Origin of the sequence: Inquilinus sp. CA228, from assembly GCF_052078665.1 — a bacterium.
Taxonomy (GTDB): Bacteria; Pseudomonadota; Alphaproteobacteria; order DSM-16000; family Inquilinaceae; genus Inquilinus.
The window spans coordinates 1-54,933 of record NZ_JBQJIK010000018.1; the positions used below are offsets into that span (position 1 = coordinate 1).

The 54,933-nt window shown below is 69.5% G+C and carries 54 protein-coding genes and 1 riboswitch (1 of these 55 only partly in view); of the genes, 29 read left to right on the forward strand and 25 right to left on the reverse strand.

Annotated features, from left to right (window positions below):
• Positions 1-466 (forward strand): DUF2076 family protein (locus ACTOWL_RS10795; RefSeq protein WP_441321227.1); only part of this gene is annotated, 466 nt, incomplete at its 5' end.
• Between the two features lie 91 nt (positions 467-557).
• Here ACTOWL_RS10795 and ACTOWL_RS10800 read toward each other — a convergent pair.
• The 8 genes from ACTOWL_RS10800 to ACTOWL_RS10835 form a co-directional block, all read right to left on the reverse strand.
• On the reverse strand, positions 558-1,025 hold the full coding sequence (locus tag ACTOWL_RS10800; RefSeq protein ID WP_441321228.1) for an NUDIX domain-containing protein: 468 nt from the start codon (positions 1,023-1,025) through the stop codon (positions 558-560).
• 10 nt (positions 1,026-1,035) lie between these two features.
• The gene (locus ACTOWL_RS10805) at positions 1,036-1,479 is read right to left on the reverse strand and encodes an SRPBCC family protein (protein ID WP_441321229.1); all 444 of its coding nucleotides are present in this window, start codon (positions 1,477-1,479) and stop codon (positions 1,036-1,038) included.
• Positions 1,389-1,808 (reverse strand): ArsR/SmtB family transcription factor, encoded by a 420-nt coding sequence (locus ACTOWL_RS10810; RefSeq protein WP_441321230.1) that lies wholly within the window; start codon positions 1,806-1,808, stop codon positions 1,389-1,391. The genes ACTOWL_RS10805 and ACTOWL_RS10810 overlap by 91 nt, the downstream gene beginning before the upstream one ends.
• A 100-nt stretch (positions 1,809-1,908) precedes the next feature.
• Positions 1,909-2,658, reverse strand: coding sequence for an ABC transporter permease (locus ACTOWL_RS10815; RefSeq protein ID WP_441321231.1), 750 nt, complete (start codon positions 2,656-2,658; stop codon positions 1,909-1,911).
• Entirely contained in the window at positions 2,655-3,455 is an 801-nt protein-coding gene (locus ACTOWL_RS10820) for an ABC transporter ATP-binding protein (protein ID WP_441321232.1), read from the reverse strand. Before ACTOWL_RS10820 ends, ACTOWL_RS10815 begins: the two co-directional genes overlap by 4 nt.
• Positions 3,452-4,465, reverse strand: coding sequence for an ABC transporter substrate-binding protein (locus ACTOWL_RS10825; RefSeq protein ID WP_441321233.1), 1,014 nt, complete (start codon positions 4,463-4,465; stop codon positions 3,452-3,454). Before ACTOWL_RS10825 ends, ACTOWL_RS10820 begins: the two co-directional genes overlap by 4 nt.
• A gap of 11 nt (positions 4,466-4,476) precedes the next feature.
• Entirely contained in the window at positions 4,477-4,917 is a 441-nt protein-coding gene (locus ACTOWL_RS10830) for a VOC family protein (protein WP_441321234.1), read from the reverse strand.
• Between the two features lie 88 nt (positions 4,918-5,005).
• Complete coding sequence (locus tag ACTOWL_RS10835; RefSeq protein ID WP_441321235.1) at positions 5,006-5,869, reverse strand: helix-turn-helix domain-containing protein; 864 nt, start codon at positions 5,867-5,869, stop codon at positions 5,006-5,008.
• A gap of 203 nt (positions 5,870-6,072) precedes the next feature.
• On the opposite strand from ACTOWL_RS10835, the gene ACTOWL_RS10840 reads away from it, so the two are divergent.
• Positions 6,073-6,516, forward strand: coding sequence for a YybH family protein (locus tag ACTOWL_RS10840; protein WP_441321236.1), 444 nt, complete (start codon positions 6,073-6,075; stop codon positions 6,514-6,516).
• 33 nt (positions 6,517-6,549) lie between these two features.
• Here the strand turns inward: ACTOWL_RS10840 and ACTOWL_RS10845 are convergent, their stop codons facing one another.
• Positions 6,550-7,665: a winged helix DNA-binding domain-containing protein gene (locus ACTOWL_RS10845; protein ID WP_441321237.1), complete on the reverse strand. Its 1,116-nt coding sequence runs from the start codon at positions 7,663-7,665 to the stop codon at positions 6,550-6,552.
• 157 nt (positions 7,666-7,822) lie between these two features.
• On the opposite strand from ACTOWL_RS10845, the gene ACTOWL_RS10850 reads away from it, so the two are divergent.
• From ACTOWL_RS10850 to ACTOWL_RS10860, 3 genes are all read left to right on the forward strand, one after another.
• Entirely contained in the window at positions 7,823-8,803 is a 981-nt protein-coding gene (locus tag ACTOWL_RS10850; RefSeq protein ID WP_441321238.1) for a S1C family serine protease, read from the forward strand.
• A gap of 3 nt (positions 8,804-8,806) precedes the next feature.
• The gene (locus ACTOWL_RS10855; protein ID WP_441321239.1) at positions 8,807-9,601 is read left to right on the forward strand and encodes a helix-turn-helix domain-containing protein; all 795 of its coding nucleotides are present in this window, start codon (positions 8,807-8,809) and stop codon (positions 9,599-9,601) included.
• 73 nt (positions 9,602-9,674) lie between these two features.
• Positions 9,675-10,028, forward strand: a complete 354-nt coding sequence (locus ACTOWL_RS10860; protein ID WP_441321240.1) for a VOC family protein — start codon at positions 9,675-9,677, stop codon at positions 10,026-10,028.
• 39 nt (positions 10,029-10,067) lie between these two features.
• On the opposite strand, the gene ACTOWL_RS10865 is transcribed toward ACTOWL_RS10860, so the two are convergent.
• Both ACTOWL_RS10865 and ACTOWL_RS10870 read right to left on the reverse strand, forming a co-directional pair.
• Positions 10,068-11,033: an OmpA family protein gene (locus ACTOWL_RS10865; protein ID WP_441321241.1), complete on the reverse strand. Its 966-nt coding sequence runs from the start codon at positions 11,031-11,033 to the stop codon at positions 10,068-10,070.
• Positions 11,034-11,290: 257 nt separating this feature from the next.
• Positions 11,291-12,331, reverse strand: coding sequence for a LacI family DNA-binding transcriptional regulator (locus tag ACTOWL_RS10870; RefSeq protein WP_441321242.1), 1,041 nt, complete (start codon positions 12,329-12,331; stop codon positions 11,291-11,293).
• A 204-nt stretch (positions 12,332-12,535) separates the two neighbouring features.
• Between ACTOWL_RS10870 and ACTOWL_RS10875 the strand changes: the two genes are divergently transcribed.
• Positions 12,536-13,813, forward strand: coding sequence for an ABC transporter substrate-binding protein (locus tag ACTOWL_RS10875; RefSeq protein ID WP_441321243.1), 1,278 nt, complete (start codon positions 12,536-12,538; stop codon positions 13,811-13,813).
• Between the two features lie 9 nt (positions 13,814-13,822).
• Positions 13,823-15,493, forward strand: coding sequence for an acyltransferase (locus tag ACTOWL_RS10880; RefSeq protein WP_441321244.1), 1,671 nt, complete (start codon positions 13,823-13,825; stop codon positions 15,491-15,493).
• Positions 15,494-15,496: 3 nt separating this feature from the next.
• On the opposite strand, the gene ACTOWL_RS10885 is transcribed toward ACTOWL_RS10880, so the two are convergent.
• A complete protein-coding gene (locus ACTOWL_RS10885; RefSeq protein ID WP_441321245.1) occupies positions 15,497-16,408 on the reverse strand; it encodes a LysR substrate-binding domain-containing protein in 912 nt (303 codons plus the stop codon).
• 193 nt (positions 16,409-16,601) lie between these two features.
• Here ACTOWL_RS10885 and ACTOWL_RS10890 point away from each other — a divergent pair, with 193 nt between their 5' ends.
• A complete protein-coding gene (locus ACTOWL_RS10890; RefSeq protein ID WP_441321246.1) occupies positions 16,602-16,922 on the forward strand; it encodes a DUF1476 domain-containing protein in 321 nt (106 codons plus the stop codon).
• A 10-nt stretch (positions 16,923-16,932) separates the two neighbouring features.
• Here ACTOWL_RS10890 and ACTOWL_RS10895 read toward each other — a convergent pair whose 3' ends face one another.
• On the reverse strand, positions 16,933-17,121 hold the full coding sequence (locus ACTOWL_RS10895) for a hypothetical protein (protein WP_441321247.1): 189 nt from the start codon (positions 17,119-17,121) through the stop codon (positions 16,933-16,935).
• A gap of 100 nt (positions 17,122-17,221) precedes the next feature.
• Here ACTOWL_RS10895 and ACTOWL_RS10900 point away from each other — a divergent pair, with 100 nt between their 5' ends.
• Together ACTOWL_RS10900 and ACTOWL_RS10905 are read left to right on the forward strand one after the other, a co-directional pair.
• Positions 17,222-17,563 (forward strand): ArsR/SmtB family transcription factor, encoded by a 342-nt coding sequence (locus ACTOWL_RS10900; RefSeq protein ID WP_441321248.1) that lies wholly within the window; start codon positions 17,222-17,224, stop codon positions 17,561-17,563.
• Between the two features lie 3 nt (positions 17,564-17,566).
• Positions 17,567-18,055 (forward strand): SRPBCC family protein, encoded by a 489-nt coding sequence (locus ACTOWL_RS10905; protein ID WP_441321249.1) that lies wholly within the window; start codon positions 17,567-17,569, stop codon positions 18,053-18,055.
• A 33-nt stretch (positions 18,056-18,088) separates the two neighbouring features.
• Here the strand turns inward: ACTOWL_RS10905 and ACTOWL_RS10910 are convergent, their stop codons facing one another.
• On the reverse strand, positions 18,089-21,988 hold the full coding sequence (locus tag ACTOWL_RS10910) for a hypothetical protein (RefSeq protein ID WP_441321250.1): 3,900 nt from the start codon (positions 21,986-21,988) through the stop codon (positions 18,089-18,091).
• 261 nt (positions 21,989-22,249) lie between these two features.
• Here ACTOWL_RS10910 and ACTOWL_RS10915 point away from each other — a divergent pair, with 261 nt between their 5' ends.
• A complete protein-coding gene (locus ACTOWL_RS10915; protein ID WP_441321251.1) occupies positions 22,250-22,435 on the forward strand; it encodes a hypothetical protein in 186 nt (61 codons plus the stop codon).
• On the opposite strand, the gene ACTOWL_RS10920 is transcribed toward ACTOWL_RS10915, so the two are convergent.
• A complete protein-coding gene (locus ACTOWL_RS10920; RefSeq protein ID WP_441321252.1) occupies positions 22,398-23,015 on the reverse strand; it encodes an acetoacetate decarboxylase family protein in 618 nt (205 codons plus the stop codon). The genes ACTOWL_RS10915 and ACTOWL_RS10920 overlap by 38 nt on opposite strands.
• Positions 23,016-23,160: 145 nt before the next feature.
• A riboswitch (cobalamin riboswitch) is annotated at positions 23,161-23,353 on the forward strand.
• Positions 23,354-23,464: 111 nt separating this feature from the next.
• Here ACTOWL_RS10920 and ACTOWL_RS10925 point away from each other — a divergent pair.
• Positions 23,465-26,380: a ribonucleoside-diphosphate reductase subunit alpha gene (locus ACTOWL_RS10925; RefSeq protein ID WP_441321253.1), complete on the forward strand. Its 2,916-nt coding sequence runs from the start codon at positions 23,465-23,467 to the stop codon at positions 26,378-26,380.
• Between the two features lie 33 nt (positions 26,381-26,413).
• On the opposite strand, the gene ACTOWL_RS10930 is transcribed toward ACTOWL_RS10925, so the two are convergent.
• A complete protein-coding gene (locus tag ACTOWL_RS10930; RefSeq protein ID WP_441321254.1) occupies positions 26,414-28,024 on the reverse strand; it encodes a GMC family oxidoreductase in 1,611 nt (536 codons plus the stop codon).
• Between the two features lie 93 nt (positions 28,025-28,117).
• On the opposite strand from ACTOWL_RS10930, the gene ACTOWL_RS10935 reads away from it, so the two are divergent.
• Positions 28,118-29,017 (forward strand): LysR family transcriptional regulator, encoded by a 900-nt coding sequence (locus ACTOWL_RS10935; protein ID WP_441321255.1) that lies wholly within the window; start codon positions 28,118-28,120, stop codon positions 29,015-29,017.
• Positions 29,018-29,313: 296 nt separating this feature from the next.
• Positions 29,314-30,372 carry a fatty acid desaturase gene (locus tag ACTOWL_RS10940; protein WP_441321256.1) on the forward strand — a complete coding sequence of 353 codons (1,059 nt, stop codon included), beginning with the start codon at positions 29,314-29,316 and terminating at the stop codon, positions 30,370-30,372.
• A 35-nt stretch (positions 30,373-30,407) separates the two neighbouring features.
• Here ACTOWL_RS10940 and ACTOWL_RS10945 read toward each other — a convergent pair whose 3' ends face one another.
• Entirely contained in the window at positions 30,408-30,872 is a 465-nt protein-coding gene (locus ACTOWL_RS10945; RefSeq protein WP_441321257.1) for a hypothetical protein, read from the reverse strand.
• A gap of 120 nt (positions 30,873-30,992) precedes the next feature.
• Positions 30,993-31,439: a tetratricopeptide repeat protein gene (locus ACTOWL_RS10950; protein WP_441321258.1), complete on the reverse strand. Its 447-nt coding sequence runs from the start codon at positions 31,437-31,439 to the stop codon at positions 30,993-30,995.
• Between ACTOWL_RS10950 and ACTOWL_RS10955 the strand changes: the two genes are divergently transcribed.
• The 5 genes from ACTOWL_RS10955 to ACTOWL_RS10975 all read left to right on the forward strand — a co-directional run bounded on the left by ACTOWL_RS10955 (position 31,423) and on the right by ACTOWL_RS10975 (position 36,379).
• Complete coding sequence (locus ACTOWL_RS10955) at positions 31,423-32,103, forward strand: cold-shock protein (RefSeq protein ID WP_441321259.1); 681 nt, start codon at positions 31,423-31,425, stop codon at positions 32,101-32,103. The genes ACTOWL_RS10950 and ACTOWL_RS10955 overlap by 17 nt on opposite strands.
• Before the next feature lie 75 nt (positions 32,104-32,178).
• Positions 32,179-32,319, forward strand: coding sequence for a hypothetical protein (locus ACTOWL_RS10960; RefSeq protein ID WP_441321260.1), 141 nt, complete (start codon positions 32,179-32,181; stop codon positions 32,317-32,319).
• A gap of 82 nt (positions 32,320-32,401) precedes the next feature.
• Complete coding sequence (locus tag ACTOWL_RS10965) at positions 32,402-34,684, forward strand: glycosyltransferase family 4 protein (protein ID WP_441321261.1); 2,283 nt, start codon at positions 32,402-32,404, stop codon at positions 34,682-34,684.
• A gap of 35 nt (positions 34,685-34,719) precedes the next feature.
• Positions 34,720-36,018, forward strand: a complete 1,299-nt coding sequence (locus ACTOWL_RS10970; RefSeq protein WP_441321262.1) for a glycoside hydrolase family 130 protein — start codon at positions 34,720-34,722, stop codon at positions 36,016-36,018.
• A gap of 49 nt (positions 36,019-36,067) precedes the next feature.
• Positions 36,068-36,379: a hypothetical protein gene (locus tag ACTOWL_RS10975; protein WP_441321263.1), complete on the forward strand. Its 312-nt coding sequence runs from the start codon at positions 36,068-36,070 to the stop codon at positions 36,377-36,379.
• Positions 36,380-36,436: 57 nt separating this feature from the next.
• Here the strand turns inward: ACTOWL_RS10975 and groL are convergent, their stop codons facing one another.
• Together groL and ACTOWL_RS10985 are read right to left on the reverse strand one after the other, a co-directional pair.
• A complete protein-coding gene (gene groL, locus ACTOWL_RS10980) occupies positions 36,437-38,062 on the reverse strand; it encodes a chaperonin GroEL (protein WP_441321264.1) in 1,626 nt (541 codons plus the stop codon).
• A 39-nt stretch (positions 38,063-38,101) separates the two neighbouring features.
• Complete coding sequence (locus tag ACTOWL_RS10985; RefSeq protein WP_441321265.1) at positions 38,102-38,389, reverse strand: co-chaperone GroES; 288 nt, start codon at positions 38,387-38,389, stop codon at positions 38,102-38,104.
• 316 nt (positions 38,390-38,705) lie between these two features.
• Here ACTOWL_RS10985 and ACTOWL_RS10990 point away from each other — a divergent pair, with 316 nt between their 5' ends.
• Positions 38,706-38,942, forward strand: a complete 237-nt coding sequence (locus tag ACTOWL_RS10990; RefSeq protein WP_441321266.1) for a hypothetical protein — start codon at positions 38,706-38,708, stop codon at positions 38,940-38,942.
• A gap of 129 nt (positions 38,943-39,071) precedes the next feature.
• Here the strand turns inward: ACTOWL_RS10990 and ACTOWL_RS10995 are convergent, their stop codons facing one another.
• Positions 39,072-39,416, reverse strand: a complete 345-nt coding sequence (locus ACTOWL_RS10995) for a hypothetical protein (RefSeq protein ID WP_441321267.1) — start codon at positions 39,414-39,416, stop codon at positions 39,072-39,074.
• Positions 39,417-39,689: 273 nt separating this feature from the next.
• Between ACTOWL_RS10995 and ACTOWL_RS11000 the strand changes: the two genes are divergently transcribed.
• From ACTOWL_RS11000 to ACTOWL_RS11020, 5 genes are all read left to right on the forward strand, one after another.
• Positions 39,690-40,124: a hypothetical protein gene (locus ACTOWL_RS11000; RefSeq protein ID WP_441321268.1), complete on the forward strand. Its 435-nt coding sequence runs from the start codon at positions 39,690-39,692 to the stop codon at positions 40,122-40,124.
• A 151-nt stretch (positions 40,125-40,275) separates the two neighbouring features.
• Positions 40,276-40,968 (forward strand): response regulator, encoded by a 693-nt coding sequence (locus ACTOWL_RS11005; RefSeq protein WP_441321269.1) that lies wholly within the window; start codon positions 40,276-40,278, stop codon positions 40,966-40,968.
• The gene (locus tag ACTOWL_RS11010) at positions 40,968-42,314 is read left to right on the forward strand and encodes an ATP-binding protein (protein ID WP_441321270.1); all 1,347 of its coding nucleotides are present in this window, start codon (positions 40,968-40,970) and stop codon (positions 42,312-42,314) included. The genes ACTOWL_RS11005 and ACTOWL_RS11010 overlap by 1 nt, the downstream gene beginning before the upstream one ends.
• A gap of 184 nt (positions 42,315-42,498) precedes the next feature.
• Positions 42,499-43,257, forward strand: coding sequence for a MipA/OmpV family protein (locus ACTOWL_RS11015; RefSeq protein ID WP_441321271.1), 759 nt, complete (start codon positions 42,499-42,501; stop codon positions 43,255-43,257).
• 24 nt (positions 43,258-43,281) lie between these two features.
• On the forward strand, positions 43,282-43,440 hold the full coding sequence (locus ACTOWL_RS11020) for a hypothetical protein (RefSeq protein WP_441321272.1): 159 nt from the start codon (positions 43,282-43,284) through the stop codon (positions 43,438-43,440).
• A 54-nt stretch (positions 43,441-43,494) separates the two neighbouring features.
• Here the strand turns inward: ACTOWL_RS11020 and ACTOWL_RS11025 are convergent, their stop codons facing one another.
• Positions 43,495-46,917: a M10 family metallopeptidase C-terminal domain-containing protein gene (locus ACTOWL_RS11025; RefSeq protein WP_441321273.1), complete on the reverse strand. Its 3,423-nt coding sequence runs from the start codon at positions 46,915-46,917 to the stop codon at positions 43,495-43,497.
• A gap of 973 nt (positions 46,918-47,890) precedes the next feature.
• Here ACTOWL_RS11025 and ACTOWL_RS11030 point away from each other — a divergent pair.
• The 3 genes from ACTOWL_RS11030 to ACTOWL_RS11040 all read left to right on the forward strand — a co-directional run bounded on the left by ACTOWL_RS11030 (position 47,891) and on the right by ACTOWL_RS11040 (position 51,418).
• Positions 47,891-49,027: a ribonucleotide-diphosphate reductase subunit beta gene (locus ACTOWL_RS11030; protein WP_441321274.1), complete on the forward strand. Its 1,137-nt coding sequence runs from the start codon at positions 47,891-47,893 to the stop codon at positions 49,025-49,027.
• Between the two features lie 142 nt (positions 49,028-49,169).
• A complete protein-coding gene (locus tag ACTOWL_RS11035) occupies positions 49,170-50,117 on the forward strand; it encodes an aminoglycoside phosphotransferase family protein (protein WP_441321275.1) in 948 nt (315 codons plus the stop codon).
• 101 nt (positions 50,118-50,218) lie between these two features.
• Positions 50,219-51,418: an NAD(P)/FAD-dependent oxidoreductase gene (locus tag ACTOWL_RS11040; protein WP_441321276.1), complete on the forward strand. Its 1,200-nt coding sequence runs from the start codon at positions 50,219-50,221 to the stop codon at positions 51,416-51,418.
• Between the two features lie 3 nt (positions 51,419-51,421).
• Here the strand turns inward: ACTOWL_RS11040 and ACTOWL_RS11045 are convergent, their stop codons facing one another.
• Positions 51,422-52,384 (reverse strand): sugar-binding transcriptional regulator, encoded by a 963-nt coding sequence (locus tag ACTOWL_RS11045; RefSeq protein WP_441321277.1) that lies wholly within the window; start codon positions 52,382-52,384, stop codon positions 51,422-51,424.
• A gap of 223 nt (positions 52,385-52,607) precedes the next feature.
• Here ACTOWL_RS11045 and ACTOWL_RS11050 point away from each other — a divergent pair, with 223 nt between their 5' ends.
• On the forward strand, positions 52,608-53,807 hold the full coding sequence (locus ACTOWL_RS11050) for a L,D-transpeptidase family protein (RefSeq protein ID WP_441321278.1): 1,200 nt from the start codon (positions 52,608-52,610) through the stop codon (positions 53,805-53,807).
• A gap of 86 nt (positions 53,808-53,893) precedes the next feature.
• On the opposite strand, the gene ACTOWL_RS11055 is transcribed toward ACTOWL_RS11050, so the two are convergent.
• Both ACTOWL_RS11055 and ACTOWL_RS11060 read right to left on the reverse strand, forming a co-directional pair.
• Positions 53,894-54,700, reverse strand: coding sequence for a carbon-nitrogen hydrolase family protein (locus ACTOWL_RS11055; RefSeq protein ID WP_441321279.1), 807 nt, complete (start codon positions 54,698-54,700; stop codon positions 53,894-53,896).
• A gap of 79 nt (positions 54,701-54,779) precedes the next feature.
• A protein-coding gene (locus tag ACTOWL_RS11060; protein ID WP_441321280.1) for a glycogen/starch/alpha-glucan phosphorylase crosses the window boundary here: on the reverse strand, positions 54,780-54,933 show its 3' end. 2,459 nt of this gene lie beyond the right edge of the window; the window shows 154 of its 2,613 coding nt (coding positions 2,460-2,613); the start codon falls outside the window, past its right edge; the stop codon is at positions 54,780-54,782.

Sequence of the window (54,933 nt, forward strand, 5' to 3'; positions counted from 1 at the left end):
CTTCGGCAGCGGTGCGGCTTCGCGTCCGCAGCCGGCGCCGCAGCAGCAGGCGCCGGCCTATACCCAGGCGCCGCCGAGCTACGCCCAGGCCCAGCCCGGCCCGTGGGGCGGTGGCGGCGGGCCCCTCGCCCAGTCCTCCGGCCCGTCCTTCCTGCGCAGCGCCGCCGCCACCGCGGCCGGTGTCGCCGGAGGAGCGCTGCTGTTCCAGGGCATCGAATCCCTGTTCGGCATGGGCCATGGCGGGCTCGGCGGCTTCGGCGGTGCGACCCCCGGCCTGACCGAGACGGTGGTCAACAACTACTATGGCGACGCCGCCCCCGGCGCCGACGGCAGCGACCTGCGTGACGCCGATGCCGTGCCCGCGGACGACCAGGGTGTCCAGGATGCCGACTATCAGGACGACAGCAGCCAGGATTTCGGCGGCGATGATTTCGGCGGTGGCGGCGACGACACGGTGGGCGTCTGAGCCTCGGCGTAGGTTGGGTTCGCGAACGCGAACCCAACATCCCGACGCGGTGCTGGCGGCACCATGTTGGGTTCGCCAGGGCGAACCCAACCTACGCCGGAGCGTCCAGAATCTCCTCCAATCGATTCAGCAGGGGGCGCTGGCCCTCCAGGATCTTGTGGCGGGCGGTCGCCAGGTCGAACCATTCGGCCTGGTCGACCTCCGGGAAGGACTGGATCCGGCCGCTCCTCGGCGGCCATTCCAGCTCGAACTCGCTGCTGCGGACCCGGCTGACATCCAGGTCGCCGGCGATGGCGAAGGCCGTGACCGCCTTGCCGCCGCGCTGGCGGATCCGGCCCAGCGGCAGCAACGGCCCCTCTGGCGCCGTACCCAGCTCCTCGGCGAATTCGCGCCGGGCAGTGGACTCGAAGTCCTCGCCGGGCTCCGGCTCCCCCTTCGGGATCGACCAGGCACCCAGATCCTTGCCGCGCCAGAACGGACCGCCGGGATGCACCAGCAGGACTAGCCGCTGCCCGTCCACGCGCTTGTGCATCAGAATCCCGGCACTCTCGGCGGGCATGGGACCTCTCTCAGGCGACGGCTTCCTCGAGAAGATAGCGCTCCAGCCGGTCGAGGCAGCCGCTCCAGCCCTCATGATGGCTGTCGCGGGCCGGCTCGTCGAAGAACTGCTCATGGGTCAGGATCAGCACGGTGCCGTCGCCGTCCGGCCGGAAGGTCAGCGTCACCTGCGATTCCCGCTCCGGCATGGTCCGCCAGGCCCAGCTGAACACCAGCTTCTCCTCCGGCACGACCTCCTTGTACACGCCGCCGACATCATGGCGCTCGCCGTCCGGCGTGCGGAAGGCGACGTGGTAGCGGCCGCCGGTGCGCGGGTCGGCCTCGGCGCTGATGGTCTCGGCGCCCGCCGGCCCGAACCAGCGCATTATTTTGTCCGGCTCGATCCAGGCCCCGTAGACTTTGGCGGGAGGGGCGGCGAGGCGGCGCCGGATGCTGAGGCTGGGCTTGGCGAGCACGATTCCTCCTCGACGAAGGCGGCCAGTCGGTCGAGCTGTTCGGACCAGAAGCGCTGGTATCGGGCCAGCCAGTCCATCGCCTGCTCCATCGGTGCCGCGGACAGGCGGCAGGTCACGGTGCGCCCGGTCTTGGTCCGCGTGATCAGCCCGGCGTCGGACAGCACGTCGAGGTGCTTCATCACCGCGGGCAGCGACATGGTGAAAGGCCGGGCCAGCTCGCTGACCGACAGGTCCTGCTGTTCGCCCAGCCGGCTGATCAGCGCCCGGCGGGTCGGGTCGGCCAGGGCGGCGAAGGTGCGGTCGAGCACGGGCTCTTGATAGTTAACCATCAAGTGAACTTTGAGAGTGTCGGGTCGGGCTGTCAAGCCATATGCGCCGACATCGGCGGCCGGATCCAGATTAGTCGGACGATTGGCCGCGCAGCCGGCCTTACCGCACCCAGCGCCGGAAGCCCAGCCGCTCGACCAGCACCACCGCGCCGAAGGCGACCAACCCCATCGCCGCGGCGACGAAGACGGCGGCGAACAGGCGGTCGGCCTGGTAGTTGAAGGTCGCCTGGATGATCAGCGCGCCCAACCCGGCATTCGACCCGATCCATTCGCCGACGATGGCGCCGATGACGCTGCCGGTGGCGGCGATGCGCAGCGCCGTGAACAGCATCGGCAGCGACCGCGGCGCGCGCAGCCGCCAGAAGCTTTCCCAGCCGCTGGCCGACAGCACCCGCATCAGCTCCCGCTCGTTCGGCGTCGCCAGGGTCAGGCCGCGCACCATGGCGATCAGGGTCGGGAAGAAGCAGATCACCGCCGCGATCACGATCTTCGGCAGCAGGCCCAGCCCGAACATCAGGATGAAGATCGGCGCCAAGGCGAGCACCGGGATGGTGTTGAAGAACAGCACGATCGGGAAATAGGCGGCGCGCACCGGCCGGCTGTAGGTGAACAGGATGGCCAGCAGCACCGCGACCGTATTGCCCAGCAGGAAGCCCAGCACCGCCTCCAGCGCTGTCGGCCAGGCATTGGCCAGCAGCAGCGCCCGGTCGGTCCAAAGCTTGTCGAACACCGCGGCCGGCCCTGGCACGATGAAGGCCGGCACGCCCAGCGCCGGCACGACGAACTGCCAGACCAGCAGGATCGATAGCGCCCCCAGCGCCGGCCACAGGATGTCGGAGGGGCGGGTCATGCCGGCGATCCCACCGCCAGCAGCCGGCGCAGATGGGCGGCGACGGCGGTGATCTCGGGCGCGTCGCGGTTGCAGCGGCCCTCCGCATCCTTCAGCGGCCGCAGGTCGACGATCTCCAGCACCCGGCCGGGATGGGCCGCCAGCACCAGCACCTGCTGGCCCAGATACACCGCCTCGGCGATGCTGTGGGTGACGAAGACCACGGTGGTGCCGGTGCGCCGCCACAGCGCCAGCAGCTCGTCGTTCAGCCGGTCGCGGGTGATCTCGTCGAGCGCGCCGAACGGCTCGTCCATCAACAGGATGCGCGGCCGGGACAGCAGGGCGCGGGCGATCGCCACGCGCTGGCGCTGTCCGCCCGACAGCTGGTCCGGCATCCGCTCCGCCAGCCCGCCAAGGCCGAGCAAGGCCAGCAGGTCGTCGGTCGACAGCCCGTCGGGGCGGGCAGCCCGGCCGACCTGCAGCGGCAGCTCGATATTGGCGCGCACGCTGCGCCAGGGCAGCAGGGTCGGGTCCTGGAACACGAAGCCGATGTCGCGGCGGGCCCGGGCCGCATGCGGCGGGCCGCCCAGCACCGCGATCTCGCCGCCCAGCGGCGCCAGCAGGTCGGCCACCACCCGCAGCAGGGTCGACTTGCCGCAGCCGGACGGCCCGAGAATGGTCAGGAAGCCGCCCTGCGGCACGTCCAGGTCGACGCCGTCCAGCACCGGCACCGCCCCGGCACCACGCCCGGTGGCCGGATAGCCGATGGCGAGGCCCCGGCAGCGGATCGCGGCGCTGCTCTCCACCCGTCCGGTCACCCCAGCTTCGGCCGGTCGGCTGCGGTCATCTCCAGGATCGCGCTCGACCAGCAGTCTTCCGGCTTCGGCGTGTTGCCCTGGAACTGGCCGATCGAGTCATAGATCCGCACCTGCTCGGCGATCGCGGCCGGGTCGAACCAGCCCCAGCCCTTGGCCTTGGTGTTGGCGTCGAAGCTCAGCTTCAGCACCAACCCTATGGTCGCCTGCTCGGTCGCGCGGTCGAGCTGCGGATAGGCGTCGACGGTCAGGTCCACCGCCTCCTTCGGATGCGCATGGGTCCAGGCCCAGCCCTTGGCCACGGCGCGCAGGAACTTGGCCAGCACCTCGGCATTCTCGGCCAGCGCCGCGTCGGTGGCGAAATAGACGTTGGAGTAGGAGGGCAGGCCGGTGTCCTTCATCATCAGGTCGATCCGGTCCGGCCCGATCACCGACAGCGCCTGGGTGTTGGTGATCCAGCCGGTGACGGCGTCGACCTGGCCGGACACCAGCGGCGTCATGTCGAAGCCGATATTGGTGATGTCCATCTGCGACGGGTCGATCTTGTTCTGCGCCAGGATCGCGTCCAGCACGAAGCGTGCGGTCGGCTGGATGCCGATGCGCTTGCCGATCATGTCCTTGACCGTGCGGATCGGCGCCTTGGGCAGGGAGTAGAAGGCGAAGGGGCCGGAGCGGTAGCCGCAGGCGATGATCTTGACCGGCACGCCGGAGCCGCGGGCCAGCAGCAGCTGCGCGGAATCGGAGAACTGGCCCAGCGCCGCCTGGCCGGTGACGACCGGCGGCACGGTGGCGGAGTTCGGGCCGCCGGGCGAGAATTCGACCGCCAGCCCCTCGGCCTGGAACAGCCCCTGCTTCAGCGCCACCACGTCGCCGATCTGGCCGTTGCTGATCAGCCAGTCGTATTTGATCACCACCGTGGCGGCCTCGGCCCGGCCCTCCGGGATCTTGAGCGCGATGCCGGCGCCGAAAGCGGCGATCCCGGCCAGGACGGTGCGGCGGTCGAAGGCGGTCATGCGGTCCTCCGTCAAGCGGCTGGGCCTTCGACGTCGCCCACCGGGCCGCCGTCGAGCCAGGCATAGATCTCCCACAGATTGTCGTCCGGGTCGGTGAAATAGGCGCAGCGCGCATTCCACGCATAGTCGGCCGGCGGCCGCGTGAACGTCACGCCGAGCGTGCTGAGCTCGAGATAGACCGCGTCCACCGTCGCCGGCGAGGGCAGCTCGGCCGCGGCGCAGGCCTTGTGCACCTGCGGCGGGGCGCGGCGGCTGGAGACGCCGGTGTGCTCGGCGATATGGCCGATCTCCCACAGCGCCAGGGTCAGCCCGGCGCCCTTGAAGTCGGCGAAGCCCGGGGCGCGGCGGCGCAGCTTGAAGCCCAGCTTGTCGATGTAGAAGGCGGCCGCCCGCTCGACATCCTCGACCAGGAAGCAGACATCGGTGATCGGGTGGGTCTGGGCGAAGGGCATGGCGGTCTCCGGACGGTCTCGCCCCGATCATGGCGCTGGCCGCCGCCGCCCTTCTTTCGCAATCCTGCGCTTTCGTTGCCGGAACTTGCTATCCCTCCGCCCGGTAGCGTGCCGGGGTGGTGCCGGTGGCGCGGCGGAAGGCGGTGGAGAAATGCGCCTGGCTGGCGAAGCCGGCGCGATAGGCGATCTCGGCCAGCGCCAGGTCGGGCCGCGCCAGCAGCGCCTTGGCCCGCTCGACCCGGCGCGCCAGCACGAACTGGTGCGGCGCGCGGCCGGTCGCAGCCTTGAAGGCGCGGCTGAAATGGAACGGGCTGAGCCGGGCGATGGTGGCGAGCTCGGCCAGGCTCAGATCGCCATCCTCCAGCGCGTCCTCGACATGCTCCAGCACCCGGCGCAGCCGGTCTGGAGACAGCGCGTCGGGCCGCTCCGGCCGCAGCGCCGGGCGATGCGACAGCAGGCGCAGGGTGCAGAAAGCGAAGGACAGGCCCAGCTGCTCCGCCAGCAGCGGATCGGTCGCCTCCGGCTGCCGCGCCAGCTCGGCCAGCGCCAGGGCGACATGGATCGTCACCGGATCGGCGGCGACCAGCATCTCGCCATCCTCGAACTCGGCCGGGCCAATCTCGCGGCCGATCCGGCGATAGGCCTCGGGCGGCTGGAAGATCGAGATGTAGTCGGCGCCATCGCCGTCGACGAACAGCGGCAGCCCGGCCGGCTGCACCCCCAGCGTCCAGGGCGGCCGCGCCACCCGCCGCGTCGGCCCGTCGCCGATCCGGAAGGCATAGCGCCCATGGCCTGTGCGGTTCAGCGACAGGCGATGCAGGGCGCCGCGCGAATCCATCTGCCCGGCGTCGCTGCGGTAGCATTCGACCATGATGTCCGGCCGCGCCGCCGCCGCGTAGTCGTGCAGCGCCGGCCGGCTGATGGCGAAGACCGAAGGGTCGAGACCGTCCATCCCATGCTCTCCCTGACCTGCCTGTGCGGTCCGCGGCTCTTCCGGCCTCGGTTCCGACGCCGTTCCCGCTCCGGAACGACGCAAGCAGCATGCCAGACGGGGGCGGGCAGGGCCATCGGCTCGCCCTGATGTGCCGGGGGGAACAGGCGGGCGCCGCGGAGTGCCGTAGATGGAGGGACCGAGCCGGTTGAGCGAGGAGAACCATGGCCGTCACCGACAAGGACATCACGGATCTCGTAGCGCGGGCCGCGGAGGCCAATGCGGCGCTGATGCGCGGCGACATAGAGGGTTATCTCGCCCTGATCTCCCATGCCGACGACTTCACGCTGATGACCCCGTTCGGCGGGGCGCCGACCTGCGGCTTCGATGCGTCGAGCGACCAGCTGGCCGCGCTGGGGCGCTTCTTCCGGGCCGGCCGCACGGCGTTGGAGCTGGTGCAGGCCTATGCCTCGGGCGACCTGGTGGTGCTGGTGGTGATCGAACGGCAGACGGTCGAGGTCGGCGGCCTGCCGGACCAGGACTGGTCGCTGCGCGTCACCCTGGTGTTTCGCCGCGACGGGCCGGAATGGCGGCTGGTGCACCGCCATGCCGACCCGCTGGTCAAGGGCATCAGCCTGGAGCAGGCGGCCGCGATCGCCCGCGGCTGACCCCCTGGCGGCACCGTCGGCCGCATCCGGGTCCTATCCCGCCGCCTCGATCCGCACCTCGCGGCTCTTGGCGCCCTCGGCGACCAGCTCCAGCAGCCGCTCGCCTTCCTTGGTCACCGCCGCGGCCTCCCGCTTCGACAGCGGCTCGAAGGCCTCGATCCGCAGCACCGCGGCGTCGCGCGCCTGGGTCGCCTTCCAGCGGCCTTGGACACGGCCGTCCACCAGCAGCACCGGCGGCATGAAATTGCCGTAGACCAGCGGGCGGTACTGCTCGGCGATGACATGCTCGCGCTCGGCATGGGACAGCAGCAGGTTGTCGTATTCCGGCAGGAAGCGCGGCGGCGCCGGCACGTCCGGGCCCGGTCGCGGCGCGTCGGGCAGGTCGAACAGCTCGCGCCCGCCCTCGTCGTGCAGGGTCACCAGCTTCGGCCGCAGCGCGTCGACCACGCCCTGCAGCCGGGTCAGGCCCGACCAGGTCTGCATGTCCTGCACGCTGGCCGGGCCGAAGGCGGCCAGGTAGCGCAGCAGCATCTGCTCCGGCGCCGTGTCGGTGCCCAGCGGCTGGCGCAGCCAGGCTTCGGCCGTGGTGCACAGCGGCAGCCCGCCGATGCCCCACAGGCCGCGCGGCGGCACCTGCACCAGCGGCGCCAGGTTGCGCATGGCGTAGGACAGCGACTTGGCGTCCCGGTCCGGCCACTGCTTCTGCAGCAGCCGGCCCATCTCCTCGACCGTGCGCGGCTGGTCGACCAGCAGCCGGCGCCCGGCCGCCACCACCGCCTCCAGGTCCAGCCCGGCGAGCGTCTTGCCATAGGGCGTGCCGGTCATCAGCAGCCGTTCCTGCAGCGCCTGCAGCACCGGGCGCAGCGCCCGGCAGTCGCGGGCGGTGACGAGATGGATGGTCGACCGCATCAGGGCAATGCGCACCGCCTTGCGGTCGCGGATCAGTTCGGCCAGGTCCTCCAGCTCGAAGCGCTCCAGCCGGCTCCACAGCCCGACATAGGCGGCGGTGGGGGATTGCGACTGCATCCCGACCAGCCGCTCGATCGCCTCGGCCGCGGTCACCGGCCAGCGCTGCAGCAGCCCCTGCCGGGCCAGCAGCGCCCGGTTGCGGCTGCGCCGGTCCAGCACCGCCGCATCCCCCTTCGCCATGCATCCCCCGATCCCGCGAATTCGGCGCCAGCCTGTCCCGGATCGGCGCCAGGACACAAGCGCGGCGTCCGGCCCGATCCGTCTCGGGGCTTGCATCCGGCCCGGCAAGGCGTCGAGAATTGGGGGACTATCCCGCCCGACACCCATGGAGGCCGCGATGGCCCTCGGACCGGACGACTGGGAAGTGCCCGTCCGGGCGCAGCCCGACCCCGACGACTATGCCTTCGACCTCGACCGGGCGCTCGACGCCGTGGTCGGCCTGACCGCGCGCATCCCGCCCGACGCCTTCACCGCCGGCACGCTGGGCACAGAACGGGCCGGCAACGGTGTGGTGATCCGCGACGACGGCATCGTGCTGACCATCGGCTACCTGATCACCGAGGCCGAGGAGATCTGGCTCACCACCAATGGCGGCCGGGTGGTGCCGGGCCATGTGCTGGGCTACGACCAGTCGACCGGCTTCGGCCTGGTCCAGGCGCTGGGGCCGCTCGGCGTGCGGGCGCTCAAGCCCGGCTACGGCCGCGACGCCGAGCCCGGCACCGAGGTGGTGATCGCCGGCGCCGGCGGCCGGCGGCGGTCGCTGGCCGGGCGGATCGTCGCCCGCCAGGAGTTCGCGGGATACTGGGAATACGTGCTGGATGACGCCATCTTCACCGCGCCCGCCCATCCGCATTGGGGCGGCACTGCCGTGATCGGCCCGGCCGGCGACCTGCTCGGCATCGGCTCGCTGCAGATCCAGCACCAGGCGGAAGGCGGCCGGGTGCTGCCGCTGAACATGGTGGTGCCGATCGACCTGCTGCAGCCGATCTTCGACGACCTGGCGACGCTCGGCCGCGCCGACCAGCCGCCGCGCCCCTGGCTCGGCCTGTTCGCGACCGAGGATGAGGGCCGGGTGGTGGTGGTCGGCTTCGCCGGCAACGGGCCGGCCCGGCGGGCGGGGCTGCGCGAGGGCGACGCCGTGCTGGCGGTGGACGGCGAGGCGGTGACCGACCTGGCCGGCTTCTTCCGCGCCGTCTGGGCGCTGGGCGAGGCCGGGGTCGAGGTGCCGCTGACGCTCGACCGCGAGGGCGACGTGTTCGACGTCGGCATCCGTTCGGCCGACCGCGCCCGCGTGCTCAAATCGGCGAAGCTGCACTAGGGGATGCGGCCCGGCGACCCGGTCCTGGCCAAGCGCGCCGGCCTCTATCGCGAGGCCCGGCCGGCGCCGGCGCTGGCGCCGCATCTGCTGTGCCGCTGGGTCCATGCGATCCCGCAGGGCCCGGCGCTGCCGGTCGCGGTGGTGCCGGATGGCTGCGTCGACCTGCTGTGGGTGGGCGACCGGCTGATGGTGGCCGGGCCGGACCTGACCGCGGCGCATCCCCTGCTGCCGCCCGGCGATCCGGTGGTGGCCGTCCGCTTCCGGCCCGGCGCCGCGATGCGCTGGCTCGACCTGCCGATGTCGGAGATCACCGGCCGGCAGCTGGATCTGCAGGAGTTCGGCCGGCCCTGGGCGCGCGGCCTCAACGACCGCATCGGCGAGGCGCAGACGATGGCGGAGCGGATGGCGCGGCTCGAGGCCGGGCTGGCCGGCGCGGCGCCTGAGATCGGCCCGCCGGCGCCGGAGATGGCGCTGACCTTCCACTGGCTCGGCCGCGGCGCGGAAGAGGCCGGGCTGGCGGCGCTGCGCGACCGGCTCGGCATCAGCGAGCGCAGCCTGCGGCGGCGCTGCCACGAGGCCTTCGGCTACGGCCCCAAGTCGCTCGACCGGATCCTGCGCTTCCAGCGTTTCCTGCGGCTGGCTGCGGCGGGGGAGGAGCCGGGGCTGTCGGCCCTGGCCGCCGCCGCCGGCTATGCCGACCAGGCGCATCTGACGCGCGAGGCGCGGCGCCTGTCCGGCCTGACCCCGGCCGCCATCCTCGGCCAGCTCACCGCCGGCCAGGACCGCGCGGCCGCCTGACTGGCCGTTCCGTTCAAGACGCGGCGTCTGGGCAGTGGCAGGCTCACGGCCGAACAGTGAGAGGAGGAGGCCCATGGCCAGCCCCGGCAACGACCGCCGCATCGACTATATCGAGTTCGCCGTCGCCGACATTCCGCGGTCGCGCGACTTCTACGGCCGCGCCTTCGGCTGGAGCTTCACCGATTACGGCCCCGGCTATTGCGAGTTCGACGACGGCCGGCTGAAGGGCGGCTTCGCCCAGGGCAGTCCGGCCAAGGGCGGCGGCCCGCTGGTGATCCTCTACGCCGAGGACCTTGCCGCGACGCAGGAGCGGCTGGAGCAGTCGGGTGGCCGGGTCGTCAAGCCGATCTACAGCTTTCCCGGCGGCCGGCGCTTCCACTTCCAGGACCCTGACGGCTACGAGCTCGCCGTCTGGTCCGACCGGTAGCGCGGAAAGAGAGAAGGGGGCCGAGGCCCCCTTCCGATCTTAGTTCACGACGATCTCGACCCGCCGGTTCTGCGGCTCGCGCACGCCGTCGGCGGTCGGCACCAGCGGATCGGCCTCGCCGACGCCGCGGGTCACGATCTCGCTGTCGGCGACGCCGTCGGAGACCAGCTCGCGGCGGACCGCCTCGGCCCGGCGCACCGACAGGGCCTGGTTGTACTTGTCCGAGCCCGACCGGTCGGTGTGGCCGGTGACGTCGATCCGGGTGCTCTTGCCCTGCAGCGCGTCGCTGGCGGCCGAGCCGACGATCTGCCTGGCCTCCGGCGTCAGCTTCGAGCTGTCGAAGTCGAAGAACACCAGGTAGCTGCGGGCCTGGGTAACCTCCTGGACCTGCTCCGGCGGCGGCGCCTCTTCCGGGGCGCCGAAGGTGTAGCGCAGACCGACCAGGACGGTGTGGTTGTTGTTGTCGTCCGACTTGATCCGGACGCCGTTGTCCTTGAAGGTCGGCCCCTGGGTGCCGAGGTAGCGGTATTCGACGGTCGCGGCCATGTTCGGCGCGAAGTTGTAGGCCACGCCGGCGATGCCCTGATAGGCGAGGGCGGCCTCGGTCGAGCTGAAGTAGTTGCCCGGGCCGCTCGGGTTGAAGTCGGCATTGACCAGCGCCAGGCCGATGCCGGCGCCGATATAGGGCACGAAGGGCGACCCGAAGTCGAAGTCGTAGTAGCCGTTCGCCATCAGGCCATAGGTGGTCTGGTGGTTGTTGCCGTCATGGCTGTTCTCCCGGATGCTCGCCTCGAAGTCGGTGCGGAATCCGTTGCCGAAGCCATAGCCGACATAGAGGTTGCCGGCCGGCCCGACATCGTAGTCGTCCTTGTTCAGGCCGTTGCCCTGGAGGAAGTTGGCGCCCGCTCCGGCACCGACATAAAGGCCGCTCACCTGCTGTGCCATGGCCGGCGTCGCGGCGAGCACGGCGGCTGCCCCCGCGGCGAAGACGATGCGTCTGGTCATTCCTGACTCCACGAATTTCTCGGTAGGATTTCGGTCTTGATTCTCGTCCCGAGCCTGACGATACAGATGCATACGTTCTTGAATGTATGCCAAAATGGCGCGCAGCGGCATTGTCGCACCTTGAACTGTCATCGGTCCGTCACACGAGGCGGACAGGACGGAGGGTGAAAGCCAGGCGGAAGGCCGCGATCGCGAGAGCGTTGCAGTGCAGCAACACCGTTTTTGGATCGCTCGCTGGGGCGCCTCGAGGCGTGGCTTCAGCGCCGCGGCGGGGCGGTGCTGGCGCGGACGATCAGGCGGTAGGGCACCTCGACGCCGCGCTTCGGCCCGGCGACTCCGGCCAGCCGGTCGGCCAGCAGGCGCATCGCCTCGAAGCCCAGCCGCCGGGCCGGCTGGTCGATGGTGGTCAGCGGCGGGTCGGTGACGGCGGCGAAATAGATGTTGTCGAAGCCGACGATCGAGATGTCCTCCGGCACCCGCAGCCGCGCCTGCTTGATGGTGCGGATCGCGCCCATGGCGATCTCGTCGCTGCCGCAGAACACGGCGGTCAGCGGCTCGGGCAGCGCCAGCAGCTCCGCCATCTCCTCGGCCCCGGTGGCGATCGAGAAGGGGCCGTAGCGCACCAGTTCGGGCCGCAGCTCGAGGCCGGCCTCGGCCAGCGCCTCGGCATAGCCGGCGAAGCGCTTCGGCGTCGCCGTGGTCGCGGGACTGCCGCCGATATGGCCGATCCGGCGATGGCCCAGCCCGATCAGGTGCCGCGTCGCCTCCCGCCCGCCGGCCCGGTTGTCGATCTCGACCACCGGCACACCGGGCGCGGCGATCGGCTCGATCACCGCCACCAGGCGCTGCTGCAGCGCCGGGGCCTTCAGCGGCTCCGGCATCCGGCCGCCCAGCAGCAGCATGCCGTCGACCGCGCCGGTCAGCAGCTGGCGGGCATGCTCCTCCGCCCGCGCCGGGTCGCCGGCGGTGTTGCCGATCAGCACGTGGAAGCCGGCCGCCACCGCCGCCTCCTCGGCGCCCAGCAGCACCGAGGCGTGGAACGGGTTGGCGATGTTCGGCACCATCACGAACACCTGCCGCGCCTGCTGCAGGCGCAGGCTGCGGGCCATGCGGTTGACGACATAGCCGGTGTCGCGCACCGCCGCCTCGATCCGCTCCCGCGTCTCGCCGGTCACCCGCGGCGATCCCGCCAGGGCCCGGCTGACCGTCGCCACCGACACGCCGGCGATGCGGGCGATGTCGGCCATGCGCGGCCGCCCGTCCTCGGGCGCCGGCGGCAGGCTGCGGCTGCGGCTCACGGCCGGATCTCGGAATCCTGGATCATGTCCCGACGATGCCCCGGAACGGCGGTACGGGCCAAGGGGTGCGATCGGCCGCTCCGACCAAGGGTGGATTGCGAATTGACAGCGGGCGCATTCCCCGGTTCACTTGTAACCAACTGGTTACTTCGCTGGGCGGAAGCAACCGCCCGGATCATCGGCAAGCGAGCAGGGGAGGGTGCGATGTCGGCTGCGATCGGGCGCAGATCCGTCTTGGCCGGGGCAATGGGGCTGGCGGGCGCGGCGGCGCTGCCGGCCGCCCTGCGGGCCGACTCGGCCCGGCTGCGCGTCGTCTGGTGGGGCAGCGACGACCGCACCCGCCGCACGCTCGAGGTGCTGAAGCTGTACCAGGCCAAGGCGCAGGGCGCCGAGCTGGTGGGCGAGGTCAGCAACGCCGAATACTTCCCGAAGCTGGCCACCCAACTGGTCGGGCGCAGCGCCCCGGACGTCTTCCAGCTCGAGCCCAACAGCTTCGCCGATTTCGTCCAGCGCGGCGCCACGCTGCCGCTCGACGGGCTGATGCCGCAGCCGATCGACACCGCCGGAATCGGCCGCGATTTGCTGGATCTCTGCGCCCTCGACGGCAAGGTCTGGGGCATCCCGCACGGCCTGAACTCCTTCGCCCTGATGTACGACACCGCCGTGTTCAAGGCGGCCGGCATCGCCCCGCCGGACGACAAGACGAGCTGGGACGACTATGCCGACCGCATGGCCGAGCTGACCAAGGCGGCCGGCCGCGACCAGTATTGGGGCTCCTGCGACGCCAGCGGCTACAGCTTCGCCTTCCAGGTCTGGCTGCGGCAGCGCGACGCCGACCTGTTCACCACCGACCGGGCGCTCGGCTTCACCCAGGACCATGCCGCGGCGTGGTTCAGCTACTGGGACAAGATGCGCCGGAGCGGCGGCTGCGTGCCGGCCGACATCGCCGCGCTCAGCCCGGATTCGACCATCACCCAGATGCCGCTGATCCAGGGCAAGGCGGCGACCAGCCTGGCCTTCTCGAACCAGATCGTCGGCATGCAGGCCGCCACCCAGGTGCCGCTGGCCCTGACCATGTATCCGAACGGCGGGCCCGGGGCGAAGCCGGGGCAATTCTACCGGCCGGCCTCGTGCTGGTCGATCTACGCCCGGTCGAAGGCGCCGGAGGCGGCGGCCGGCTTCATCGCCTTCTTCCTCAGCGACCCCGAGGCCGCCAAGGTGCTGGGGGTGGAGCGCGGCGTGCCGATGGCCCCGGCGATGCGTGAGCTGATCCTGCCGACGCTCAAGCCGGTGGAGCGCGCCACGGTCGACTACGTCAACGTCATCGCCGACAAGCTCGGCCCCTATCCGCCGCCGCCGCCCAAGGGGTCGCAGCAATTCGGCCGGGTGCTGAAGCGGGTGGCGGACACGGTCGCCTTCGGCAACGCCTCGGTCACCGACGGCGCCGCCCAGCTGATCGCCGACGCCGGCGCCATTCTCTGAGGAGATCCGATGTCGGTCCCAGACGTCCGCCCGGTCGACGAGTTCGACTCCCATCCCTGGCGCTTCGAGAGCCAGGCCACGGAGGCGCAGCGCCGCGCCCAGGCGGCCTTCGTCGCCGAGCTGGCGCGGCGCCTGCGGCTGCAGCTCGGCGAGGCCTGTTACCTGTCGCCCCAGGCCTATATCTTCCCCGACAGCTTGACGCTGGGCGACGGCTGCGTCGTCGCCGCCGGCGTGCGCCTGCACGGCACCCTGACCGCCGGCGACCACTGCTCCGTCAACCTTCACGCCTCGGTGATCGGCCAGGTCCGCATGGGCTCCTGGGTCCGCATCGCCGCCGGCGCCATGATCGCCGGCTTCGACCATGTCTCGGACGATCCGGAAACGCCGATCGCGCAGCAGGGGGTGTCGACCAAGGGCATCGAGATCGGCGACGACGTCTGGATCGGCGCCAATGCCGTGGTCACCGACGGGGTGCGGATCGGCAGCCATTGCATCGTCGCCGCCGGCGCGGTGGTCACCCGCGACGTGCCGGACTACGCGCTGGTCGGCGGCAACCCCGCCCGGGTGATCCGCGACCGGCGCCTCCCGCGAGGGGCGCCCCCGGCCGATGCGCTGCTGGCGGAGGTGAAGGCGTTCGACGCCCGGATCGGGGAGGAGTGGCCGGCGATCCTGGCCGCCCAGGCGGCGCCGCCCGGCCAGCCCTCCTGGTACCAGGATCCGCGCAACGCCGGGAACGCACCGTTCCGCGCCGATTGCGACGCGATCCAGATCGCGGCGATGTTCGGCGCCGTGCCGCCGCCCTTCGGCCGCGAGGACTGGATCGCCCGCCTGCAGGCGCTGCAAGATCCGGCAACCGGCCTGTGCTTCAACCCGGACACGCCGGATGCGGTGCGACGCGACCCGCCGGCCGATCCCGGCGGCGACAACCTCTACAACATCCTCTGCGTCGGCTACGCGCTGGAGTGCCTGGGTGCCGCCTTCCGCCATCCCGTCGCCTGGGCCTCGCGGCTCGACCCCGCGGCGCTGCAGCGGGCGCTCGACGGCCTGCCCTGGGCCGAGCGCGGCTGGTCGTCCGGCGCCTGGGTCGACGCGCTGGGCACGGCGTACTATCTCAACGCCCGCGATTTCGGCGATCCGGGCGGGCTCACGACGCTGATCGGCTGGCTAACCACCCGAGCCAGCGCTGCCACCGGCCTGTGGAGCGGCCCGGTCGGCGACGACTGGCTGCAGCCGGTGAACGGCTTCTACCGGCTGACGCGCGGCACCTATGCCCAGTTCGGCCTGCCGCTGCCCTGGCCGGAGCGGACGATCGATTCCGTCCTGGCCCATCTCTGCCGCAACGGCGGGTTCGAGCATACCGGCTTCAACGCCTGCAACGTGCTCGACGTGGTGCACCCTCTGATGCTCTGCGCCCGCCAGACCAACCATCGAGCGGCGGAGATCACGGAACCCCTGCGCCTGCTCCTCGCCGCCGCGCTCCGGCATTACCAGCCCGGCCGCGGCTTCGCCTTCAGCCGCGGCGAGGCGCCGGGGCTGCAGGGGACGGAGATGTGGCTGTCGATCGTCGCCCTGATCCTGACCCATCTCGGCCTGGCCGATGCCGCGCGCTTCCGGCTGGTCGGCGTGCATCGCTGGGGCCCGGCCCTGCCGGTCGATCGAATCCGCTGGCCGGGGCGCTGAGGCTCAGCTCCACACGCCAGACACCGGGCGCGCCCGCTTGGAGGTCAGCTCCGCGTCCAGCCAGGCGCGGAACAGCTGCACCTTGCGCTGCCGCGACCGGGATTCGGTGGTGACGAACCAATAGGCGATCTCGGTCGGCGCGGCGATCGGGAAGGGGCGGACCAGCCGCCCGTCGGCCAGCGCGTCGGCGGCGATCAGCTGCCAGGCCATGAACACGCCCTGGCCGGCCACCGCCGCCTCGATCGCCGGGATCGGGTCGGTGTAGGACGGGCCGGACAGGCGCGGCGGCGACGCCACCCCGGCGGCGGCGAACCATTCGGCCCAGGAGATCAGCGAGCCCTCGTCGCGGATCACCGGCACCGTCGCCAGGTCGGCCGGTCGCTTCAGCCGCGAGGCCAGCGCCGGGGCGCAGACCGGGAACACGGTCTGCGGGATCAGCTTCTCGGCCAGCGCCCCGGTCCAGCCGCCGCGGCCCATGCGGATGGCGCAGTCGATGTCGCCGAGCGCGAGGTCCAGCACGTCGGCGGTGGCGACGAAGCGCAGCTCGATCTCCGGATGGGCGCCGGTGAAGCGCGACAGCCGCGGCACCAGCCAGCGCGCAGCGAAGGCGCTGCCGGTGGTGACGGTCAGGATGCCGGCGCGCTCGACCGCCAGCGCCGCCATCGCGTCGGCCAGCATGCGGAAGCCGGCGTCCAGCATCGGCCGGATCCGCCACAGCTCCGCGGTCGGCACCAGCCCGGTCGGGGTGCGCTCGAACAGCATCACGCCCAGCCGCGCCTCGGCCCGGCGGATGTGCTGGCTGACCGCGCCCGGCGTCACCCCCAGCTCCTTCGCCGCGGTCGACAGCGAGCCGCCGCGCGCCACCACCGCGATGGCGCGCAGCGCATTCAGCGGAATCGGGAAGGGCGAGGCCATGACTCAGGCTCAAGGCTCACAAGCAACTGCCGATCCTGCGCGCCGCACTGCGAGCCCATCAGACGTGCACCGCCACAAAACCCGTTGCCAAGGTACATCAAGGACTGCCTAACATGAAATCGAGCAACGCCGATCAACCGAAGTTCAACAAACTTCGGGACATCACCACAACCACTCCAGAGAGGGAACGCACATGAGCAGCGGGAAGGACCGCGACGAAGGCTTTGAACGCAAATTCGCTTTCGACGAGGAGGCGAAGTTCAAGGCCAACGCCCGGCGCAACAAGGCGCTCGGATACTGGGCGGCCGAAAAACTGGGCAAATCGGGCGCTGACGCCGACGCCTACGCCAAGGAGGTTGTCGCGTCGGATTTCGCCGAAGCCGGCGATGATGACGTGCTGCGCAAGGTAAAGGCGGATTTCGAAGCGGCCGGCATCGATCAATCTGAGCATCAGATTCGCCGCACTATGGACGAGTTGTTGGCGAAGGAAATTGAGAACATCCGCAATAACTGAGCTCACATTTTCAGGCATCAACCAATGGACCGCCCGACTGTCCGGGCGGTTTTTCTTTGATTTTTATGGAATTACAAACCAAGAATTGGAAATACGGCCCGAGGAAGTGATCGATATTTTTTATCGCCCGCCTTGCCGTCAATGAAACGCTGCTCACCTGCTGGTCGGGCGTTCCGGACGCGCTGACGGTCGAGATCATGGCGCGTTCTTTGAGCGGCCGGGACCGGGCTGTCCAGTACCGCCGCATCCGGCCGTCGGAGAGGGTTGACTCGTCAATATCCAATTGGTTATATAACCAAATGGTTTTGGAAGACTCGCTCACCCTCAAATTCGCCGCGCTGGCCGATCCCACAAGGCGCGCCATCCTGCTGCGGCTCGCCCGCGGCGAGGCCACGGTGTCGCAGTTGCAGGCCCCGTTCCGGATCAGCCAGCCCGCCATCTCCAAGCATCTGAAGGTGCTGGAGGGCGCCGGGCTGATCGAGCGCGGCCAGGCCGCCCAGTCGCGGCCGCGGCGCCTCAACCTCGCGGCGCTGAAGGAGACGGTCGACTGGTTCGATCAGGTCCGCAGCCTGTGGAACGACAGCTTCGACCGCCTCGAGGAGATCCTCGAAGCCACCTCTGAACCAAGCAAGGATGCGTAGGCCATGGCCGCCACCGAATTCGTCATCACCCGCCTGTTCAAGGCGCCGCTCAGCCGGGTCTGGCAGCACTGGACGACCGCCGAGCGGATGTCGCAATGGTTCGGCCCGAAGGGCGTCACCACCACCGTGAAGTCCCTCGATCTGCGGCCGGGCGGGATCATGCACGCCCGCATGGACCAGCCCGGCGGCGGCCGGATGTGGGTGAAGTTCGCCTATCGCGAGGTGGTCGAGCCGTCGCGCCTGGTCTGGGAGCACTCCTTCGCGGACGAGCACGCCAACATCGTCCAATCGCCCTTCGGCGGGCCCTGGCCGCTCAGGATTCTGTCGACCGCGACTTTCACGGAGGAGGGGGCGGGCACCCGGCTCCGGCTGGTGTGGACGCCGCTCGATGCCGGCGACGAGGAGCGGCAGGCCTTTGCCGAGATGCTCGAATCGATGACCGAGGGCTGGGGCGGCACCTTCGACAAGCTGGACGAGGCGCTGGCGGCTTAGTCGCCGGAAGGCAGGGGCCGGCGCCGCCGGCCCCTATTTCGGATGCATCGGCACGCCGCTGTTCTCCTCCAGGGCGAGGAGCTGCTGCTTCGGGATGTCCTGCTCCGGCGCGTTGATCGAGGTCTGGTCGAGCAGGGTGGCGACCCGGTTCGCCTGGGCCGGGGTCCAGCCGTTCATCACCGCGATCGCGTGCTCCCGGCTGTTGCCGAGCGATTGCAGCGCCTTGAGGATCGCCGGCTCCGACCCCGCCGGCTGCTTCGGCGTGTTGGCCGGGTCCCTGGCCACCAGCAGCGCCACCTCCCGCTTCACCCCGGCGCCGGTGAGATAGTTCACATTGGCCTCGTCATAGGGCCGCAGGGTGACGCTGCGCGACTGCAGCCACTGCACCAGCTCGCCCGGGATGTCTTTCGGCGTCTGGCCGGCTTTGGCCTCGGCGGCGATCTCCAGCAGGCCGTCGGCGGCCGCCCCGGCGTCCTCATGCGACCAGGAGTTGATCACCGAGACCATGTCCTGCTGCGAATAGCCCAGCTTGGCGAAGGTCGCGGTCAGCGCCGTCACCGGGTTGGCGTCGCCGTCCGCCATCGGGTTGGTGACGCTGGTGGCGATCAGCCCGGCGAGGTCCGGGCGCACTCCCAGATCGGCCAGGCGCTTGGCGTCCGGGCTGCTGTATTGCGGCAGCGCCAGCCCGTGGCTCTTGGCGAAGTCGAGGAACAGCGCGTCGGGCTTGGTCGCGGCATCGGTGCGGTACGACTTGGCCAGGTCGGCGACCTGCCGCGCCTCCTCCCCCGACCAGGAGTTCATCACCTGCACCCGCTGCTCCTGGGTGTAGCCGAGATAGGTGAAGGCCTGGTCCAGCATCTGCCCGGCGGTGATGCGCTTCGGGTCGGGCGTCGCCCAGGTGGTGGCGCCGAGTTGGTTCGCCACCTCCTCCTTGACCCCCAGGCTGCTCAGCCGGCCGACATCCTCGGTGCGGTAGCGCGGCAGCGGGATGCCGTTCTTCGGCGCCCAGTCCAGCACCGCCTGGGTCACGCTCTCGGCCGGGTGGCGGTCATAGTACTTGATGTAGGTGGCGACCTCGTCCGCCTGCTCCGGCGTCCAGGAGTTCATCACCTCGACCATGTCCTTGGATGTGTAGCCGAGGTTCCAGAAGGCGGCCATCAGGGTCGGCCCGGCGCTGCCCTGGTCCGAGCTCTGGGCCATGGTGTGCAGGCCCAGCTTGTCGGCGACCGGGCCGTTGACGCCCATCGCCTTCAGGAAGTCCGCATCGGCGCCGTCGAACTCGTGCGCCTTGTCGGCCATGCTGGCGAAGTAGTTTATGCCGGAGGCGATCACCATCAGCGCCGCGCCGACTCCGGTCCAGAAGGCGACGCCGCGGCTGGCCAGGTAGCCCAGCAGCCCGCCGGACCCGCCGCCGGCCGCGGCCGCCGTGGCGGTCTCGGCGCCGATGATCTGGAAGCCCGGCGCCGACAGGAAGGCGAGGTCGCCGGCGACGCTGAAGGCGTAGCCGACGCTGTGCACCCAGCCGGTGTTCGGCTTGCCCATGTAGCCGAACACGTTGACCGTGTCGGCGAACACGTAATAGGCGTCGCCGAGATCGCGCAACACGGCGCCGGCGATGCCCTTCAATATGGTCTTGGCGGTGGCGCCGGCGGCCATATTGTCGATCCGCCCGACCGCGTTGTTGTACGCCTTGTTGAACGGCGTGTTCGGCCGGCCGCTGGTCGGGTCGGTGCCGAAGATCTTCTCCCGCATGCCCGGCGATATCGTCGCATTGGCCGCCGCCGACATCGCCATGGCGCCATGCACCGGGACGTAGACGGCGTCGACCAGCTTGTCGACGACGGCGGTGCTGCCGAGGGCGCCGGACAGGCATTCCGCCGCGTTCCGGGCGAACAGGTACGAGCTGAGGCCGGCGGAGGTCCGGCCGATCGCGTTCGAGGCCTTGAGCAGGCGCTGACCCGACGGCGACAGCTGGTCGGCCTGGCCGCCGATCAGCTTCTTGTAGTCGTCCGGGCTCATCGACCGCTTGACCTGCTCCTGCAGGCCGAAGGTCAGCAGCAGCCGGTTCGAGCGCTCGAACCAGGTGGCGTTGGTGTGCTTGGGCTCGCGCGGCGCCGCGGCCAGCAGCGTCTCGGCGTCGGTCGGCGGCAGCATCGGCCCGGGCACGGTGTAGTTCTTGACTTGGCCGCTCTCGTAGCCGTCGATGCCCTTCAGCTCGCGGCCATACAGCCCGAGCGCCCTGGTGATGCTGTCCGAACGCTCGTTCAGCCAATTGGTGCGCTGCCCGTCCTGCTCCAGCGTCTCCGCCAGGTCCGGGTTGTCCTGCAGCAGCTTCTGGATCGTCGCCGCCTGCTCCTCGGGCGACAGGGTGGTGCCCCAGGTCTGCAGCGGCACACCGATGGACTCGCCGTCCTTCAGCGTCTTGTCCTGATGCGCCCTGACCGTGCCCTGGAAGTTCTCCAGCCCCTTGGTCGCGGCCCACAGCAGGGCGTCGCGCATCGGCCCCGGGTCGGTGTCGTCAAACTTCGGCTCCTTCTGCTGGCCGGCCAGTTCGTCCAGCCGCACGGTCATCGCCAGGGTCAGGGTGACATTGCCCTCCGCCCCGGCATCGGCCAGCACCTCCGGCAGGTTCATCATGTGCAGCGGGCTGAGATGCTCGGCCGCGAGGTCGCCGCGCATGGTCTCGACCATGTAGTCGCCCAGGGCGTCGACCGCCTGCTTGCCCTGGCCGGGCGTGTCGCCGTCGGCATAGACGGCGTTCTGGCTGGCCTGGGCCAGGTCGGTCACCACCTTCTTCGCGTCCTGGAGGTCCGACCCGACATCCCACCGGGCGACCTGGTCGACGCAGCCGCGCAGGATGGCGGCGACCCGCGGGTCGTTCATCACCTGACCGCCGAGGATCGGCATGGTCCGGGTCGGGTCGGTCAGCTCGGCGATCTTCGCCGCCGCGGCCTTGGCCCCCTCCTGGCCGCCCTTGCCCCAGGCCGCCTCGATCTCGCGGATCGGCCGGTCGAGGAACACCTCCTTGTGGGCCTCGCTGAAGCCGCGCTGCACCGCGGCCAGATACTGCGCGGTGTCGCCGCCGCCATAGGTCTTGTAGACGCCGGCGAGATGGGTCATCGACGCGACCAGCGCCTGCGGCGTCGGGTTGTCCTTGCCGGTGGCGTCGGCCTGGGCGATCAGCCGCTGCTTCACCAGGGCGGTGACCTCGTCGTATTTGCCGTCGGCGCCCAGCTGCTGCACCGCGGCGGCGCCCTCGGCGGTGCGGTCGTCGACGGTCCACTCATTCTGCTTCTGCGTCTTGGCGGCCTGGATCGCCTCCCGGAACACCGGGTCGTCGGGCGCCCGGATCGCGATCGGCTGCACCAGCGCGTCGAAATCCGGCGCGCTCTGCTCGGTCGCGGCGTAGTCGATCTCCTGGCCGATCACCGCCGCCAGGTCGTCCTTGGCCTGCTGCCGCTCATAGGGCGACAGCTTGGCGTCCGACGCCTTGGCCAGCAGTTGCCGCTGCTGGCTCAGATAATCGAGCCGGGTCTCGTCGAGCACGGTGACGATGTCGTCCGCCTGCAGCTTGCGGTCGGCGTCGGGCGCCGCGGCCGGGCGGTTGCCGAAGGGCAGGGGGTCGAGCTTCGGCGTCGCCGGCAGCTGGGCGTGCAGCGCGTCGTTGTCGCAGGGCGGGAGGCCGGCCTTCTGGATGTAGATCCGGAACGGCCAGCCCTGCTCGACCGGGAACTCGGCGACGCCGAGCGGCTTGGCGCCGGGCTGGAACGGGGCGGGCAGCGCGCCGGCGGCCGGATCGGCCTGCGTCGGCGCCTCGACCGGCAGCACCGGCGGCTGCTGCCGGGCGCGGTCGACGGCGAGGCCGAAATTGAGGCCGTTCGGGTTGTTCGTCCGCCACTGCGTGGACGGCGTGCGCGTCACCGGACCGAGCATCGCATTCCCCCTCTGCAAAATGCGGCCTGGATATGACTGTTCTTCTTGCGCGCCCGGATCTCGCCTCCGGGATGACGGTGATGTGACAACCCCTGTCACGCCGGAAGGTTTCCAGTCCTTTCCAATTCCGTTCGGGCGAAGCCCGGCGGCTGGAGAATGCGACCGCCGGCCTATGGAGATTTTCTCCATCTCCGAGGAGACACTGTCCATCCCACCGGCCGTTCGGCGGACCTATCTCTTGGAGAAGATCTGGAGGCTGCGATGATGCTCTTCTTCCGGCGCCGAGACCGCCGGCGCCAGACCGACGGCGCCGAGGCGCTGCTGCGCATGACCCCGCGCGAGTTGGCCGACCTGCCCTTCTGGGTCGAGCCGCCGCAGCCGGACTGCGCCGATCCGGCGGGCCGGTCGGTCACAGCCCGAACCGCGCCTCGGCGTCTGCCAGCGTGAGGGCGAGGAACGGCCGCCGTCCGGCCAGCAGCGCCAGCGGCCCGTCCGGCGGAAACTCCCAGTCGAGGCCGCCGAGGCGCGGCCGGCCGCGGCCGGTGGCGGCGGCCCGCGTGATCCGGACACCGGCCCCGTCCGGCTGCAGCACCCGCAGCGGGATCGGCAGGCGCAGCGGCAGGGCGCGTCCCGGCCGGTCGGTGAAGGTTGCCACCAGCCCCTGCGCGTCGGTCAGCTCGGTCCGCCCCACTGCGGCCTCGAACCGGCCCAGCCGTTTCGGGATCGCCCACAGCGCCCGGCCGCCGGCCAGCGCGGCGGGGCTGTCGACCCAGGCGGCGGTGATGGTGACGCCGATCCGGCGCCCCAGCCGCACCGGCACGGCGACCACCAGCTCGGCATAAGCCAGGTCGCCGCCCGGCTGCCACTCCGCCCGCACGGTCGCCAGCAGCGCGCTCCGGCCCCAGCCCAGCGGCCCGGCGCCGGCCGGCAGCGGCCCCGGCAGCGCCGCCCGCGGTACCCGCCACAGCGCCGCCTGCACCGTGCCGCGCAGCCGCCAGGGCGGGGGAGGGTAGAGGGCGTCGGTCATGACCTTTGCAGCATAACCCGGCGCGTGGTGCGCAGGGTGGGAAGCGGCGATTCCGGGATTGCATCCGGGGAGCCGAAAACGAACTTGGATTGCGAAGTTTGCGACGGCACCAACTAGGTATTGACGTCGACCGTCACAAAGACGTCAATATCTAGACATCACGGGCGCTACAGGGAATCCGGTGCGCCGCTTGACGGCAAAGCCGGGGCTGCCCCCGCAACTGTAAGCGGAAGGACCTTCCGTCGTCTTGAGTCACTGGCGGAGAGACCCGCCGGGAAGGCGAGACGGAGGGGCCGCCGACCGCGAGCCAGGAGACCGGTCCGTGATTGCGTAGTGCGTCCTCGGGCGGGGTGTCCCGGCGGTGCGATGAGCGAGACGCGCCGGCTTGCCGGTGCGTTGCCGACTCCGCATCTTCGGCCCAAGCCCCAATACGATCATGGGGTTTGCCGATGTCAGCCATCCAGGAATCCGACCGCGCGCTCGCCGGCGCACCCGCCATCCCGGCGGCGCCCCGCGCGTCTGCCGAGCCGGCCTACCAGGTGATCCGCCGCAACGGCGCCGTCACCGCCTTCGACGAATCCAAGATCTCGGTGGCGCTGACCAAGGCCTTCCTGGCGGTCGAGGGCGCCGGGGCCGCCGCCTCGCGCCGGGTGCACGACATCGTCGAGGGGCTGACCGGCCAGATCGTCGGCGCCCTGGCCCGCCGCGCCGACCACGGCCGCACCTTCCACATCGAGGAGGTCCAGGACCAGGTCGAGCTGGCCCTGATGCGCGGCGAGCACCACAAGGTCGCCCGCGCCTATGTGCTGTATCGCGACGAGCGGTCGCGCGAGCGCGCCGCCGCCGCGGCCAAGACCGAATCCTCGCCGGTGGCGCCGGCGCTCCATGTCACCGCGGCCGACGGCAGCCGCGCGCCGCTCGACCAGGCGCGGCTGGTCCGGCTGGTCGAGGAGGCCTGCGCCGGCCTGGACGATGTCGCCGCCGGGCCAGTCCTGGCCGAGACCCGGCGCAACCTCTATGACGGCATCAGCGAGGCCGAGCTGGCGCTGGCACCGATCATGGCGGCCCGCACCCTGATCGAGACCGAGCCGAACTACAGCCAGGTCAGCGCCCGGCTGCTGCTGGACCTGCTGCGGCATGAGGCGCTGAGCTTCGTCCATGGCCGGCCGACCCGCGCCACCCATGCCGAGATGGTGCAGGGCTACGCCGAGTACTTCCCGGCCTATGTGAAGAAGGGCATCGCGGTCGACCTGCTGGATCCGGAGCTGGCGCGCTACGACCTGGCGAGGCTGTCCGCCGCGCTGAAGCCGGAGCGCGACCTGCAGTTCCAATTCCTCGGGCTGCAGACGCTGTATGACCGCTACTTCCTGCAGACCGGGGGCATCCGCTTCGAGCTGCCGCAGGCCTTCTTCATGCGCGTCGCCATGGGGCTGGCCGCGCGCGAGATCGACCGCGAGGCGCGGGCGATCGAGTTCTACGACCTGATCTCCTCCTTCGACTTCATGTGCTCGACGCCGACGCTGTTCAACGCCGGCACGCCGCGGCCGCAGCTGTCCTCCTGCTTCCTGACCTCGGTGGCGGACGACCTGGACGGCATCTTCAAGGCGGTCAAGGACAACGCGCTGCTGTCGAAATACGCCGGCGGCCTCGGCAATTCCTGGACCCGCGTGCGTGGCCTGGGCGCCCATATCCGCGGCACCAACGGCCAGTCGCAGGGCGTCGTGCCGTTCCTGAAGGTCGCCAACGACACCGCCATCGCGGTGAACCAGGGCGGCAAGCGCAAGGGCGCGGTCTGCGCCTATCTCGAGACCTGGCACGTCGACATCGAGGAATTCCTCGACCTGCGCAAGAACACCGGCGACGACCGCCGCCGCACCCATGACATGAACACCGCCAACTGGGTGCCGGACCTGTTCCTGCAGCGGGTCGAGGCCGACGGTCCCTGGACCCTGTTCTCGCCGGACGAGGTGCCCGACCTGCACGATTTGTACGGCCCGGCGTTCAAGACCGCCTACGAGGCCTATGAGGCGAAGGCCGTGTGCGGCGAGATCCGCGTGCACAGGCAGGTCCGCGCCCTCGACCTGTGGCGGCGCATGCTGACCATGCTGTTCGAGACCGGCCACCCCTGGGTGACCTTCAAGGACCCCTGCAACATCCGCTCGCCGCAGGGCCATGTCGGCGTCGTGCACTCCTCGAACCTGTGCACCGAGATCACGCTGAACACCTCGGATGACGAGGTCGCGGTCTGCAACCTCGGCTCGATCAACCTCGCCAACCACATCGGCGCCAATTCTAACGGAAGCCCTGGCCTCGACCGGGCGCGGCTGGAGCGGACCATCCGCACCGCGATGCGGATGCTCGACAACGTCATCGACATCAACTTCTACACCATCCCCGAGGCGCGCCGGTCCAACCTGCGGCACCGTCCGGTCGGGCTCGGCATTATGGGCTTCCAGGACGCGCTGCAGGCGCTGCGCCTGCCGGTCGCATCCGACGCCGCGGTGCGCTTCGCCGATGAGAGCATGGAGGTGATCAGCTTCCACGCCATCTCCGCCTCGGTCGACCTGGCGGCGGAGCGCGGGCGCTACCCGTCCTTCGACGGCTCGCTGTGGAGCCGGGGCATCCTGCCGATCGACTCTATCGAGCTGCTGGCCGAGGCGCGCGACGGCGTGCTCGACCTCGACCGCTCCGCGGCTCTCGACTGGAGCGAGCTGCGCGAGCAGGTGCGCACCATCGGCATGCGCAACTCCAACACCATGGCGATCGCGCCGACGGCGACCATCTCCAACATCTGCGGCGTCGCCCAGTCGATCGAGCCGGCGTTCCGCAACCTCTACGTCAAGGCCAACATGTCGGGCGACTTCACGGTGGTGAATCCCGGCCTGGTCCGCGACCTCAAGGCGCTCGGCCTGTGGGACGAGGTGATGATCTCGGACCTGAAGTATTTCGACGGCAGCCTCGGCGCCATCGACCGGGTGCCGGACGACCTGAAGGCGCTCTACGCCACCGCCTTCGAGATCGACGCCTCCTGGCTGGTCGAGGCGGCGGCGCGGCGCCAGAAATGGATCGACCAGGCCCAGTCGCTGAACCTCTACATCGCCAACCCGAACGGCCGGAAGCTGGACACGCTGTACCGCCTGGCCTGGAAGCGCGGGCTGAAGACCACCTACTATCTGCGGGCGATGAGCGCGACCCATGTCGAGAAGTCGACGCTGAAGGGCACCGACGGCAAGCTCACCGCCGTCTCCGCCCCGGCGCCGGTTGCGGCCCCTGCGCCGGCCCCAGCCGCGGAGGAACTGACGCTGACCGACGGGGCGCCGATGGTCTGCCCGATCGACGACCCGACCTGCGAGGCCTGCCAGTAGCGGTTCCGGCAGATCCTCGGCCGGGCCGGCGTCTCAGCGCGCCGCGTCGAGGATCATCGCCGCGCCCTTGTCCGCGATCATGATGGTGGGGGAGTTGGTGTTGCCCGAGGTGATCGTCGGCATGACCGACGCATCGACCACCCGCAGACCGGCGACGCCCCGGACCCGCAGGCAGCCGTCGACGACGGCCATCGGATCGCCGTCGACGCCCATCCTGGTGGTCCCGACCGGGTGGAAGATGGTGGTGCCGACATCCCCCGCCGCCGCGGTCAGCTGCGCGTCCGACGTCAGTTCCGGGCCGGGCCGCAGCTCCTCCGGCGAATACCGGGCCATGGCCGGCTGCTGCATGATGCGCCGGACGATTCGGATCGAATCGGCCGCGACCTGGCGGTCCTCCGCCGTTGCCAGATAATTGGGTGCGATGACGGGCGGGGCCGCGGGGTCGCTCGACCGCGCATGGATCGAGCCGCGGCTGCCGGGGCGGAGATTGCACACGCTGGTGGTGATCGCCGGGAACGGATGCATGCTGTCGCCGAACTTGTCGAGCGACAGCGGCTGGATGTGCATCTGCAGATTGGGTGTCTCGTACTGCGCCGCCGAGCGGGTGAAGGCGCCGAGCTGCGACGGCGCCATGGTCATCGCCCCGCGCCGCAGCAGGGCGTATTCGGCCCCCATCAGGCCGCGGCGCAGCAGCGACCGGTATTGCATGTTCAGCGTCGGGACATTGGCGACCTTGAAGATCGGCCGAAGCTGCAGGTGGTCCTGCAGGTTCTCGCCGATTCCGGGCAGGTGGCGCACGACCTCGATCCCGAGCTGCCGCAGCCGCTCCCCGTCGCCGATGCCCGATCGCTCCAGCAGGGCGGGCGTCGCCACCGCGCCGGTCGAGACGATGACCTCCGCCCGCGCCCGCAGCCGACGCTCCTGTCCGTCCTGGCGCAGAACGACGCCGGTCGCCCGCCCGTCCTCGATGATGATCCGCTCGGCGAGCGCCCGGGTGAAGACCGAGAGATTCTGCCGTTTCAGCGCCGGCTGCAGGAATCCCCGCGCGGCACTCCAGCGCCGGCCCCGCTTCTGGTTGACGTCGAAATAGCCGCAGCCCTCGTTGCTGCCGGTGTTGAAATCGGCCGACCGCGGGATCCCGGCCTGCTCCGCCGCGCCGATGAACGAATCCAGGACCTGCCAGCGCAGCCGCGGCCGGTCCACCCGCCACTCCCCGCCGGCGCCGTGCAGCGCGTCGGCGCCGCGCCAATGGTCCTCGTGCTTGCGGAAGACGGGCAGCACGTCGTCCCAGCCCCAGCCGACCAGGCCCCGCTGGCGCCAGCCGTCGTAATCCGCGGCCTGGCCGCGCATGTAGATCATGGCGTTGATCGCGGAGCAGCCGCCGAGCACCTTGCCGCGGGGATAGGCGAGATCGCGGCCGTTGAGGCCGGGGACGGGCTCGGTCCGGAACAGCCAGTCCGACCGCGGATTGCCGATGGCGAAGAGATAGCCGACGGGGATGTGGAACCAGATCCAGTCGTCGCGTCCGCCGCCCTCGACCAGCGCCACCCGATACCGCCCGCTCGCGGACAGGCGGTTGGCCAGCACGCAGCCGGCCGAACCGCCGCCCACGACGATGAAATCGAACTCCTGATCGCCGGCCATCGCCATCCTCCCGTTGCTGACCGTTGCATTACTGGGAGAATCTGATCAGCAATACGGGAATGTTCCCCAAGGGCCTGTGCGATTATGAACAGCATGCGTCGCTACGATTGGAATGACCTCAGCTTCTTCGTCGAGGTGGCGCGGCATGGCACGCTGAGCGGCGCGGCCCGCGCCATCGGCAGCGACCATGCCACGGTCAGCCGGCGCGTCGCCGCGCTGGAGCATGCCCTGGGATCGGCGCTGTTCCACCGCAGCCCGGTCGGCTACATGCTGACCCCGGCCGGCGCCGAGCTGCTGCCGCATGCCGAACGGGTCGAGGCGGCGGCCCGGGAGGCGACGGAGGCCCTGGGGCGGCCGCAGGCGGGGCTGGTCGGCAAGATCCGCCTGGCCACGCCCGACGGCTTCGGCAACCACTTCCTCGCCAGGCATCTGGGCGAATTCACCTCAGCCTATCCGCAGTTGACGATCGAGCTGGTCACCGTCTCGCAGATCCTGTCGCTGTCGCAGCGCGAGGGCGACCTTTCGGTGACGCTGGCGCCGCCGGCCCGGGGCCGCTTCCAGACCGAGCGGCTGACCGAGTACGACCTCGGGATCTATGGCGAGGCCGGCTATCTCGCCAAGGCCCCGCCGGTCCGGGCCCGGCAGGATCTGCGCGGGCACCGCTTCATCGGCTATGTCGACGACCTGATCTTCACGCGCGAGCTGGACTATCTCGGCGAGGTCCTGCCGGGCCTGACCGTGCCGCTGCAGGCGACGAGCCTGCTGGGGCAGCTGAACGCCGTCCTGCGGGGCGACGGGCTGTGCGTCCTGCCGCGGTTCATCGCGCAGCAGCACGCCGCCCTGGCCGCGGTCCTGCCCGGCGATGTCAGGCTGCGCCGGAGCTACTGGATCAGCGCGCATGAGGAGCACATGGACCTGCCGCGAATCCGCATCCTGCGGGACTTCATCCGCCGATGCGTCGAGCGGCACGGCGACTTCCTGACGGATCGATAAGGCCGCACCAGCCTGCCTCCCTCTTGCCCGGCGAATGCCGGGCGCCTGCCGCCTGCCGCGTCCCGATTGCGCATCCGGCGGCTTACAATTACCGGTCGCCGATCCCATATTCTTTCGGTCGACCGAGATTTGTCCGGCCAGCGCTCAATGCTCGTGATCGGGCGCCGAGCCCAGCTTTCCGCACCTTTCGACGTTGCACTGCTTGCTGTTGTGGAGCGCTGTTGTCGTCTGCTTTGCCCTCGAGAATTCTCCAAGAATAGTACCGCCCGGCTCCGCCGGACAGTTCAGGGACAAACATGCAAAGCACTCCCGATCCGAACCCAGACACGGCACAGCCGCGCGCGCCGGTCGACGCCGATGCGGCGCTGCGGGCCGAGGTGGCCCGCTTCCGGACGCCGAGCCTGCCGAGGGCGGTCTGGCAGCTGGCCTCGACCCTGGCCGGCTTTGTCGCGGTCTGCGCGACGATGTATGCCAGCCTGGGGGTGTCGTACTGGCTGACGCTCGGGCTGGCCGTGATCGCGGCCGGCCTGACCGTGCGCCTCTTCATCATCCAGCATGATTGCGGCCACGCGTCGTTCTTCGAGTCCCGCCGCGCCAACATCGCGCTCGGCCGCCTGTGCGGCCTGATCACCTTCACGCCCTTTGCGAGTTGGCGCCGCCAGCATGCCGGGCACCACGCCGTCTGGAACAATCTCGACCGGCGCGACAGCGGGGCCGACATCTATTCGACCTGCCTGACCGTGTCGGAATACCAGGCCCTCGCTCCGCGCCGCCGCTTCCTGTATCGGCTGAGCCGCCATCCGGTGATCACCGGACTGCTGCTGCCGCCGCTGGTCTTCCTGCTGCTGTACCGGATTCCCTTCGACACGCCGAAGGACTGGCGTCGGGAACGGCTGTCGGTCCATGCCACCAACCTCGGCATCGTCGGCCTGTTCGGCGGCCTCGGGCTGATCCTGGGGTTCGAGCGCGTGCTGCTGGTGCAGCTGCCGATCATGGTGATCGCCTCGATCATCGGCGTCTGGCTGTTCGCGGTTCAGCATCGCTTCGAAGAGACGCTGTGGCAGCGGGACGCGGAATGGCGGTTCGGCACGGCCTCGCTGCAGGGCTCATCCTATCTCAGGCTGCCGCGGATCCTGCAGTGGTTCACCGGCAACATCGGGTTCCACCACATCCACCACCTCAATCCGCGCATCCCCAATTACCGCCTGCCGGCCTGCCACGCCGCGATTCAGCAGCTGCATGCCGTGCCGAGCCTGAGCCTGTGGGATGCCCTGCGCGCGCCGTTCTTCGCGCTGTGGGACGAGCAGCGGCAGCAGATGGTCGGTTTCCCGGCCGCGGCCATCGCCCGAAGCTGACACGTCTGACGGCGGCGCTTCCCGCGTCAGCCCGATCACCAGGCGACGATGAGAGTGGCGAACAGGACGCCGGCGGCGATCGCGACGATCCAGGCCGGAGCCCGGGGATTGGTCGCCGCCCAGTATCGCCAGCCGTCCAGCAGCCGATCGAGCGGGCGCGGCGCGGGCTGCCCCGGCGGTTCTCCCGGCCGGGCCTCGGCGCGTGTGCCCTCTGCAGGGCCGGCTTTCGCGGGTGAGTCCGTCGGTGCGCCATCCTGCAGCAGAGCCGCGGCAAGCTCGTCCGGATCCACGGTGACGACCTGGACCAGCTCGCCGCTGCCGGGGCGGCCCGGCAGGCGGATCATCGTCGCGACCCGCCGGTAGACCGGAGGCGACGAACCGTCGAGCTGCTCCTCGTCCGTCTCCACCGCGTAGGTTCCGGGCGGCTGCGGCCCGTCGATGCCGCTCAGGGTGAACGGCCGGGCGAAGGTCACGGTCCTGCTGCTGGTCCGCATGATCATTCGCGGCTCCTTCATCCGCAGCCCGAGCCTGCGGCTAGGCGAAGGCCCGGGCTGCGGCGTAGATGACGATCAGCACCACGAGGCTGATCGGAATCACGACGGGCGGGACAAGCCAGGCCTTCATTGCGGCGCCGTCGCGAGGTCCGGCGCCCCCGCCTCGGTCTTCTCCGCCTCGATCTTCGGGCGCCAGCGCGATGCCCGGCGATGCGCCTGCGCGATCTGGGTGGCGGTCAGCTGCGCGGATGCGCGCTCGTAGCGCGATCGGGCATCCTGGCCCCGCGCGCCGGGCTGCCCTGCCGCCGCCAGGAGAAACCAGGCGCACGCCTTGACCGCGTCCTTCGACGCGTCCGGGCCGTCGACATAGATTTCGGCCAGCCGGCTCTGCGCCCGCGGCAGGCCCTGGTTCGCCGAGCGCTCCAGCCATCGGATGGCGTCGATCCGCCTGTCCTCGACGGTATAGCCGGGTTCACCGCTGCGATTGCCGTAGACGATGCCGAGATTGAACTGCGCCACGGCGTCGCCGAGCTCGGCGTCCCGCTGCAGCCGCCTCATGCTGTCGATCTTCACTGGTGGTCTCCTTGTTCCGGCGCCCCGGCGACCGGAACGCCGGAAGGGCTCAGCGGAGCAAACGACCGATATCCCGGTCGCGCCGCATTCCGGACGCGATTCCGTGCCTTATGCCACTGATATGGTGTCGGCCGATCGCTATTGCGACCGAAAACATCGCTGCCCAGGCGGCTGCTATATTTCTGAATCTCACCCATATCCGTATGTGGTTGAAACACATCGCGTATTCAGAAGTAATTTCGGCAGCTTATTTTTTGTCAATTGGGCATCGTATTTTCTAGGGATCTCGACGGGTATAGTCCATGATTATCGGATCAATTCCGGATATAGAGCTTCGGCTTTGCGCCCATTGGGCGCAGCGGAGATCCGGATTCTCTCATCTGGCTGCGAATTCGGTCGCCCCGCGAATGTCGAGGGCCGGCCGGGCCAACGCTTGCGAAAAGAGGAATTCATGGCAACGGGAACCGTCAAATGGTTCGACGCCCAGCGGGGCTTCGGCTTCATCACGCAGGATGACGGGGGCAAGGACGCCTTCGTCCACATCACCGCTGTCGAGCGCTCCGGCCTCGGCCAGTTGAGCCAGGGCCAGCGGCTGGGCTTCGATCTCGTCGCCGATCAGAGGAGCGGGAAGCCGTCCGCGGACAATCTCAAGGCCGTGGACTGATCGCGCCGGCGCGGCTGCCGCTGCATTCCGTTACCACAGACCGCACGCCGCCACACCGGGTGCAGAGGAGATTTCATGGCCAAGGGGCAGAAACGCAGCAATCGGGAAATCCGCAAACCCAAGCAGGCGACGAAGCCGGTGGTTCACGGTGCGGCCGTGAGCCTGCTGAGCCGGGTGGCGGCCCCGGGCGCCGGCAACGGCAAGAAGAAGAGTTGAGCCCAGGCGCATCGACCGTCCTGTTCCGGACCGCCTTGCCGCCGCGGCAACAGGCAGGCGGTCTTCCGATGGAGGCGCTGCCATGACCCAGCCGATCCGTGTGGCCTTCATCGGCAATTCGCTCCCGCGCCGCTGCGGGATCGCGACCTTCACGACCGATCTGCAGCAGGCGGTCGCGGCGTCGGACGCGGTGGCCGACACCTGCATCGCGGCGATGACCGACCAAGGCCACGCCTATGACTACCCGGCTGCCGTCCGCATCGAGATCACCGACGACCGGATCGAAGACTACGTCCGGGCGGCCGATGCCCTCAATGCCGGCCAGTTCGACATCGTCTCGCTCCAGCATGAGTTCGGCATCTTCGGCGGCGAGGCCGGCGGCCATGTCATGGCGCTGCTGTCGCGCCTGACCATGCCGGTCGTCACCACGCTCCATACGGTCCTGGCCGAGCCGACGGCGGCGCAGCGGGACGTGCTGAGCCGGATCATCGGCGCATCGGCGCGGGTCGCCGTCATGGCCAGGAAGGGCCGCGACCTGCTGCGGACGGTCTATGGCGTCCCGGCGGACAAGATCGATGTCATCCTGCACGGCATTCCCGACGCCGCCTTCACCGAGCCCACCGCGGCGAAGGCCAAGCTGGGCTTCGCCGGACGGCCGGTCATCCTGACCTTCGGCCTCTTGTCCCCCAACAAGGGCATCGAGGTCATGATCGATGCCATGCCGGACATCCTGCGGAGCCGGCCCGACACGATGTATGTCGTGCTCGGCGCGACACACCCCAACCTGGTCCGCGACCAGGGTGAGGTCTACCGCGAAAGCCTGGTGGCCCGGGCGCGGGATCGCGGGGTCGAAGGGCATGTCGTGCTGCTCGACCAGTTCGTCGATCTGGCCACGCTGCTCGAGTTCATCTCCATGTGCGACGTCTATGTCACGCCCTATCTCGACGAGGCGCAGATGACGTCGGGGACCCTGGCCTACAGCTTCGGCCTCGGCAAGGCGGTGGTCTCGACGCCCTATTGGCACGCCCGGGAGCTGCTGGCCGGCGGGCGCGGCATCCTGGTTCCATTCGGCAACGCCGCGGCCACTGGGGCAGCGGTCGCGGGGCTGTTGACCGACGACATCCGGCGCGAGGCGATGCGCCGGCGCGCCTATGCGAGCAGCCGGTCGATGACTTGGGCGCGCACGGCGGAGCAATACCGGGACGTCTTCGAGCGTGCGCGGCGCGGGCATCGGTTCCGGGTGGTCGAGCGGCCCGACCCGCGCGAGCCGATGAGCCCCGGCTTCGCGCCGCCGGCAACGCAGCTCGGCCATTTCCTGTCGATGTGCGACGACACCGGGCTGTTCCAGCATGCGGTGCATTCGGTGCCCGATCGATCCCACGGCTACTGCGTCGACGACAACGCCCGCGCGCTGCTGGTGGCCTGTGCCCTCAACCACCCCCGCGAGGCGCGGCTGCCCGAGGTCCTGACGGCCCGGCTTGCGGCCTTCGTCCAGCATGCCTGGAATCCCGGCACGCGGCGGTTCCGCAACTTCATGGGCTTCGACCGGCGCTGGCTCGAGGAGAGCGGTTCGGAGGACAGCCACGGCCGGACGCTCTGGGCCCTGGGCGAATGCGCCCGCAGCGACGCCAGCGTGTCGCGGCGGCGCTGGGCCGCCGCGCTGTTCGCCGAAGCGCTGCCGGCGGCTGAGGCCTTCGGCTCGCCCCGCGCCTGGGCCTTCACCCTGCTCGGGCTCGACGCCTATTGCGACGTCGTCGCCGAGGATACTCTCGCCGAACGCGTCCGGCACCACCTGGCCGCAAGGCTGATGGCGATCCTCGCCGCCGTCGAGACCGGGGGCTGGACCTGGTTCGAGGACGGCTTGGCCTACGACAATGCGCGGCTGCCGCAGGCCCTGATCGTCACCGGGACGGCCGTCCGGTCGGCGGAGTTCGTCGATGCGGGCCTGCGGACCCTGCACTGGCTGATGGCGCTGCAGACGACGCCGGCGGGCGTGTTCCGGCCGGTCGGGTCGAGCAGCTTCGGCGACAAGCGGATGGCGCCGCAGCCCTTCGATCAGCAGCCCCTGGAGGTCACGGCGACGGTCTCCGCCTGCCTGGCGGCGTGGCGCGTGGAGGGTGACCCGGAATGGCGGGCCGATGCGACGCGCGCCTTCGCCTGGTTCTTCGGCGACAACGACCTGTCGCTGCCCCTGGTCGACCCGGAGACCGGCGGCTGCCGCGACGGCCTGCATCCCGACCGGGTGAACGAGAACCAGGGCGGTGAATCGGTCGTCTCCTATCTTCTCAGCCAACTGGAGATGCGCCAGATCGCGCATGTCGTGGACGGCCGAGCGAAATTCGTGCCGCGCCTGGCTGAGACGTGAGCGCGTGACCTTCCCTTGACCTGCCCGAGGACGCCTTGTCGCAAATCACCTTCCTGAACCGGCAGGCGCTCCACCTGCGCCCGGATCCCGCCCGGGTGGTGGTGCGCCCGTTCAAGCCGGCGACCGAGCCGCGGACCCTCAACCCCGCCGACAGGTCACGCGCAAGCCACATCGTCGACCGGGTGCTGGCGCTGGAGCCCGAGGCCGCCGCCGGCCAGCTGGCCGAAGTGCTCACGAATTTCGAGGGCCGCCACCGCCGCCTGCTGAAGAGGTTTGAGGCCCGGGCGGACGACATGGAGGACGCCTTCGCGACCCATGCCCTGTTCACCGAGACGCAGCGCCGGCTGGTTGGTGCCTACTTCCTGCTCGAATATGCCTTCGAGGCGGCGGCGCTGTTCAATCCCAGCATCGTGCCCCATCCCGACCAGTCCGGCGCGCCGGAGGGCGGGCGCCGTTTCATCCTCAGCCTTCGCGCCGTCGGTGAAGGGCATATCTCGTCGCTGACGTTCCGGTCGGGCTCGATCACGGCCGACGGCAGCCTGACCATCGACCCATCGGCCCGGCTCGCCTCCGTTCCCAGGGAGGAGCGGCGGACGCCCGACCCGCACGGCGACGAGGTCGAGCTGGTCTTCGCGCCGGACGAGGACATCAGCGAGCGGGTGATCTTTCCCGTCACCGACTCCCAGGCGCACGGCATCGAGGATGCCCGTTTCGTCGAATTCGACGAGGGCGACCGGAAGATCTTCCGCGCCACCTACACCGCCTATAGCGGCCAGGGGATCCGGTCGGAGATGCTCGAGACCTCCGACTTCGTCTCCTTCCGGATGTTCCCGCTGCATGGGGACGCCGCCGGCAACAAGGGCATGGCCCTGTTTCCCCGTCGGCTCGACGGCCGCTACGCCATGATCGGCAGGCAGGACAACGAGAACCTCTATCTGATCCGTTCGGACGATTTGCGCGTCTGGGACGGTGGCCAGCCCATCCTGAGGCCCCGGTTCCCATGGGAGTTCGTGCAGATCGGCAATTGCGGATCGCCGATCGAGCTCGACGAAGGCTGGCTGCTGCTGACCCATGGCGTGGGCCCGGTCCGGAGGTATTCGATCGGGGCGGTTCTCCTCGACAAGGACGACCCCTCCAAGATCCTCGCCCGGTCGCGCGAGCCGCTGGTCCGGCCCGAGCCGTCGGAACGCGAAGGCTATGTGCCCAACGTCGTCTACACCTGCGGGGCGATGCGGCACGGTGACCAGATCATCCTGCCTTATGCGGTCTCCGACACCTTCTCCACCCTCGCGACGATCGAGATCGCAGCGCTGCTGCGGGCGATGGAGAGCTGACGGCCTCCAGCCGCCACCGGCCGCGCAGGACAGACTATGGAGGCGCATGATGCAGATGGAGATCAGGCCGACGATATCGGTGTGGGACGAGGATCGATGGCTCCGCATCGACACCGGCGCCAAGCTGCTCGACCTGCTGCGGGTCCTGGCCGGCGAGCTGCCGGAGCCCGGTTTCGTCATGCCGCATGACGGCGCCGGAATCGACCCGGCGACGATCGCGCATCGCCGATTTCAGGAGTTGGTGCGGCTGGTCGAGCGGGAGGGCGAAGCCGGGGCGGAACAGCTCAGCCGGGCCGCGGCGACCTCCGCCGGGGATCTGATCGGCGCCTACCGCCGGGTGTTCATCGGCGTCCTGCCCTGACGCCGCTGCGATGCCGTCGCCCGTGACCGGCGCTGCCGCCGGTCACGGGCCGGCGGATCAGTAGCCCATACCGCCGGCATCCGGCGCCGCCGGGCTGGCCGTCTCCGGCAGCGCGGCCACCATCGCTTCGGTCGTGATCAGGAGGCCGGCGATTGAGGCGGCATTCTGCAGCGCCACCCGCACCACCTTGGCCGGGTCGAGGATGCCGGCCTTGATCATGGCGGTGTATTCGCCCTTCTGGGCGTCGTAGCCCCAATTGTGGTCCTTGCTGTCGAGCAGCTTGCCGACCACCACCGACCCGTCACTGCCGGAGTTCTCGACGATCTGCCGCACCGGCGCCTGCAGGGCCCGGCGGACGATGTCGACGCCGACCTTCTGGTCGGTGTTCTCGGGCTTCAGCGTGTCGATGACGCGGCTGGCATAGAGCAGGGTGACGCCGCCGCCGGCGACGATGCCCTCCTCGACCGCGGCGCGGGTGGCGTGCATCGCGTCGTCGACGCGGTCCTTGCGCTCCTTGACCTCGATCTCGCTGGCGCCGCCGACGCGGATGATGGCGACACCGCCGGCCAGCTTGGCCAGGCGCTCCTGCAGCTTCTCGCGGTCATAGTCCGAGGTGGTCTCCTCGATCTGCGCCCGGATCTGGTTGGTGCGGCCCTCGATGTCTTTCTTGGCGCCAGCGCCGTCGACCACCGTCGTCTCCTCTTTGGAGATGACGACCTTCTTGGCCCGGCCGAGCATGTCGAGGGTGACGTTTTCGAGCTTGATGCCGAGATCCTCGGAGATGACCTGGCCGCCGGTCAGGATGGCGAGATCCTCGAGCATCGCCTTGCGGCGGTCGCCGAAGCCCGGCGCCTTGACCGCCGCGACCTTCAGGCCGCCGCGCAGCTTGTTGACCACCAGTGTGGCCAGCGCCTCGCCGTCGACATCCTCGGCGACGATCAGCAGCGGCTGGCCGGCCTGGACCACGGCCTCGAGCAGCGGCAGGAAGGACTGCAGATTCGGCAGCTTCTTCTCGTGCAGCAGGATGTAGGGGTTCTCCAGCTCGGCGATCATCTTCTCGGCGTTGGTGACGAAATAGGGCGAGATGTAACCGCGGTCGAACTGCATGCCCTCGACGATGTCGAGCTCGGTCTCGAAGCTCTTGGCCTCTTCCACCGTGATCACGCCCTCGTTGCCGACCTTCTTCATCGCCTTGGCGATCATGGCGCCGATCTCGCGCTCGCCATTGGCCGAGATGGTGCCGACCTGGGCGATCTCGTCATTGGTCGAGATGCTCTGGGCCCGCTTGCCGATCTCCGCGACCACGGCGGCGACCGCCAGGTCGATGCCGCGCTTGACGTCCATCGGGTTCAGTCCGGCGCCGATTGCCTTGGCGCCCTCCTTGACGATGGCGTGGGCCAGGACGATGGCGGTGGTGGTGCCGTCGCCGGCCAGGTCGGCGGTCTTGGTCGCGACCTCGCGCACCATCTGGGCGCCCATGTTCTCGAACTTGTCGGACAGCTCGATCTCCTTGGCCACCGTCACCCCGTCCTTGGTGATGCGCGGCGAGCCCCAGGATTTGTCGAGCACGACGTTACGCCCCTTCGGGCCGAGCGTGACTTTGACCGCACGGGCCAGGATGTCGATGCCGCGCAGCATTCGGTCGCGCGCATCGGTGCTGAATTTGACGTCTTTGGCTGGCATGGTGTTGGTCCTTGAAAGGGGAGGGGGATGCGGGAGGGATCAGGCGACGACGCCGATCACGTCGCTCTCCTTCATCACGAGGTAGTCGACTCCCTCGAGCCGGATCTCGGAGCCGGACCATTTGCCGAACAGGATGCGGTCGCCGACGCTGACGTCGAGCGCCTGGATCGCGCCCTGCGCGTCCCGCGCGCCCAGGCCGACGGCCACCACCTCGCCCTGCTGCGGCTTCTCCTGGGCGGTGTCGGGGATGATGATTCCGCCCGCGGTCTTGGCTTCGGCATCGATGCGGCGGACCACGACCCGGTCGTGCAGCGGGCGGAATTTCATCGGCTGAGTCCTTCGGAAAATCAATTTTTGGGAGATAGGCTTGATTCACTATCTCCCTTACAAATGCGCATGACTATCCCAACATACAAGGCGGATCCCCTGTTGTATGGAAATAAAAGATAGCGCTGTTTTCTGCGAACGACGATTCAGATCTTGTCCCGATTTTCAATGATTATTGGTTGAACGACCCGATTCAGCGGGCTTGTTCCTGGGTTCCGGTGTACTCTATCGGAAATTTGGTGCGCCGGTCGCGCCGCAGCATCCGCCGCATCCGATCCCACAGCCGGCGCTCCCCCGGGAGGCCAGAAATGTCGTGATGAAGGACTACAAATTCCCGGTGGGCACCACCGTGCATGTCTCGCGCCGGTCGCTGTCCGGGCAATCCGGCGACGGGACGTTCAAGGTGCTCGCCCGCTATCCCAGCGACACGTCCGGCCCGCTCTACCGGATTCGCAGCGTGTTCGGGAGCGAGGAACGGATGGTGCCGGAGCATGAGCTGTCACGGCCGGCGGAGCGGGATCCCCGAGATTTCCGCCGCTCCGATGGCCACTGATCCGGCCTGAGGTTGTTGCCGCCTCGGTTCGCGATCGAGGTCGGGCGCGCCGCCCCGCTGCCCGCCGTCGCCGCCTGGCAGGCGACGGGCGAGCTTCGGGCTTTCCTCTCGAGCCGATCCGCCTCCGGCCTAGCTGGCGAGCTGGGTGGCGCAGGCCTTGGCGACCTGGGCATCGGCGACCGTCCCGCCTGGCATCGTCGCCCAGCCGGCTTTGACCACGAGGTCGCCGCGGCTGTAGGTCGATGCCGCCTTGAGCTCCGCCAGCCTCTCGATCAGCTGCGGGTCGCGTTTCGACTGGTCGACGCAGATCAGCGATAGTACGGCCACCACATCGGTTTTGGACCGATCCAGCGACATGCGCTGGGCCGACGAACCGGTCACCCAGCCACCCCAGCTGAAGCCGATCACGGCAAGCGCAACGGCACCGCCCGCGGCGCCATACAGCGCCGGCTTAAGCCATTCAGGGGTTTTCATGGATTGTGCTTTCATTGGGAGAGAGACAAATCTCTCTCGCCCGCTAAACTACCACGTTCGAGGTTCTGGCCGGGATTTATTTTGCCCGTGTCGACCGGGCGCCAAATTTCGATCTCTCAATTTGACCATCTGAACACCTTGTCAGGTCGCCTGCGGCATTAATTCTTACCGTTGATAAAAAATGGAGAATCCCGATATTCCGGCATTGGCGACGTATTTTAAACTTGATTTTTGGTGGGCGGCTATCACGTGATGCGTCTTAAGAGGTGCGACTTGGAAATGCCCGATACCGACGTCTTTCGCTTGCGAAAGTCGAATCTGAACACGTTTCTGTTCGCCGATGTCGGGGCGGAATCCAACGGCATGCCGTTGAGCGTGGTCTCGATGCTCGGCCGTCTGGGCGGCGATCCTTGGGCAACGGCGAGCCGGCTGGCCGGGCAGCCGCGGGACGCTGCCGTGCTCGAGCTGGCGGAGATCATCACCGGCACGGCATGCGCCGAACGGTCGAACGCCGAGATCATGGCCATCGCGACGCGCCTGGCCTCGCTCCTGCCCGGCACGGGGTCGACCTCATCCCGCGCTGCCCGTGCCGCATCGCCCGGACCGCCATCGTCCGCCCCCGGCCGGTGGAGCGGGGGCGCCCTGGCCATGCTGCTGCTCGCCTTGGCTGCTGCCGTCCTGCTTCTGAGGATGGCCGGCCTGTTGTGACACCGGGCTGCTGCAGGCAGCGGGCGGGTTTACAAAAAATAACAATTGGACGGATGATCGCCCGCCGGCCCGCTGCGAGAATGCCGCCATGGTGGGATCCAGGAAACCCGTATCCTTCGCCGCGGCCGCGCGGCCGGAAGGACAGCCGCACGTGCTGCTCGTCGAGGATGATCTCGAGATCTCCCGGATGCTGCAGGGCGTGCTGTCCGAAAGCGGCTTCGCCGTCTCGGCCGCGACCGGCGCGGCCGCGATGGATTCGGTGCTGGGCCTGGCCCAGATCGACCTCGTCGTGCTCGATCTCATGCTGCCGGGGGAGGACGGGCTCAGCATCTGCCGCCGGCTGCGGGCCGCGTCGGCGATCCCGATCATCATGGTGACGGCCCGCGGCGACGCGGTCGACCGGATCATCGGGCTGGAGATCGGGGCCGACGACTACCTGCCCAAGCCGTTCGATTCCCGCGAGCTGGTGGCGCGCATCCGGGCGCTGCTGCGGCGCGCCCAGGGCGGGAACGGCGGCGGCCGCCTGCGCCCGCTGCGCTTCGCCGGCTGGCGGATCGATCCGGCGTCACGGCAGTTGCACGACCCAGACGGGGTCCAGGTCGCCATGACCAGCGTCGAATTCGACCTGCTGGCGGCGCTGTGCCGGCACCCCGGCCAGGTGCTGTCGCGCGACCAGCTGATCGAGCTGACCCACAGCGGCCTGGCCAGCCCGGTCCAGCGCAGCATCGACGTGCATGTCAGCCGGATCCGGCAGAAGATCGAGCCCGACCCCGACAACCCGCGCTACATCAAGACGGTGCGCCTCGGCGGCTACATGTTCACCGAGCGGGTCGAGCAGGCCTGATGCGCATCCTGGGCCGCCTGATACCGCGCAGCATCGCCACCCAGATCACCGGGATCGTCGCCGCCTCGGTGCTGCTCGGCATCGGGCTGACCGCCGCCCTCTCCTTCCTGTTCTTCGACGGACCCGGCATGAAGGACGGGACCTATCTCTCGGCGGCGGGGATCGCCAAGATCACCCAGGTGGTCCGGGACGCCGAAACCACCGAAGACATCGACGCGGTTCTCGCCGTCATCCGGCGGGCTGATTTCGATGTCGCCCGGGTCCCGCTGGCCGAACTCGCGGCCTTGCCCGACAACCCGCCCATGCCGATCCTGCCCAGCCTGGTCGCCCATCAGCTCAAAGCCAACTGGGGCATCCAGGTGCTTGCCGGAGGCCGGTTCCCGCCGGACACGGCCTACCGTCTCGCTGTGCAGATCGACGATCGGTCCGCGCTGCTGTTCGAGGCGCCGACCCTGGCCGGCCAGTGGCGGATCATCCTGGGTCCCACGGTCCTGATCATCATCATCATGATCGTGTTCGTCCCGTTCCTGTCGATCTACGCGGTGCGCTGGATCATCGCGCCGCTGTCGGCGCTGGGGGCGGCGGCCGAATCCTTCGGGCGCTCGCCCGACGACGACCGGCTGGTCAGCCGCGGGGGGCCGCGCGAGATCGGCCAGGTCGCCGGTGCCCTGAACACGATGCGCACGCGCATCCGGGCCCTGATCGACGACCGCACCCGCATGCTGGCCGCGATCAGCCACGACCTGCGGACGCCGCTGACCCGCCTGCGGCTGCGCGCCGAGCGGATCGAGGATCCGGAACTGCGGGACGGCATCCTGTACGAGGTCGTCCGGATCAGCGGCATGCTCGACGAGACGCTGGAGTATCTGCAGCCCGGCATCCGCGAAGAGCGGATGTCGCCGGTCGACCTGTCGAGCCTGCTGCAGACCGTCTGCACCGAATTCGGCGATGTCGGGCACAGCGTCGCCTATGCCGGGCCGCCGCGCCTGGCCTGGGTCTGCCGGCCCAATGCGCTGACCCGTGCGGTCAGCAACGTCGTCGACAACGGCGTCCAGCACGGCTCGGCGGTGCGGGTCGGCCTGCAGTTCGGCGAGGGCGGCGTGGCGGAGATCGAGGTGGCGGATGACGGTCCGGGCATTCCCGCACCGCTGCGCGAGAAGGTCTTCGATCCGTTCTTCAAGGGCGACGACAGCCGGCCCGCGACCGCGGGCCGGGGCTTCGGGCTAGGCCTTTCGATCGCACGCGACGTCATCCGCGGCCATGGCGGCCGGATCGAACTGCTCGACCGCGTGCCGCACGGCCTGATCGTCCGGATGTCGCTGCCTGCCTCCGGAAACATCTCTTAACATAACTTAAAACCAGCCTGTTCCGCCGGCTTCTATTCTCGCGGCTCAATCGAGTCACGGGATGAACCGAATGCCAGCATCACTGTCGACCGCCGTCTCTTCTTCTTGGCGAAATATCCGTCGGACCAGGATTTGGCCGCCGTTCGCCTTGGCCGGCGCCTGTGTGGTCCTGGTAGCGACCAGCATGCGCGCGGAGGCCCAGGACGCGATCATCGTGCCGCTGGAAGACGCTCCGGCCCCGGAGGCCGCCAGTCCCAGCGGCGACTGGACCTTCATACTCGGCGGCGGCGCCTGGATCGCGCCGAGCTACGAGGGCTCCGACAAGTTCTCGGTGTCACCGCTGCCCTTCGTCTCGATCAACTGGCGGGACCGGGTCTTCCTCGACATGGAGCGCGGGCTCGGCGTCAATGTCGTGCGCACCGACGCGCTGCGGCTGGGTGTGTCGATCGGCCTCGCGCCGGGGCGGGACGAGGATGACGAGGATCACCTGAAGGGTCTCGGCGACATCGACACGGCCGCGCGCGGCCATGTCTTCGGCTCCTACTCCTTCGGCATGTGGCAGATCGGCCTCGACGTGGCCAAGGATTTCGGCGGCAGCGAAGGCCTGCAGGTCCGGCCCGACATATCGGTGAAGGTGCCGCTGTCCGAGAGCTGGACCCTGTCGTCCGGCATCTCCGCCACCTGGGCCGACGACGACTACATGCAGACCTTCTTCGGCGTCTCGTCGTCGCAGTCCAGCAAGTCAGGGCTGGATCGCTTCGACGCCGGGGCCGGGTTCAAGAGCGTCGATTTCAGCGTCGGGCTCCGCTGGACGTTCTCCGAGAGCTGGTTCGCCATGGCGAATGTCGGCGTCGGCGTCCTGCTCGGCGACGCGGCGGACAGCCCGATCACCGAGAGCCAGGTGCAGCCCTCGGTCGGGCTGGCGGTCGGCTACCGGTTCTGAGGCCGCCCGGGCCGGATCGTGTTCGTGCTCGAAGCCCTGGAGGACCACATCATGACCCTCGCCATGCTCTGGCTCGGCGGCATCGTGCTCTGTGCCGCGCCCTATCTCTGGGCCCTGTGCCGCGCCGCCCGGGAGTCGGCGCGGCCGCTGCCGCCGCGCGACCCGCCTCGGCGCACCAAATAAGCGAGGCGGCGGGAGAACCCGCCGCCTCAGTCGTTCTCGTCCTTGAACAGGTGGTCAGAGCACGAAGTCGCTCACCGCCATGATGCCGTTCAGCCCCTGCAGCACGATGTGGAAGTCCGACGCGCCGTCGCCGTTGATGTCGCCGGCCACGGTGATGACGCCCGAGTTGGTGTTGAGGGCGCGCAGCTCGCCGGCATGGTTCGAAAAGACCGCCGAGCCGATGAAGGTGAAGGCCTGGTTGCCCGCCAGGCTGGTGTTGGCGTCGATGGCGGAGAGATCGATGCGGTCGCTCTGCGCACGGATGAAGTCGATGACCACGTCGGCATTGGCGCCGACGGTGCTGTCGCCGACCGCGGAGAAGGCGAAGCGGTCGGCCCCGGTGCCGCCGGACAGCGTGTCCCGTCCCGCGCCGCCATTGATCACGTCGTTGCCCTCATAGCCCCTGAGGACGTTGTCGGCGACATTACCCGTCAGCGTATCGCCGCCCTTGCCGGCATTGACGACCTCGATGCCGATCAGGATGTCGCCCTGCGCCTCGCCGCCGCTGCCGATGCCGGTCGCGAGATTGACCGTGATCGCGTCGGTGCTGCCGTAGTAGCTGACGGTGTCGGCGCCGGCTCCGCCATCGAGGATGTCCGCCCCCGCGCCGCCGCGGAGGAAGTCGACGCCGGCGCGGCCGTAGAGGGTGTCGTCGCCGTCGCCGCCATCGAGATTGTCGTGCCCGGCCGCGCCGATCTGCGGCGAGGTCGGCGGCGGCGGCGTCACCGAGACGTTCAGCTCATAGGTGGCGCCGGTGGGGACGGTCTGCTCGGGCAATCCCGTGTCGTTGTTGTATTGCCCGACCAGGAGGTAGTAGTCCCCGGTCTCCGCCACCTTGAAGCTGAACATCGAGTCCGTCCGGCGGGTGGAGCCGGGGTCGTTGCCGCCGTCGTCGTTGAAGGCGACCACGGTGCCGTCGGCCCGCACCAGCCACAGGAAGCTGTCGCTCAGCCCGGCCGAGGTGTGGTCGATGTCGGCGGTGATGAGCGTCCCCGCAGTCACCGTCAGCTTGTAGTAGCCGCCCTGGCCGTTGCCGGTGGCGTTGACCGTCGAATGCGCCAGGGTGGTCGCGTTGCCGATGTCGGCATCGGCGGCCAGCGAGAAGTTGTTGGTCAGGGTATAAGCGGCGGCGACCGAGTTGTTGGTCGCGCTCGGTGCCAGCGTGGCGTAGCCGTTGCCCATGCCGACGCCGGTGACCGGGAAGGGAACGAAATCGCCGTCGAGCGTGTCGTTCCCGGCGCCTCCCTTCAGGACGTCGTCGCCGCCCTGTCCGGCCAGCTTGTTGGCGAGGGCATCGCCGGTTAGCTGATCGTTGTGGGCGGAGCCGGCCAGGCCCTCGATCGAGATGTAGGTCTCCGGATGCGAGCCCGGCACGAGGAGCGAGACATTGACCCCCGTGGCGCTGCCGTAATAGGCGGCCATGTCCAGGCCGGCGCCGCCGTTCAGCGTGTCCAGCCCGCCGCCGCCGGCGAGGACGTCGTCGCCCGCGGCCCCCGACAGGACGTTGGCGCCGGTGTTGCCGATCAGCGTGTCGCCGAACTTCGAGCCGATCACGTTCTCGATGTTCGCCAGCGTGTCGAACTGGTGCGTCGTCGTGGTGTCGCCTTCGCCGTCGCCGCCAAAGGCGGTGCCGGTCTGGAGGTTGACGGTCACGCCCTCGGTCGCGGGAGTCCGCGGCGGGCCGAACATCGGCTGGCGCTCGTCCAGCGTGTAGTCGGCCGTGTCGATGCCGGCGCCGCCGTCCAGGAAGTCCGCCCCGGCGCCGCCGATGAGGAGGTCGTTGCCGGCCTCGCCGTTCAGCACGTCGCCGTCGCGGGCGCCCTCGAGCTTGTCGTCGCCGTTGCCGCCGCTGAGGACGTCGCCGCCGCCCAGGCCGAGGAAGTAGTTGTTCGAATCGTTGCCGACGAAGCGGTCGATGCGGTCGTCCGACCCGATCAGGTTCTCGACGCTGAAGAAGGTGTCGCCGGACGCCGTACCGCCGGCGGCGACGTTGGTCACCAGGTTGACCAGCAGCTGGAACGGGCTCTCCAGGCTGAAATCGACCGTGTCGTTGCCGTCGCCGCCGCGGAAGATGTCGACGCCGGCCATGCCGCGCATGATGTCGTCGCCGGCGCCGCCTTCGAGGATGTCGTTGCCCTTGCCGGCATTGATCGTGTCGTTGCCGTCCTCGCCATACAGCCGGTCGTCGCCGTCGTTGCTGTCGGGGCCGGTGATGATCGGCAGGGTGTTGTTGCGGTCGCGGCTGTCATTGGTGTCGGCGCCGCCGACGATGATGTCGTCGCCGGAGCCGCCATGGATCTCGTCGGCGCCGTTGCCGCCGTCGATCCGGTCGTCGCCGCCGCCGCCCAGCAGCTCGTTGTCGCCGTCATTGCCGATGATGATGTCGAGGAAGGCGCTGCCGACGCCCTTCTCGATATAGTAATCGGTCGCGTCGGCATTGTGGCCGTCGAAGATGGCGACGTTGTTGGCGTGGCCGTTGACGCTGGAGAAACGGCCCTCGCGCAGGTCCAGGATGGTGCTGCTGGTCGAGCCGGAGAAGTCGACCGTGTCATGGCCGCCGGTGTCGTGGATCACGAAGCCGATGTCCTGGGTCGGCCCGCTCGCCGTCAGCGTGTAGCCCAGCCGCGTGCTGCCGAAGCCGTAGACGTCGTCGCCGGTGTTGAGCTGGATGTCCTGATAGCTCCGGATGTTGTTCGTCACCGTGGAGAAATAGTGCCGGATGACGGCCTCGATATCGGCGATGCCCGGCGTGGTGTTGGTCCAGGCCGTGGTGCCGCCGATGTCGATATTGTCGAAATATGACATCACCGAATATTGCTGGTTGTCGTAGACCCACCTGGCGTCGTTGTAATAGGTGATCTGCGGGCCGCCGGGGCCGCCGTAATTGTAGAAGCCCGGATGGTTCAGGCCGAATTCATGGCCGAACTCATGGATGAAGGTGTTGAAGATATAGCCGCCCGGAGAGGTCGCGTCCGGCTCGGTGTCGTGGAAGCGCTGCCCGACGCTGACATAGCGGCCGGCGGAATAGGCGCTGCCGTCGTCCTGCTCGCCCACCTCCGGGCTGACCACTTCGAGATAGTCGGTGGCCGCGTTGAAGGGCCGGTCGGTGACGATCTGGAACTCCAGCGGCGTCACCGCAGACCACATCTGCAGCGCCCCGATCGCGGCCTCCAGATAGGCCGGATGGTCGCTGAGCTCGGACAGGTTCACCACGATCGCCGATTGCGCCATCGCCGGCGTCAGCGGGCGGTTCAGCGCCCCCAGGTAAGTGAGATAGGTCTCGTAATTGGTGTCCTTGTTATACGGATTGTCCGGAGTCTGGTCGATATTCTGCCAGTTCTGAAGATCCTCCGGGCTGACCGTGAATGAGCCGGCGCTCGTCTGTCCGGTCGGGGTGGAATGTTCCTGCTTGTAGCCCATCTGGCATAGGACGCACATGTGTTCCCCCTTGATGTTGGCCCTGGCATGGGTCCGTGTCGGGTCGGCGCAAGAGGCGGCGAATCAGATCCCGTTCACGGAGGCCGTGACAGCTTCGGCCGTGGTGTCAGCTGCTCGCGATGAAGGTTTCATCAGCCGTCGGCGCCGGACGCTGTCCGCCGCTCGCACTCAGCGCGTCCGCGCCGCGCCCTGGGCATCACGGCGCTGACATCGGCCCGAAAGCGGCGTCTGTGCCGGCACGGACGATGCAGGACCAGCCGGGATCGATATGGGCGCCAAACAGCGACGCCGCGGCAGTCCCGACGTGAATCCGATGCTCATGGTTGTCGATGTCCCCCTGTTTGCGGTTCGCAGTCTGTCGACACACCGGGCCGAGAAACGTCACCCGTCACTCGTCCAACCGCTGCGGCCATTTCTTGACGGACGCCGATCAACAACGGCGCCACACCATGGCTCTTCCACCTCTCAAACGAGAGGTGAAGCGCGATTCAGCATCTCGACTGTCTGCGCACCTCTGGCCGTCATCCTTCGGCAATGTAGCGGCCGCCGCAATCAAAAAATCTCTCATATCCGGTTACATCTGGGGGTTTTGTTGGTGTGCATACAGCTGTTCTCGCCGAAGGAAGACAGATATTTCCAGAAAGCCTATCCTTTTATGCAATAGATTATCCGAAATTATCGTCAAAACCGTTCAATCGACTGAGCGGTCGATTGCTGCGAATTGTGCGCGGCGCAGTATGACCGACTTTTCTTTTGCAACCGACAGGACCGCGGCGAAGCGGCGTCCGCGGCAGGCCGCATGCGATGGCGTCGCGATCCGGAGGCGCCGGCCGCTACAAGACCTAGCGTAATCCTTGCCGTCAGTGGCCACATCTTGTAGGGTTCTCGACCCCGCATCGCTGCCCGGACCTCGCGGTCCACGGCGCCGGGGCCGAGGACGCCGATCAACCCCGCCGTGAGCCGAGAAACGCCCATGACCATGCTCGACTGGTCCGACACCCCCGCCGCGCCGATCCGGGTGAAGCGGGCCGATGCGCCCATGGCCGACCTCGTGGGCGACGCCACCGGCCTCGGGGCCATCGACCGGTCCGGCGGCCGGGTCAGCATCGACGACAAGGCGATGATCAACTGCCGCGCCGACGTCAACCAGCTGCTGCCGATGAAGTACCGCTGGGCGTGGGAGAAGTACCTGGCCGGCTGCAACAACCACTGGATGCCGACCGAGGTCTCGATGCAGGCCGACATTGCGCTGTGGAAATCGCGCGACGGGCTGACCGAGGACGAGCGCCGGTCGGTGAAGCGCAATCTCGGCTTCTTCGCCGCCTCGGAATCGCTGGTCGCCAACAACATCGTGCTGGCGATCTACCGCCACCTGACCAACCCGGAATGCCGGCAGTACCTGCTGCGCCAGGCCTTCGAGGAGGCGGTGCACACCCACACCTTCCAATATGTGGTCGACAGCCTGGGCCTGGACGAGGGCGAGCTGTTCAACATGTATCGCGAGGTGCCGTCGATCACCGACAAGGCGGCCTGGGCGCTGCGCTATACCCAGAACCTGTCCGACCCGTCCTTCCAGACCGGCACGCCGGCCTCGGACCAGGCCTTCCTGCGCGACCTGGTGGCCTTCTACGTCATCTTCGAGGGCATGTGGTTCTACACCGGCTTCGCCCAGATCCTGTCGCTCGGCCGGCGCAACAAGATGGTCGGCATCGCCGAGCAGTACCAGTACATCCTGCGCGACGAGTCGATCCATCTGAACTTCGGCATCGACGTCATCAACCAGATCAAGATCGAGAACCCGCATCTCTGGACCGCCGCGTTCCAGGAGGAACTGCGGCGGATGCTGGCCGAGGCGGCGGAGCTCGAGGCCGCCTATGGCAGGGACACCATGCCGCGCGGCTTCCTCGGCCTGAATGCGGCGCTGTGCGAGCAGTACATGCACGTCATCGCCAACCGCCGCTGCGCCCAGCTCGGCCTGGCCCCGGTCTTCGCCGAGACCGAGAACCCGTTCCCCTGGATGTCCGAGGCGATGGATTTGAAGAAGGAGAAGAACTTCTTCGAGACCCGGGTGATCGAATACCAGAATGGCGGCGCGTTGAGCTGGGATTGAGGAAGGGGGCAGCCCGCTACCCTTCACTGTCATTGCCGGGCTTGACCCGGCAATCCAGAAAATGTCGACAGTCTCTGGATGCCCGGGTCAAGCCCGGGCATGACAGAAAGTGGCAACGATGGTGCTCAAGGCGGGCAGGGCTATGACGGTCCTCGGCCTGAGCGCGGAGGCCCGCCGCCGGGCGCTCTCGGCCGGCCCCTCCGGCGCGGCCTGGCTCGCCGGGCTCGACGATCTCGTCCGTGGCCTCGCGGCGGACTGGGGACTGTCGGCGCTCCGGCCGCTGCCGGGCGGCACCGCCGCGTTTGTGGCGGAGGCGCGGATGGCGGACGGCCGGCCTGCAGTGCTGAAGCTCGCGGTGCCTGGGCTGGACCCGGCGGCCGGCGGGCTGCGCACGCTGCTGCTGGCCGAGGGACGGGGCTATGCCCTGGTCTACCGCCACGACCGGGCGCGGGACGCGATGCTGCTGGAGCGGCTGGGCGGCCGGCTCGCCGATCTCGGCCTGCCGGTGGAGGCGCAGATCGACGCTATCTGCACCGCGCTGCTGCAGGCCTGGCGGCCGCTGCCGGCAGGGGAGGGCGGGTTCATGAGCGGCGCCGAAAAGGCCGACAGCCTCGCCGCCTTCATCCGCGCCACCTGGCAGGATCTCGGCCAACCCTGCACGGCCCAAGCCGTCGACACCGCCTGCCGCTTCGCCGAGCTGCGCCGCCGCGCCTATGACCCGGCCGCCGCGATCCTGGCCCATGGCGACGCCCACGCCTGGAACACGCTCGCCGTCCCCGACGAGCCCGGGCGGTTCAAATTCGTCGATCCCGAAGGCCTGGTCATCGAGCGCGCCTACGACCTGGGCATCTCGCTGCGCGAATGGGGCGCCGAGCTCTTGGCCGGCGACGCGGTGGCGCTCGGCCGCGCCCGCTGCCTCGGCCTGGCCCGCCGCACCGGGGTCGCGCCCGGGCCGATCTGGCACTGGGGCTTCATCGAGCGGGTGTCGACCGGCCTGGTCCAGCTGCTGCTCGGCCTCGAGGCCGGGGGGCGGGAGTTCCTGCAGGTCGCCGACCTCTGGGCCGCGGCCGATCCGCCGGGCTGGGCCTGAGCCGCAGGCGATCTCCTGCGTTCAAGCCGAAGGACGGCGTTGCCTCCGGCCCGGGTCGAGCCTAGCGTTCAGGCCGGACCGGCGGGCGAGGGGGCGGGGGGATGCAGCGCATCTTGATCCTGGGCGCGGGGTTCGCCGGGCTGTGGGCCGCGGTCGGCGCGGCGCGGGCGCTCGACGTATTCGGCATCGGGCCCGACCGGGTCGAGGTGACGCTGGTCAACCGCGACGCCTGGCACGGCATCCGCGTGCGCAACTACGAGGCCGACCTCGACGCGATCCGGGTGCCCCTGGCCTCGGTGCTCGACCCGATCGGCGTGCGCCTGGTCGAGGGCGAGGTCGCGGATATCGATCTCGCCCAGCGCAGCGTCCGATGCGCGGTCTTGGGGGCGGAGACGGCGCTGCCCTATGACCGGCTGGTCTTCGCGCTCGGCAGCGGCCTCGCCCGGCCGGCGATCCCGGGGCTCGCCGAGCGCGGCTTCGACATCGACCCCTTCGCCGGCGCCCGCCGCCTCGCCGACCACCTGGCCGGGCTGGGCGGGCGGCCGGCCTCGCCGGGGCGCGACACCGTCCTGGTCGTCGGCGCCGGGCTGACCGGGATCGAGGCCGCGACCGAGATGGCGGACCGGATCGGGCAGGCGGGCCGGGTGATCCTGGCCGACCATGCGCCGCAGGTCGGCTCCGACATGGGCGTCAGCGCCCGGCCGGTGATCGAGACGGCCCTGGCCGCGCTCGGCGTCGAGACCCGGATGGGCGTGTCGGTCGCGGCGGTGGATGCCGGCGGGGCGACGCTGTCGACCGGCGAGGCGATCCCGGCCGCGACCGTGATCTGGTGCGCCGGCATGCGGGCCAGCCCGCTGACCGCCCGGTTCCCGGTGGAGCGTGACCGGCTGGGCCGGCTGCCGGTCGACCCGACCCTGAAGATCACCGGCCGCGAGGCCGAGTTCGCGGTCGGTGATTCGGCGCGGGCGATGGTCGACGACAGCCACGCCTCGGTGATGTCCTGCCAGCACAGCCGGCCGATGGGCCGCTTCGGCGGCCACAACGCGGTCGCCGACCTGCTCGGCCGGCCGCTGCTGCCGCTGCGGATCGAGTGGTACACCACCATCCTCGACCTCGGCTCCTGGGGCGCCGTCTACACCGAGGGCTGGGACCGGCAGGTGGCGGCGCAGGGGGCTGCGGCGAAGCAGACCAAGCAGATCATCAACCGCCAGCGCATCTACCCGCCGCTGACCGGCGACCGCCGCGCCATCCTCGACGCGGCCGCCCCGGTGATCCAGGCGCCGCCGCAGCGCTTCCGCTGAGGCTCAGCCCAGGCTGACCAGCGCCGAAGCCGCGGTCTCGTCGGTGATCAGCCCCTGCAGCAGGCCGCGGCTCAGCACGGCGTGGATCGCCGGCACCTTGACCGCGCCGCCGGCGATGGCGATGGCCGGGCGCCGGGCGACGGCGTCGAGCGGCAGCCCGATCACCCGGTCGCGCAGCGGCGAGGGCAGGATCTGCCCCTCGGCATCGAGGAAGTTGCCCAGCACCTCGCCGATCGCCCCGGCCTGCCGCAGCGCCTCGTATTCGGCGCGGGTGACCACCTTGTCGTGCAGCACCGGCGCGCTGTCGTCGAGCTGGCCGATGCCGATCAGGATCGCGTCGGCCCGCGCCGCCAGTGCCATGATCTCGCGGAACGGCTTCTGCTCCTCCAGCACCCGCCGGTCCTCGGCGCTCTCGGCGATCAAGGGCGCCGGCATCAGGAAGCGCTGGGCCCCCAGCCGATCGCCGAGGCGCATCACCACGTCGAACGGGTTGTAGGAGGAATCGCGGGCGATGTTGCCGGTGACCGAGACCACCTGGTGCTGCGGCCGCGGCGACGACGCCATCTCCTCCACCGCCGCGCGCACGCTGCGGCCGTTGCCGACGCCGATCACCAGCGGCGCGTCGGTGTCGACCAGCCGCTCGATCCAGGTGGCCCCGGCGATCGCCAGCGCCGGCAGGTTGGGCTGGGCCGGCGCCACCGGGTCGGCCGGCACCACCTCGCAGAAGCGCAGGCCATGGCGGCGGGCGATGCGCTCGCCCAGCTCCATGCAGGCCGCGATCGGGTGGTCGATGCGGACCTTGACCATGCCCTCCTGCGCGGCGAAGGCCAGCAGGCGCTGCGCCGCCATGCGCGAGACGTTGAGCCGCCGGGCGATCTCGTCCTGGGTCAGGCCCGAGACATAGGACAGCCATGCCGCCCGCGCCGCCTGGTCTCGCTTCCTCTCCGCCTGGTCGATCCCCGGCATCCGCCACGCTCCGCGCCGTTCCTTCCACACCATCTCCGCCGATCGGGGCGTCCGGCGCAACGGTGGCGTGCAGTGATTGCGGTTCGCCGGCACCGCCACTGCGGCGATGATGCCTGCTCCGGCCCGTGTCGAAAGGCTTGACCGCAACGCTGCGGAACGGTTCCTTCCGGCCGGAAGGAAGCACGAATCCCGCCTGGCGAACAGGCGGGCGAGGAAGGGGCAGATGATGATTCGGTGGGCTCTGGTGCTGGCGGTGGCGCTGGCGCCGCATGTCGCGGCGGCCGCGGCCAAGCCGACGCCGGTGGCGGCGGAGGACAAGGTCCACGCCCAGCTGCGCCTGGCTCTGGAGCGGGCGGAGGCCGAGCTGGCCGCGGCACCCTCGGCAATTCCCGTCGGCACGCTCAAGCCCAGCGCCGTCGACCCGCGCGTGCCGCTGCTGCGCCAGCGGCTCGACGCCATGGGCATCGCGCTGCCCGAATCCATGCCCGCGGTGGCCGAGGCCGCCATTGCCCAGCCAGAGGCGGTTTCGGCGACGGCCGTGGCGGCGACTGGGCCGGAGCTGGTCGGCCCGGTGGCGCCGGCCACCCTGGTCTATGACGAGGCGCTGACCCAGCGGGTGAAGCTGCTGCAGTCGCGCTGGGGCCTGCGCGACGACGGCGTGGTCGGCCGCCGCACGCTGCGGGCGCTGAACTTCACCCCGGCGGACGAGGCGGCGTCGCTGCGCCAGACCCTGGCCCGCTGGCAGCCGCCGCCGGCGCGCGGCAAGTCGATCACGGTCAATGTCCCCACCGCCGAGATCATCGCCTTCGAGAACGGGGTCGAGGTGCTGCGCACCCGCGCCGTGGTCGGGTCGCCGCTGACCCAGACGCCGCTGATCCAGTCCAACATGATCGCGGTCAAGTACAACCCGGACTGGACCGTGCCGCCCGGCCTGACCAAGAAGTACAAGGCCCAGATGGCGGCCGGCCAGTATGACGACATGCGCAAGCACGGTGTCGTGGTGAAGACGCCGGAGGGCCAGACCTTCGACCCGGCCCAGGTGCCGCCGGACATGGTCGGCACCATGGGCTGGAAGTTCTGGCAGCCGCCGGGCGACGACAACGCCCTCGGCCTGCTCAAGTTCGAGCTCGACAACGACCAGGCGATCTACCTGCACGACACCAACAACCGCCGGCTGTTCGCCACCGACAACCGGGCGGTGTCGAACGGTTGCATCCGGGTCGAGAACTATCTCGGCCTGGCCGCCTGGGTGCTGGGCACCGACATCCCGGCGGTGGAGGCCGGGATCGCCACCGCCAAGACCCATTTCGCCCGGGTGCCCAGCCGGATCCCGGTGCGCATGACCTACTACCTGGCCTATCCCGACGTGGCGGGCGGCATCCGCTACGGCGAGGACGTCTACAGCATGGCCGAGGGCAGCTAGTGGATCACATCTGACACTTGAATCCGGCAAGGGATTCCCATGGGATTGGGGCGTGCGAGTCTGGCGTACGCGCCCCGGGATATCGATCACGCAGTCCCGCTCAGCGGCATGTCGAATACCAGCAATCCGGGAGCATCCAGCGGCAACTGCGCCGCGACCTCACCGGCGGGATTCAAGACCGCAGTCGGCCCCCACGCGACCCAGCCATCACGCTCGCCGGTCACATCGGCCGACATCAGCCAGAGGCCGGTCTCGCGACATCGTTCGCCGCGCACTGTGTTGTGCTTGGCCTTCCATTCAGCGGCGGCCTGTCGCGGAAGCATGTTGTTGGCTGGACAGATGAGCAGCGACGCTCCCTGTTGCGCGACGCTCATCGCGGCGCTGGCGAAGTTGGTGTCGAAGCAGATGTTGATCCCGAAACGCAGACCGCCGATGTCGAAGATCTGGACGTCGTCCCCGGGGTGAAAGCATTGTTCCCGCCCCAGCAGGTGTCTCTTGCGGTAGCGCCCCACCAGGGTTCGTTGATGGATGACAGCGGCAGTGTTGTAGAGCCTTTCGCCCTCCGCCTCGATCAGGCCAACAACGATCATCGGCGCGTTCTCGGGGAGTTGCCGCATGAGTGTCGAAAAGTGCGGCGAGGTGAGGTCGAACGCATTGCGGCGCGCGGCCTCTCCTTCAGTCAGATAGCCCTGCAGGAAGCCCTCGGGCCAACACACCAGTCGAGCGCCAGCCTCCATGGCCGCCTCGGTGACGTCTGCCAGATAGGCGAGCGCACCCGGCATGTCCTCCCGGAATTCCGGTGTCTGAGCGGCTGCGATCCGGACGGTTTTGATCGCGTCTGTCATGGCGTGACGATAGCCCAGTACGGGCAGCTTTCCACCCGACTCCGTCATTCGGAAGGTCCGCTCGTCAGCCGGGAACGAAGCGTCAGATTCTCACCACTAGGGCAGGGGGGCTCGCCGCTGGCCTTCTTTAGTCCGGAATCGGCACCGGCTCTATGTGCCAGATGTCACGGCAGTATTCGCGGATCGAGCGATCGGAGGAAAACCAGCCCATCCGGGCCACGTTCAGGATCGACGAGCGCGTCCAGCGCTCGGGGTCGCTCCACGCGCGGCCGACCTCCTCC

Excerpts from the sequence above, each read along its gene's own strand:
- ACTOWL_RS10800 (WP_441321228.1), bottom strand. The coding sequence starts at position 1,025 with ATGCCCGCCGAGAGTGCCGGGATTCTGATGCACAAGCGCGTGGACGGG.
- ACTOWL_RS10810 (WP_441321230.1), bottom strand. The coding sequence starts at position 1,808 with ATGGTTAACTATCAAGAGCCCGTGCTCGACCGCACCTTCGCCGCCCTG.
- ACTOWL_RS10815 (WP_441321231.1), bottom strand. The coding sequence starts at position 2,658 with ATGACCCGCCCCTCCGACATCCTGTGGCCGGCGCTGGGGGCGCTATCG.
- ACTOWL_RS10825 (WP_441321233.1), bottom strand. The coding sequence starts at position 4,465 with ATGACCGCCTTCGACCGCCGCACCGTCCTGGCCGGGATCGCCGCTTTC.
- ACTOWL_RS10830 (WP_441321234.1), bottom strand. The coding sequence starts at position 4,917 with ATGCCCTTCGCCCAGACCCACCCGATCACCGATGTCTGCTTCCTGGTC.
- ACTOWL_RS10835 (WP_441321235.1), bottom strand. The coding sequence starts at position 5,869 with ATGGACGGTCTCGACCCTTCGGTCTTCGCCATCAGCCGGCCGGCGCTG.
- ACTOWL_RS10840 (WP_441321236.1), top strand. The coding sequence starts at position 6,073 with ATGGCCGTCACCGACAAGGACATCACGGATCTCGTAGCGCGGGCCGCG.
- ACTOWL_RS10845 (WP_441321237.1), bottom strand. The coding sequence starts at position 7,665 with ATGGCGAAGGGGGATGCGGCGGTGCTGGACCGGCGCAGCCGCAACCGG.
- ACTOWL_RS10850 (WP_441321238.1), top strand. The coding sequence starts at position 7,823 with ATGGCCCTCGGACCGGACGACTGGGAAGTGCCCGTCCGGGCGCAGCCC.
- ACTOWL_RS10855 (WP_441321239.1), top strand. The coding sequence starts at position 8,807 with ATGCGGCCCGGCGACCCGGTCCTGGCCAAGCGCGCCGGCCTCTATCGC.
- ACTOWL_RS10860 (WP_441321240.1), top strand. The coding sequence starts at position 9,675 with ATGGCCAGCCCCGGCAACGACCGCCGCATCGACTATATCGAGTTCGCC.
- ACTOWL_RS10865 (WP_441321241.1), bottom strand. The coding sequence starts at position 11,033 with ATGACCAGACGCATCGTCTTCGCCGCGGGGGCAGCCGCCGTGCTCGCC.
- ACTOWL_RS10875 (WP_441321243.1), top strand. The coding sequence starts at position 12,536 with ATGTCGGCTGCGATCGGGCGCAGATCCGTCTTGGCCGGGGCAATGGGG.
- ACTOWL_RS10880 (WP_441321244.1), top strand. The coding sequence starts at position 13,823 with ATGTCGGTCCCAGACGTCCGCCCGGTCGACGAGTTCGACTCCCATCCC.
- ACTOWL_RS10885 (WP_441321245.1), bottom strand. The coding sequence starts at position 16,408 with ATGGCCTCGCCCTTCCCGATTCCGCTGAATGCGCTGCGCGCCATCGCG.
- ACTOWL_RS10890 (WP_441321246.1), top strand. The coding sequence starts at position 16,602 with ATGAGCAGCGGGAAGGACCGCGACGAAGGCTTTGAACGCAAATTCGCT.
- ACTOWL_RS10895 (WP_441321247.1), bottom strand. The coding sequence starts at position 17,121 with ATGATCTCGACCGTCAGCGCGTCCGGAACGCCCGACCAGCAGGTGAGC.
- ACTOWL_RS10900 (WP_441321248.1), top strand. The coding sequence starts at position 17,222 with ATGGTTTTGGAAGACTCGCTCACCCTCAAATTCGCCGCGCTGGCCGAT.
- ACTOWL_RS10905 (WP_441321249.1), top strand. The coding sequence starts at position 17,567 with ATGGCCGCCACCGAATTCGTCATCACCCGCCTGTTCAAGGCGCCGCTC.
- ACTOWL_RS10910 (WP_441321250.1), bottom strand. The coding sequence starts at position 21,988 with ATGCTCGGTCCGGTGACGCGCACGCCGTCCACGCAGTGGCGGACGAAC.
- ACTOWL_RS10915 (WP_441321251.1), top strand. The coding sequence starts at position 22,250 with ATGATGCTCTTCTTCCGGCGCCGAGACCGCCGGCGCCAGACCGACGGC.
- ACTOWL_RS10920 (WP_441321252.1), bottom strand. The coding sequence starts at position 23,015 with ATGACCGACGCCCTCTACCCTCCCCCGCCCTGGCGGCTGCGCGGCACG.
- ACTOWL_RS10925 (WP_441321253.1), top strand. The coding sequence starts at position 23,465 with ATGTCAGCCATCCAGGAATCCGACCGCGCGCTCGCCGGCGCACCCGCC.
- ACTOWL_RS10930 (WP_441321254.1), bottom strand. The coding sequence starts at position 28,024 with ATGGCCGGCGATCAGGAGTTCGATTTCATCGTCGTGGGCGGCGGTTCG.
- ACTOWL_RS10935 (WP_441321255.1), top strand. The coding sequence starts at position 28,118 with ATGCGTCGCTACGATTGGAATGACCTCAGCTTCTTCGTCGAGGTGGCG.
- ACTOWL_RS10940 (WP_441321256.1), top strand. The coding sequence starts at position 29,314 with ATGCAAAGCACTCCCGATCCGAACCCAGACACGGCACAGCCGCGCGCG.
- ACTOWL_RS10945 (WP_441321257.1), bottom strand. The coding sequence starts at position 30,872 with ATGATCATGCGGACCAGCAGCAGGACCGTGACCTTCGCCCGGCCGTTC.
- ACTOWL_RS10955 (WP_441321259.1), top strand. The coding sequence starts at position 31,423 with ATGCTGTCGATCTTCACTGGTGGTCTCCTTGTTCCGGCGCCCCGGCGA.
- ACTOWL_RS10960 (WP_441321260.1), top strand. The coding sequence starts at position 32,179 with ATGGCCAAGGGGCAGAAACGCAGCAATCGGGAAATCCGCAAACCCAAG.
- ACTOWL_RS10965 (WP_441321261.1), top strand. The coding sequence starts at position 32,402 with ATGACCCAGCCGATCCGTGTGGCCTTCATCGGCAATTCGCTCCCGCGC.
- ACTOWL_RS10975 (WP_441321263.1), top strand. The coding sequence starts at position 36,068 with ATGCAGATGGAGATCAGGCCGACGATATCGGTGTGGGACGAGGATCGA.
- groL (WP_441321264.1), bottom strand. The coding sequence starts at position 38,062 with ATGCCAGCCAAAGACGTCAAATTCAGCACCGATGCGCGCGACCGAATG.
- ACTOWL_RS10985 (WP_441321265.1), bottom strand. The coding sequence starts at position 38,389 with ATGAAATTCCGCCCGCTGCACGACCGGGTCGTGGTCCGCCGCATCGAT.
- ACTOWL_RS10990 (WP_441321266.1), top strand. The coding sequence starts at position 38,706 with ATGAAGGACTACAAATTCCCGGTGGGCACCACCGTGCATGTCTCGCGC.
- ACTOWL_RS10995 (WP_441321267.1), bottom strand. The coding sequence starts at position 39,416 with ATGAAAACCCCTGAATGGCTTAAGCCGGCGCTGTATGGCGCCGCGGGC.
- ACTOWL_RS11010 (WP_441321270.1), top strand. The coding sequence starts at position 40,968 with ATGCGCATCCTGGGCCGCCTGATACCGCGCAGCATCGCCACCCAGATC.
- ACTOWL_RS11015 (WP_441321271.1), top strand. The coding sequence starts at position 42,499 with ATGCGCGCGGAGGCCCAGGACGCGATCATCGTGCCGCTGGAAGACGCT.
- ACTOWL_RS11025 (WP_441321273.1), bottom strand. The coding sequence starts at position 46,917 with ATGTGCGTCCTATGCCAGATGGGCTACAAGCAGGAACATTCCACCCCG.
- ACTOWL_RS11030 (WP_441321274.1), top strand. The coding sequence starts at position 47,891 with ATGACCATGCTCGACTGGTCCGACACCCCCGCCGCGCCGATCCGGGTG.
- ACTOWL_RS11035 (WP_441321275.1), top strand. The coding sequence starts at position 49,170 with ATGACGGTCCTCGGCCTGAGCGCGGAGGCCCGCCGCCGGGCGCTCTCG.
- ACTOWL_RS11040 (WP_441321276.1), top strand. The coding sequence starts at position 50,219 with ATGCAGCGCATCTTGATCCTGGGCGCGGGGTTCGCCGGGCTGTGGGCC.
- ACTOWL_RS11045 (WP_441321277.1), bottom strand. The coding sequence starts at position 52,384 with ATGCCGGGGATCGACCAGGCGGAGAGGAAGCGAGACCAGGCGGCGCGG.
- ACTOWL_RS11050 (WP_441321278.1), top strand. The coding sequence starts at position 52,608 with ATGATGATTCGGTGGGCTCTGGTGCTGGCGGTGGCGCTGGCGCCGCAT.
- ACTOWL_RS11055 (WP_441321279.1), bottom strand. The coding sequence starts at position 54,700 with ATGACGGAGTCGGGTGGAAAGCTGCCCGTACTGGGCTATCGTCACGCC.